Source organism: Gemmatimonadales bacterium (genome assembly GCA_036265815.1).
Classification (GTDB): Bacteria; Gemmatimonadota; Gemmatimonadetes; order Gemmatimonadales; family GWC2-71-9; genus CAVVWJ01.
Map to the genome: position 1 here is coordinate 1 of DATAOI010000033.1, position 57,671 is coordinate 57,671.

General features: G+C 68.7%; 43 protein-coding genes (1 of these 43 running past the window's edge). 18 read left to right on the plus strand and 25 right to left on the minus strand.

Going from position 1 to position 57,671, the window contains the following annotated elements:
- Together VHR41_06880 and VHR41_06885 are read right to left on the minus strand one after the other, a co-directional pair.
- Positions 1-588 (minus strand): hypothetical protein (locus tag VHR41_06880; protein HEX3233903.1); only part of this gene is annotated, 588 nt, incomplete at its 3' end.
- 217 nt (positions 589-805) lie between these two features.
- A complete protein-coding gene (locus VHR41_06885) occupies positions 806-1,744 on the minus strand; it encodes a lysylphosphatidylglycerol synthase domain-containing protein (GenBank protein HEX3233904.1) in 939 nt (312 codons plus the stop codon).
- 272 nt (positions 1,745-2,016) lie between these two features.
- Here VHR41_06885 and VHR41_06890 point away from each other — a divergent pair, with 272 nt between their 5' ends.
- A complete protein-coding gene (locus tag VHR41_06890) occupies positions 2,017-3,255 on the plus strand; it encodes an OmpA family protein (GenBank protein ID HEX3233905.1) in 1,239 nt (412 codons plus the stop codon).
- Positions 3,256-3,301: 46 nt separating this feature from the next.
- On the opposite strand, the gene VHR41_06895 is transcribed toward VHR41_06890, so the two are convergent.
- From VHR41_06895 to VHR41_06905, 3 genes are all read right to left on the minus strand, one after another.
- Entirely contained in the window at positions 3,302-3,454 is a 153-nt protein-coding gene (locus VHR41_06895; protein HEX3233906.1) for a DUF3309 family protein, read from the minus strand.
- Positions 3,455-3,457: 3 nt separating this feature from the next.
- Complete coding sequence (locus tag VHR41_06900) at positions 3,458-3,829, minus strand: hypothetical protein (protein HEX3233907.1); 372 nt, start codon at positions 3,827-3,829, stop codon at positions 3,458-3,460.
- Positions 3,830-4,022: 193 nt separating this feature from the next.
- Positions 4,023-4,904 carry an alpha/beta hydrolase gene (locus VHR41_06905; GenBank protein ID HEX3233908.1) on the minus strand — a complete coding sequence of 294 codons (882 nt, stop codon included), beginning with the start codon at positions 4,902-4,904 and terminating at the stop codon, positions 4,023-4,025.
- Between the two features lie 175 nt (positions 4,905-5,079).
- Between VHR41_06905 and VHR41_06910 the strand changes: the two genes are divergently transcribed.
- The 4 genes from VHR41_06910 to VHR41_06925 all read left to right on the plus strand — a co-directional run bounded on the left by VHR41_06910 (position 5,080) and on the right by VHR41_06925 (position 7,646).
- Entirely contained in the window at positions 5,080-5,475 is a 396-nt protein-coding gene (locus VHR41_06910; GenBank protein HEX3233909.1) for a hypothetical protein, read from the plus strand.
- 60 nt (positions 5,476-5,535) lie between these two features.
- Complete coding sequence (locus tag VHR41_06915) at positions 5,536-5,946, plus strand: hypothetical protein (GenBank protein HEX3233910.1); 411 nt, start codon at positions 5,536-5,538, stop codon at positions 5,944-5,946.
- 159 nt (positions 5,947-6,105) lie between these two features.
- The gene (locus tag VHR41_06920; GenBank protein ID HEX3233911.1) at positions 6,106-6,687 is read left to right on the plus strand and encodes a hypothetical protein; all 582 of its coding nucleotides are present in this window, start codon (positions 6,106-6,108) and stop codon (positions 6,685-6,687) included.
- A 77-nt stretch (positions 6,688-6,764) separates the two neighbouring features.
- Positions 6,765-7,646 carry a chromate resistance protein ChrB domain-containing protein gene (locus VHR41_06925; GenBank protein ID HEX3233912.1) on the plus strand — a complete coding sequence of 294 codons (882 nt, stop codon included), beginning with the start codon at positions 6,765-6,767 and terminating at the stop codon, positions 7,644-7,646.
- Positions 7,647-7,658: 12 nt separating this feature from the next.
- On the opposite strand, the gene VHR41_06930 is transcribed toward VHR41_06925, so the two are convergent.
- The 5 genes from VHR41_06930 to VHR41_06950 all read right to left on the minus strand — a co-directional run bounded on the left by VHR41_06930 (position 7,659) and on the right by VHR41_06950 (position 16,655).
- Complete coding sequence (locus tag VHR41_06930; GenBank protein HEX3233913.1) at positions 7,659-9,758, minus strand: SDR family oxidoreductase; 2,100 nt, start codon at positions 9,756-9,758, stop codon at positions 7,659-7,661.
- A gap of 131 nt (positions 9,759-9,889) precedes the next feature.
- Positions 9,890-10,906, minus strand: coding sequence for a YncE family protein (locus VHR41_06935; GenBank protein ID HEX3233914.1), 1,017 nt, complete (start codon positions 10,904-10,906; stop codon positions 9,890-9,892).
- Between the two features lie 608 nt (positions 10,907-11,514).
- Entirely contained in the window at positions 11,515-13,263 is a 1,749-nt protein-coding gene (locus VHR41_06940; GenBank protein ID HEX3233915.1) for a D-aminoacylase, read from the minus strand.
- Positions 13,260-14,843 carry a serine hydrolase gene (locus VHR41_06945; GenBank protein HEX3233916.1) on the minus strand — a complete coding sequence of 528 codons (1,584 nt, stop codon included), beginning with the start codon at positions 14,841-14,843 and terminating at the stop codon, positions 13,260-13,262. The genes VHR41_06940 and VHR41_06945 overlap by 4 nt, the downstream gene beginning before the upstream one ends.
- Positions 14,844-16,655, minus strand: a complete 1,812-nt coding sequence (locus VHR41_06950) for a serine hydrolase (protein ID HEX3233917.1) — start codon at positions 16,653-16,655, stop codon at positions 14,844-14,846.
- Positions 16,656-16,753: 98 nt separating this feature from the next.
- Between VHR41_06950 and menC the strand changes: the two genes are divergently transcribed.
- Genes menC through VHR41_06970 form a run of 4 tightly spaced genes read left to right on the plus strand, consistent with a single transcriptional unit; the run spans position 16,754 to position 21,322 of the window.
- Positions 16,754-17,887: an o-succinylbenzoate synthase gene (menC, locus tag VHR41_06955; GenBank protein HEX3233918.1), complete on the plus strand. Its 1,134-nt coding sequence runs from the start codon at positions 16,754-16,756 to the stop codon at positions 17,885-17,887.
- Positions 17,884-19,266: an amino acid permease gene (locus VHR41_06960; GenBank protein HEX3233919.1), complete on the plus strand. Its 1,383-nt coding sequence runs from the start codon at positions 17,884-17,886 to the stop codon at positions 19,264-19,266. The genes menC and VHR41_06960 overlap by 4 nt, the downstream gene beginning before the upstream one ends.
- Complete coding sequence (locus VHR41_06965; protein ID HEX3233920.1) at positions 19,263-20,132, plus strand: hypothetical protein; 870 nt, start codon at positions 19,263-19,265, stop codon at positions 20,130-20,132. Before VHR41_06960 ends, VHR41_06965 begins: the two co-directional genes overlap by 4 nt.
- Positions 20,132-21,322, plus strand: coding sequence for a M20 family metallopeptidase (locus VHR41_06970; GenBank protein HEX3233921.1), 1,191 nt, complete (start codon positions 20,132-20,134; stop codon positions 21,320-21,322). Before VHR41_06965 ends, VHR41_06970 begins: the two co-directional genes overlap by 1 nt.
- Here the strand turns inward: VHR41_06970 and VHR41_06975 are convergent.
- The 4 genes from VHR41_06975 to VHR41_06990 all read right to left on the minus strand — a co-directional run bounded on the left by VHR41_06975 (position 21,315) and on the right by VHR41_06990 (position 27,477).
- Entirely contained in the window at positions 21,315-22,982 is a 1,668-nt protein-coding gene (locus tag VHR41_06975) for an amidohydrolase family protein (GenBank protein HEX3233922.1), read from the minus strand. The two genes, VHR41_06970 and VHR41_06975, sit on opposite strands and share 8 nt — an antisense overlap.
- A 3-nt stretch (positions 22,983-22,985) precedes the next feature.
- Positions 22,986-24,953 (minus strand): serine hydrolase, encoded by a 1,968-nt coding sequence (locus tag VHR41_06980; GenBank protein HEX3233923.1) that lies wholly within the window; start codon positions 24,951-24,953, stop codon positions 22,986-22,988.
- Positions 24,954-25,078: 125 nt separating this feature from the next.
- A complete protein-coding gene (locus VHR41_06985) occupies positions 25,079-25,483 on the minus strand; it encodes a hypothetical protein (GenBank protein ID HEX3233924.1) in 405 nt (134 codons plus the stop codon).
- On the minus strand, positions 25,483-27,477 hold the full coding sequence (locus tag VHR41_06990; GenBank protein ID HEX3233925.1) for a serine hydrolase domain-containing protein: 1,995 nt from the start codon (positions 27,475-27,477) through the stop codon (positions 25,483-25,485). Before VHR41_06990 ends, VHR41_06985 begins: the two co-directional genes overlap by 1 nt.
- 47 nt (positions 27,478-27,524) lie before the next feature.
- On the opposite strand from VHR41_06990, the gene VHR41_06995 reads away from it, so the two are divergent.
- Positions 27,525-29,243: a serine hydrolase domain-containing protein gene (locus tag VHR41_06995; protein HEX3233926.1), complete on the plus strand. Its 1,719-nt coding sequence runs from the start codon at positions 27,525-27,527 to the stop codon at positions 29,241-29,243.
- Here VHR41_06995 and VHR41_07000 read toward each other — a convergent pair.
- Complete coding sequence (locus VHR41_07000) at positions 29,209-29,949, minus strand: GntR family transcriptional regulator (GenBank protein HEX3233927.1); 741 nt, start codon at positions 29,947-29,949, stop codon at positions 29,209-29,211. The two genes, VHR41_06995 and VHR41_07000, sit on opposite strands and share 35 nt — an antisense overlap.
- 252 nt (positions 29,950-30,201) lie before the next feature.
- On the opposite strand from VHR41_07000, the gene VHR41_07005 reads away from it, so the two are divergent.
- Genes VHR41_07005 through VHR41_07020 form a run of 4 tightly spaced genes read left to right on the plus strand, consistent with a single transcriptional unit; the run spans position 30,202 to position 38,260 of the window.
- The gene (locus VHR41_07005) at positions 30,202-33,141 is read left to right on the plus strand and encodes a SusC/RagA family TonB-linked outer membrane protein (protein ID HEX3233928.1); all 2,940 of its coding nucleotides are present in this window, start codon (positions 30,202-30,204) and stop codon (positions 33,139-33,141) included.
- 36 nt (positions 33,142-33,177) lie between these two features.
- The gene (locus VHR41_07010) at positions 33,178-34,485 is read left to right on the plus strand and encodes a RagB/SusD family nutrient uptake outer membrane protein (protein ID HEX3233929.1); all 1,308 of its coding nucleotides are present in this window, start codon (positions 33,178-33,180) and stop codon (positions 34,483-34,485) included.
- A gap of 26 nt (positions 34,486-34,511) precedes the next feature.
- Complete coding sequence (locus VHR41_07015; GenBank protein HEX3233930.1) at positions 34,512-36,680, plus strand: alpha/beta fold hydrolase; 2,169 nt, start codon at positions 34,512-34,514, stop codon at positions 36,678-36,680.
- A gap of 50 nt (positions 36,681-36,730) precedes the next feature.
- A complete protein-coding gene (locus VHR41_07020) occupies positions 36,731-38,260 on the plus strand; it encodes a serine hydrolase (GenBank protein ID HEX3233931.1) in 1,530 nt (509 codons plus the stop codon).
- Here the strand turns inward: VHR41_07020 and VHR41_07025 are convergent.
- Positions 38,257-40,740 (minus strand): serine hydrolase, encoded by a 2,484-nt coding sequence (locus VHR41_07025; protein ID HEX3233932.1) that lies wholly within the window; start codon positions 40,738-40,740, stop codon positions 38,257-38,259. The genes VHR41_07020 and VHR41_07025 overlap by 4 nt on opposite strands.
- Positions 40,741-40,994: 254 nt before the next feature.
- Between VHR41_07025 and VHR41_07030 the strand changes: the two genes are divergently transcribed.
- From VHR41_07030 to VHR41_07040, 3 genes are all read left to right on the plus strand, one after another.
- Complete coding sequence (locus VHR41_07030; protein HEX3233933.1) at positions 40,995-43,352, plus strand: PAS domain S-box protein; 2,358 nt, start codon at positions 40,995-40,997, stop codon at positions 43,350-43,352.
- A gap of 7 nt (positions 43,353-43,359) precedes the next feature.
- Entirely contained in the window at positions 43,360-43,998 is a 639-nt protein-coding gene (locus VHR41_07035; protein HEX3233934.1) for a response regulator transcription factor, read from the plus strand.
- Positions 43,999-44,148: 150 nt separating this feature from the next.
- Positions 44,149-44,562, plus strand: a complete 414-nt coding sequence (locus VHR41_07040) for a response regulator (protein ID HEX3233935.1) — start codon at positions 44,149-44,151, stop codon at positions 44,560-44,562.
- Between the two features lie 54 nt (positions 44,563-44,616).
- Here VHR41_07040 and VHR41_07045 read toward each other — a convergent pair whose 3' ends face one another.
- The 3 genes from VHR41_07045 to VHR41_07055 are packed head-to-tail and all read right to left on the minus strand — an operon-like array spanning position 44,617 to position 48,302.
- The gene (locus tag VHR41_07045) at positions 44,617-45,261 is read right to left on the minus strand and encodes a hypothetical protein (GenBank protein ID HEX3233936.1); all 645 of its coding nucleotides are present in this window, start codon (positions 45,259-45,261) and stop codon (positions 44,617-44,619) included.
- 33 nt (positions 45,262-45,294) lie between these two features.
- Entirely contained in the window at positions 45,295-46,812 is a 1,518-nt protein-coding gene (locus tag VHR41_07050; protein ID HEX3233937.1) for a DUF4118 domain-containing protein, read from the minus strand.
- A 44-nt stretch (positions 46,813-46,856) separates the two neighbouring features.
- A complete protein-coding gene (locus VHR41_07055; GenBank protein ID HEX3233938.1) occupies positions 46,857-48,302 on the minus strand; it encodes a serine/threonine-protein kinase in 1,446 nt (481 codons plus the stop codon).
- A 406-nt stretch (positions 48,303-48,708) separates the two neighbouring features.
- On the opposite strand from VHR41_07055, the gene VHR41_07060 reads away from it, so the two are divergent.
- Entirely contained in the window at positions 48,709-50,481 is a 1,773-nt protein-coding gene (locus VHR41_07060) for a hypothetical protein (GenBank protein HEX3233939.1), read from the plus strand.
- A gap of 57 nt (positions 50,482-50,538) precedes the next feature.
- Here the strand turns inward: VHR41_07060 and VHR41_07065 are convergent, their stop codons facing one another.
- From VHR41_07065 to VHR41_07090, 6 genes are all read right to left on the minus strand, one after another.
- Positions 50,539-53,094, minus strand: coding sequence for a family 20 glycosylhydrolase (locus VHR41_07065; GenBank protein ID HEX3233940.1), 2,556 nt, complete (start codon positions 53,092-53,094; stop codon positions 50,539-50,541).
- A complete protein-coding gene (locus VHR41_07070; GenBank protein HEX3233941.1) occupies positions 53,042-53,347 on the minus strand; it encodes a hypothetical protein in 306 nt (101 codons plus the stop codon). The genes VHR41_07065 and VHR41_07070 overlap by 53 nt, the downstream gene beginning before the upstream one ends.
- Before the next feature lie 118 nt (positions 53,348-53,465).
- The gene (locus VHR41_07075; protein ID HEX3233942.1) at positions 53,466-54,212 is read right to left on the minus strand and encodes a hypothetical protein; all 747 of its coding nucleotides are present in this window, start codon (positions 54,210-54,212) and stop codon (positions 53,466-53,468) included.
- A 63-nt stretch (positions 54,213-54,275) separates the two neighbouring features.
- Positions 54,276-55,145 carry a class I SAM-dependent methyltransferase gene (locus VHR41_07080; protein ID HEX3233943.1) on the minus strand — a complete coding sequence of 290 codons (870 nt, stop codon included), beginning with the start codon at positions 55,143-55,145 and terminating at the stop codon, positions 54,276-54,278.
- Positions 55,146-55,315: 170 nt separating this feature from the next.
- A complete protein-coding gene (locus tag VHR41_07085) occupies positions 55,316-55,951 on the minus strand; it encodes a response regulator transcription factor (GenBank protein ID HEX3233944.1) in 636 nt (211 codons plus the stop codon).
- Positions 55,948-57,671 carry the 3' portion of a PAS domain S-box protein gene (locus VHR41_07090; GenBank protein ID HEX3233945.1) on the minus strand. It continues 64 nt past the right edge of the window, so the window shows 1,724 of its 1,788 coding nt (coding positions 65-1,788); its start codon lies beyond the right edge, outside the window; the stop codon is at positions 55,948-55,950. The genes VHR41_07085 and VHR41_07090 overlap by 4 nt, the downstream gene beginning before the upstream one ends.

A 57,671-nucleotide genomic window follows, 5' to 3' on the forward strand; every position in this document is an offset into this window, starting at 1 on the left:
GTCAGCTCCCGCGACCGGCCGGTCATCCGCGTCCAGCAGCACCAGCACCGGCTGCCGCTCGAACACCATCCCGTTCCGCACCGTATCGGGCGGCGCCTGCCGAATCGCAATGCTCGCCGCCAGGGGCACAACCGCGTGGGCGGTGAAGCTGAGAGGGGAGCCACTGAGATCGTCGCCGGATGTGTCGGTCGCCGTCGCCTGGATGGTCTGGGTGCCGGCCTGGGCACCAAGCGTCCATCGCACGGGGGCGAGACCTTGAATGTCGCTCTGGACCGTGGCGGCGGAGACGCTTCCGCCCCCCTGAGTAACCGTGAACGTCACCGCAACACCCGGGATCGGACGCTCCTCCTCGTCCGTGACGATGACCTCCACCGGCAGGGGCAGCTCGCGACCTGGCACACCAGTCTGGCCATCTCCATGACCCGCCAGCAGCCGGGTCGCTACCTGGGGTCCCGGGGGCGGAACGCAGAAGGGGCCACCGCACTCGAGATCGCCACCACCGCAGCCGTAGGCCAGCCCCAGCAGCAGGGCGAGAGGCCCCACCACGCGTGGGCACCGAGCTCGGAGGAAGGCAATGGCGATGTGCATGGAGGAATTTGGGTCCTCGTATGTGGGTCGGATGGCCAGACCGTGACCCCACGAGCCGGCCCTGGCACCCTCGGTTTAGTATCCCACCGCCGAAGCGGCTGTCAAGCTTGCCGCCATCGGCGAGGCAGCAGGCTACTGGTCACCAGTCAAGCAACGGTCAAGTAGTGCATCCGCTTCGGCCGTGAAGGTCGAAGTGGCGTATTCCCTTCGACTTGGTTTATCGACCCGCGGTGGCCCGACGGACCGCCGGCCACCGGCGGCGAACCCAGCCGCGTGCCTCCCGCAGCACCCAGATGACGGTTGCCAGGATGAGGGGCAACACGAAATAGACCAGCCGGTACCCGACCAGGCCGATGAGAATGGCGGGGGTGGACAGCGCCGGCCGGAGGCCCCAGAGCACGACCGCCTCGAACACGCCGAGGCCGCCCGGAATCTGCGCCACCAGCGAGGCGATCTGGCCCAGCAGGAATACCGCAAGAAACACGTGGAAGGGCACCCGGTGGGGCAGCAACACGTAGAGCGCCGCGCCGGAGAACACCCAGTCCGCCGCCGAGACGCCGATCTGAGCCACCGCCCGGCCGAGCGTCGGGCGCGGCAGGTCCCAATGCCAGATCCGGAGATCGCCGCCCGGCCGGCTGCTCCAGGCCAGGTAGGCTGCCACGACGACAAGGCAGGCGAAGCCGATCGGACGTGCTGAACGGAGCGGCAAGTGGAGGAACCCGGGCAGCAGCACCGGTTGGACGGCCAACGCCACTCCCGCCGTGGCCAGGAGGCCCACGGCGTAGGTGATCGTGTTCAGGGTGACGACGCGGGCCGCCTGGTCCCGGGCGAGACCCCACTGGGAGTACAGCCGGTAGCGCACCGTCGCGCCGGTGACCACCGACAGCGGCAGGCTGTTGGCAAAGGCGTAGCCGAGAAATGCTGCGTATATGATGCGGCGCGCCGGAAGGCGGCGGTCCAGATAGGCCAGCGAAATCGCGTCATACCCGGCGAGCGCCAGGTAGCCCAGCCCGGTCGCGAGCACCGCGAGCACCAGGCGGACGCGAGGAAAGCTCCGCAGCTCGGCCAGAATCTCCTGCAGCGAATGCTGCCTCAGCTCGGAGCGCAGCACGTAGACGGCCCCGGCAAAGAGGAGTACGCCGAGGGCGACGCTCATGAGGCGGCGTCTGCTCGAAGTGGATGAACCCGAGGTAGAGCTCACCGTTTACCGATACCGGGGAACGCGGCTCGCGGTCGGTGAGTTCGGTCACGGAACCATGCCCCCTGGGCTGGTCTGCGAGGCCGTGTCGAAGGCCCTCTGGAACCGAACTGGAGCCAACCTCGCGTGATCCACATCACCGCGTCCCGCCCGGCGCGTTCCGATTCTCAACCCGCTCCACCTCAGCCGCGCGTCCAGCGCGGACTCATCTCCAACCAGCGGGGGTGCGGATGCGCGGTTCAGGCTTGCTGGTGGCGGCCCTGTTCGCCACCCTGGTGACGTCGGAGGCGGCAGCCCAGGCCGCCGGCACCTTCGAGGTCGGCGCTTTCGGTCAGGCCACCTACTTCGACAAGACACTCGGGCTGCAGCAGGCCAAAGGCGGAGCCGGACTCCACCTCGGCGTGTTCCCGGTGAGAAAGTGGGAGATAGAGGCGGAGGGATCGTTCACCCCGACCCCCGGCCTCGGCGATTCCCAGGTCTACTACTTTCCACTCCGCGCCCGGCTGCTGTACAATGTCCCAGCAGGAACCCAGAGCGCGCTCCTCCTCGGTGCGGGGTACGTGCACAACGAGTATCGCCACGACGCCGATTTCCACGATGACGGCGCAACGGCACTCGCGGGGTTTCGTTTCGGACTCAACGGGCTGCCCTCGATTCGGCTCACCGCCTATCTGGATTACATCCCCACTCCCGCCAACGGGGCGGGCGACAACGTGAACTGGGGCCTGCAGGTCGGGCTCAGCTTCCTGTCCGGCCAGCGCACGGCGCAGCCGGCGGAGCCTGCCCGCGCCGCCGAGCCCGACTCGGCCACGCGTGCCCGGGAGGATTCACTGCGTCAGGCGGCGGTGCAGGACTCGACCCGTGCCGCGCAGGCGGCCGAAAAGGCAGCCGCCGAGGCGGCGGCGAAGCAGGCGGACAGCGCGCGAGTGGCCCAGGAGAAGATCGCGGCGCAGAAGCAGGCGCTGCAGGACAGCCTGGTGGCGGCGGCCAAGGCGGACAGCACCCGTACCGCGGCGTTGCGGGACAGCCTTCGGACTACCCGGGACCGGGCACGGATCGCGGCGCTCAAGGACAGTCTGAGCCGCGTGGCCCTCAGAGACAGCCTCCGCGCCATGATGGCCCAGAAGCAGACCCGGGTGACGCTCCGGGGAGTGAACTTCGAGGTCGGCAAGGCGGTCCTGCTCCCTGAGTCACGCGACATTCTGGGAGACGTGGCGCAGTCACTGGTGGCCAACCCCGAGGTCAAGGTCGAGGTCGGCGGGCACACCGACAATACCGGGCCGCGCACGCTCAACGAGCGCCTCTCGACGGAGCGCGCCGATGCGGTGAAGGCGTTCCTGGTGGAGCACGGGGTGGAAGCGGACCGGCTGACGGTCAAGGGCTACGCCTGGGATCAGCCGGTGGCCAGCAACAAGACGGCGTCGGGCCGGGCGCAGAACCGCCGGGTGGAGCTGCGCCGCACCGACTGACCGGCGCGGCGCGTTCGGCGCGGTGCATTGGGCACCGCGCCGTGGGCTAGATCCGCCCCATGAGCAGCAGGATGACCAGGATGAGCAGGACGAGTCCCAGCCCTCCGCTGGGCCAGTAGCCCCATCCGCTGCTGTAGCCCCAGGTCGGCAGCGCACCGATCAGCAGCAAGACCAGAATGATGATCAGGATGGTGGACATCGGTCAGTGCACCCTGGCTCTCTCTGGCGGAACCAGGTCGGGCACAGGATCGAGATCGCGTACCCCGCACCAGTTCAACAGCCCGGCGACATCGACCGCGTGCTCGGCGGTATCCACCATGACCTGGGTGCGCTCGTTGGTAACGATAGGAATCGCGTTCAGGCTGTTGCGGCCCGGTGCCCGGAGCGGCCGCTGGCCGGCCCGCCAGGGACCCTGCATCGCGTTCAAGTCAACTCCGCGGGATCTGGCCCGCTCGGCCAGCTGGTAGACGACGGTCGGCTCATAGCGCAGGCGGGCATTCGGCCGACGCTGGTTGCGTACGGTATTCTGCAGCACCGGTGTGGAGACGGTTGCGGCGAATTCCCTGGAATCCATCTTGGACCTCCCCTCAGACGTGGGCGAAGGCTTCCAGCACCGCCAAGGCGGTGGACCATCGTTCAGGGTGGGACAGAGGAGCCGGTCAGGCGGTGAGGGCGATCACGGTAGGAGAACGTCAGGTCTGTGGCGGCTCGGAAGAGCAACGGCCGGCTCGACTTACGCGGAGCCGGCCGGGTAGTGTCTCAGCGGGTCAATGGGCGGCTTCGGCCAATCGGGCCACCGCGGCGAGCACCGCGGCGGGCTGCTCCTCCTGAATGTACTGGCCCGATCCCGGCACGCTGTCGGTCTTGAAATCCGGCAGCTTGGCGAGCAGCAGCTTCCGTTGATCGTCGGTCACCTCCGCCGGATGGGAGACCGAGCCAACCAGCAGCCGCACCGGCATGGCGCACTCGTGGAGATGATCCGCCAGCGGTACCTCCTCCTTCGACTTGGACATTCGCTGGAAAGCGTCGATCGAGCCGTTCATGTCGGCCGTCTGGCCGGCGGTGTAACCGCGAATCACCGCATCGGTCACCCACGTGGTATCGCCCGAGTTCTTTACTATCTCGCGCCGCACGTCATGCCGGAGCTTCGACTCGTCGAGTGCCAGCTTTACCAGACCGCCGCCGAACTTGAAAGCCTGTCGCATGCCCGGGGTCGCCGCGCTCTCGGCGGGACCGCCGTCGATGGAGAGGAGGCCGCTGATCAGGCCCGGTCGGAGAATGGCGAGGCGGAAGGCGATGGCCGCTCCGCTCGACTGCGCCACGAACAGGGCGCGGGATACGCCCAGCCGGTCCAGCGCCTGGCCGACCCGCGCGCCCTGGGCGCTGAAGGAGTAGTCCGCGCCCTTGGGGTGACCGGACCAGCCGTAGCCCAGCGGCTCGACCACGATGACCCGATACCCGCGCGCTGCCAGCGGGCCGGTGATGGTGCGGTATCCGAAGGCGGCGCCGAAGATGCCGGGAAGCAAGACCAGGGGCTGGCCAGTCCCGACGCTGGTGGTGCGGATCATCTCGCCGGGAGCAACCTCAATGTCACGAACGATCGAGCTATCGACGGAGCCGGCCAGGAGGGCCAGGGTCAGCAGCAGCATGAGAATCTCGAGATGGGAAGAAGGAAGGGCGGGCATGAGAAGTTACCCCCCCGCAGTGGGGAACACAAACAGCCGGAGCCAGCGGCTCGCGATGCGCAGTCCGTCCCGCTAGGTTTCGTTCACCTCTGCACCACTTCCGCTCGGAGGTGTTTCCCTCATCTACTGGTAGGACCCGATGCCCAACGATACTCCGCGCTCGAGCACCTCATCGATCGATCGATTCCCCCAGAGCCTGACCGACCGCGTGCTGGCGCGGGTGACCGACGCGGGCCTTGCGGTCGACCGGCGTGCCAGCGCCTCACGCCCGAAGTCGGGGCGCTCCCGTCCAGCAATGGACCGTCCGACGCTCGATGCTTCCCCCCAGACCCCCGAGGAGATGCGCGAGACCCAGTCGCTCCGACGCGTGTTCCACGATCTGGGAGACTCCTATCGGCTATATCGGCGGCGCACGGGAGAGCCGGTCAAGCCCGCGCTCCGAGAGGCAGCTTACCAGTTCAGGCAGGCGCCCAGCCTCACCTCGCTGGTGTCGGTGGCCGCGTTTCTGGACGAGCTGCAGATCCTGACCTGGTAGCGGATGCAGAAGCGGCTGGTTCGACCTGCGGATGAGACTCTGCGCCCTCAGGACGCCTGGTTGGACCTGGGAGCGCAGGCCCATGCGGAGCTCACCTCCGAAGATCCGGCCCACCCGATCGAGGCGGCACTGCAGCCGCTCGGCGCCGGCTGGCGTGCTGCGGAGCCTGGGACCCAGAGCATCCGCCTACTGTTCAATCAGCCGCAGCCGCTGCGGCGCATCCGGCTGCGATTCGATGAAGCCGACGCCGAGCGGACCCAGGAGTTTTGTCTTCGCTGGTCGCCGGACGGCGGGCGATCGTTCCGCGAACTGGTGCGGCAGCAATACACCTTCAGCCCCGGCGGTTCCACCAGCGAGATCGAGGAGTTCGACGTCGATCTGCCCGCCGTCACCGCCCTCGAGCTGACCATCATCCCGGACCAGGGCCGCGGACGGGCGCACGCCACGGTGGCGGAGTGGCGTCTCGCCTGAGCAGGCCGGCCCGGTCGCACGGTTCCACCATCCATCTCACCGACAGCTCGCGTTCTCCGAATCCCACCCGTGGCAGCGCCTTGCGTGACCCGGCCGCCCATGATACAGTTGTATCGTTGCAATGTTCAATCGTATCATAAGCCACAGCTGGGGGATTCGATGCGGCACTCCTTCCGTCTGACGGGACCGCTGACCCGCCTGGCCCGGTGGCTCGCGAACGGCAGCCGTGAGCCCCTGCCTTCAGCGCCGGCTGGCGGCCTGCTCTCGGCCTACGTCGCGCTGGGACAGTGGTCGACCAGCGGTGTTCGACTCGAAAGCCGGATCGAGCTGCTCGTCGGGCAGCTCGCCGCTGAGCTCAGCGCCTGTCAGTGGTGCATTGCCCAGGCCCGCCACCGCTGGCTCAAGGCGTTTTTTCCCCGGGAGCAGCTGAGCCAGTTGCGGGCGTACGAGACCAGCACGGTGTTCAGCGAGTCCGAGCGCGCGGCGCTGGCCCTGGTGGAGGCCGTCGCACTCCATACCGAACGGGACCGGCTCACTCCGGCCAGGGCCCTGGAGCGGGCGCGGCGGTATTTCGGCGAGCCCGAGGTGGCCCGGATCGCCGCGGCCGCGGCCGCCGAGCATTTCTTCGATCCGGCGACTGGCGCCGTAGGCCTGGACGCCCTGATCGGATCGCCGCCGCGGGATGGAGCGATGCCCTGGCGCGCCATCGACGCCGGCATCAGCGTGCGAGGATTCTCCTGACCCCGTCGGGCCCGGGGCGCCGCTGGCTGCTCCTGATCCACCAGCTCCCCGCGAAGCCCGACTACCTCCGGGTCAAGATCTGGCGACGGCTGCAGCGCATCGGGGCCGTCGCCATCAAGAGCTCGGTCTACGCCCTGCCGGAGAGCGAGCCGGCGGCCGAGCACTTCCAGTGGCTGGTCCGGGAGATCGGTGCGGCGGGCGGGGAGGCGTCGATCTGCGAGGCCCAGTTCGTGGAGGGCCTCACCGATGGTCAGATCGAGGCGCTCTTCCGAGTCGCACGAGAGTCGGAGTATTCGGCCGTGGCCGGCGAGGCCGAGGAACTGCTGCGCGGCACACCGGCCGGGCGCGAGCTGGATGCTCAGGGGCGTGCCGAGCTCGAGTCTGCCCTCTCCCGGCTCCGCCGCCGGCTGGCGGAGATCGGCGCGATCGACTTCTTCGGCGCTCCGTCCCGCGAGGCCGCCGAGGCGGCACTGCAGCGGGTGGAACGGCGCTTCCGACCGCTCGCCAAGACGCGTCCAGGCGGGAGCGGCGCCCGCGCCCGGAAGCCCGGCCAGACCTGGGTCACCCGCCGAGGGGTGTACATCGACCGCATCGCGAGCGCGTGGCTCATCCGCCGCTTCATCGACCGCTCAGCCCGGTTCCGGTTCGTGGAGGAGCGCGGCTATCGCCCCGCTCCGCGCGAAGTCCGGTTCGACATGTTCGAGGCCGAGTACACCCACGAGGGGGAGCGCTGCACCTTCGAGGTCCTGCTCGCCCGGTTCGGGCTGGAGGAGCCCGGGCTCCAGGCAGTGGGGGAGATGGTGCACGACATCGATCTGAGAGACGGGAAGTTCGCTCGTCCCGAAGCACCCGGGCTGGAACGGGTCATCGACGGCATCGCCCGCCGCCATGCCAAGGATCAGGCGCGGATCGCGCAGGGCAGTGCCGTGCTCGATGCGCTGTACGACGCGCTCCGCTGAGCCGGCGGTACCTTAGCGGGGGAAGGCCTCCGGCAGTCCGCCATCCACCGTCAGGATGTCTCCCGTGGTGAAGCGGAACCGGTCGCTCGCCAGCAGCACCGCGAGATCCGCCACCGCCTCCGCCGGGATGAGGCTCGCCCCCAGGAGATTGCGGGTGCGATAGCTCTCCAGCTGCTGCTCGACGCTGATCCCGCGACTGGCGGCCCGCTCGCGCACGAAGCGGAGAAAGAGCGGCGTATCGATCTGATCGGCATTGATGGCGTTCACCCTGATGCCATCCTCGCCCAGCTCCATTGCCGCCACCCGCAGTGCCTGCAGGAGGGCGGCCTTGCTTCCTCCGTAGGCCACGGCCTCCCGCCCGGGCACCAGCGCCGCCTTGGATACCGACGCCACGATCGACCCGCCCAACCCCTGGCGCCGCATGATTCGCGCAGCCTGCCCCACGGCCGCCACGGCACCCAGGTAGTGCACCTCGAGCTGGTGCTGCAGGTCCTCGCGGCGGACCGCGGTGATCGGGGCGAAGCGGGGGGCTAGGCCGGCGGTGTAAAACAGGCAGTCCAGGCCGCCGAACTGGAGCACCGCGCGCCGGAAGAGCGCGTCCAGGCTGGCGTCCTCCCGCACGTCGACCGGCGCGCCCACGGCCCGCCGAGGAAAATCGGCGGCGACCTCGGCGGCGACTCCGTCCGCGACGGTGGCGTCAAGGTCGGCGATCACCACGTGGGCGCCTGCTTCCGCAAAGCGCCTCGCGGCCGCCTTGCCGATGCCACTACCACCTCCGATCACCACGACCACATGGCGAGGCAGCAGCCTGGTTGTCCGCTCCCTGGCGATCTGCTCCTCTATCTTGCGCCGCTCGAGGGGCCAGTGCTCGAACTCGAACACATCGGCCTCCGGGATGAACTCGAAGCGGTCGACCGCCTCCGCGTTGGTGATGGCCTCGAGGGTGGCACGGTAGCAGGCGCTGGCGGTCTCGGCGCCGCGCTTGTCGAGGAACGCGGTGATCACGCCGAGTCCGGGCGCCAGCACCACCTTGGCCCAATCGTCGAGCGGGCGCTCGGCCGGGGTGGCGTGGCGGGCGTGGTACTGCTCGTATTCGGCCCGCGCGGCGGCGAGCTGTTCCCGAGTCCGGGCGATCACCTGATCCGCGGGCGCCGCCGGATCGAGCTCGAGCCAGAGCGGAAGGCGTCCGGCCCGCAGCAGGTGCTCCGGCGTCGCCATCCCGCGGCGGACCAGCTCGGATACGCGCTCGGCCGCCAGAGTAGCGAGCACGCGCTCGTCATCCTCGAAGTGAACGATGAGCCGCTCCGGTGTGCCCAGGGCACCTCTCACCACCGGCAGGACCAGCTCGGCCAGACGGCGCCGCTCCTCAAGGGGCGGGACGGCATGGCGGGGCGGCCCCAGCACGACGCGACCCTGCCGTCGGCTGGCCAGATACTCCTCGATCTCTCCGATGACCTCCAGCAGGCGCCGGTGACACTGCCGCGGATCGTCGCCCCAGGCCACCAACCCATGGTGCGCCATCGCCATCCCGATGGCGTTCTCGGGGATTTGATCGAGCAGTCCGCTCACCATGCGGGCCAGGGGAAAGCCCGGTCGCACGTACGGCAGGTAGATGATCTCGCCGCCAAACAGCTCGCCGACCAGCCGCCGCCCGGTGGCCTCGGGGACGTTGGTCAGGCTCATGGTGGCGACGTCGTGGGTGTGGGCGACGACCCGATAGGGCAGCAGCGAGTGGAGTGGAGTCTCGACGCTGGGCGCCGGCCCCTCCCGGAGCATGCAGCCCGCCATGAACCGCATCATCTCCGGGTCGCTCATCGTCTCCGCCTGGCGGAGCGCGGCCAACCGGGAGAGCCCGAGCCAGGTGAAGCCATCCCGTCCGATGGTCCGCAGATCGGTGCCACTCCCCTTCACCACCAGCGCCTCCACCGGGCCGTCGGGCTCGGTGGGCAGCATCAGCTTGATGGAAGTGTTCCCACCGCCGGGCTGCACCAGGCGGAGGTCGTCGCCCAGCAGATGGGAGAGCTGAATCAGGCCGTCGAGCGGGTCGCCCCCGACGGCCCGGTCTGCCGGCCACGCGTCAGGCCGGATCGGTGGGGTGCTGTGGGTTGGCATGGGAGGAAAATGCGGGGAAAGGAAGGTGAGGCAAGGTGGGGCAGGGTGGGGCAAGGTGGGGCAAGGTGTGGCGGCCCCTGCCTCACTCTGCCCCACCCTGCCTCACCCTGCCGCCTTCACTCTCGCCGGGGTCAGTGAACGAAGCTGATGAAGCCGTCCTGGTTGGTGACGGCAGCCACGCTGCCCCGCTGGCTGAAGGCAATCCGCCGCGGCGAGCCACCGACCTGAATGGTCTTGGTGAGCCGACGGTTCTGCAGCTTGAAGATCTGCACGACGCCCGCGCTGGGAATCGAGATGTAGGCCTCGGCGTCGTCCGGGGTGATCCCCACCCCGAAGCCACCGCCCTGGAGTGCGATGGGAGCCGAGGGCAGCCCGGTCTGAAGGGGGATCTCGGTCAGGTATCCGCCCCCGCCCGCGAGCGGCCCCTCGTTCGCGACGTAGAGTCGGGTGCCTCTGTGGTCGAGCGCCATCTCCTGCGGGGTGTCGCCTACGGTAAAGCTGCGGAGAACACTGCCGCTCACCATATCGATCTCCGACACCATGCCGTCCACGAATCCGCTGAGGCCGACGAATCCGCTGACGTAGAGGCGCCGTCCATCGGGATGGACCGCGAAACCGTTGGGGGAGAAGCCGAGCTCGATGGTCCGGACGACGGCGAGCGTGGCGATGTCCACCACCAGAAGCGTACTCACTCCGGTGGCCACGAACAGCTGCCGGCCATCGGGTGAGACCCGGACCGCGAGCGGCTGATCGACGGCCAAGCTCCCGACCACCGCTCGTGAGGCCACATCGAGCACGCTCACCGACCCCGACTGGTTGGCGACATACGCCCGCTTCCCATCGGGCGCGAAGACGATCCCGGTGGGCAGCCCGCCGGTGGGAATGAACCCGCTGAGGGCGCGGGACTTGGTGCTCACGATGCCGACCCCGCCATCCAGCAGCTCGGTGAAGTACGCCAGCCCATCATCCCGCACCGCGACGCCCCACGCGCTTGGGGTCTGCACGTTCTCCACCACTCCGCGAGGCCGGGTAGGCGCGCTCAGGTCGGAGAAGGTGCTCTCGCCGGGGGACGGATCAGTCGAGGCTTGCTCGGACGTGCAGGCGGTTCCCAGTACCAGGGCCGCCGACCATAGCGTGTTCAGCCGCATAGGGCATGCGCTCCTTTCGACTCACAAGCCTGGGTCTGGGCGGACGCGGTCCACGCCGCCGGTGCCGGATCAGCCAACAATTTTGGATGCGATTCGGGAATCATAGCCGACACCCGGGGGTGCTGACTAGGCTGGGGAGCCGGTACGGTCTAACCTGCCATTCGAGGTGGGTTGGAGCGGGAAGTGACTTTACTGCGAGTGAGCTCGGGTGGTCCAGGGCGTTGGCCACGGGCGGGGGTCGGCGGCGTCGGGCGCGGTCGGGGGGCCGGCTCCGGCGACGGGCGGGGCTCGCTCCGGTCACAACAGGCCGCCCCGGGGGGCACGGAGCTAGACCGGCATCACACGGCCTGACTCCCTCCGCGATCCCCGCCCGCCGCCTGCGCCCGAGCATCGGCGCCCGCGGGCACGTGCGACCCGACCATCGCGCAACGCCGTTGTGCCCACCACTGTACCAGCGCGGCACTGCCGCGCTCACGCGCACTGCGCGTGCCTGGGGGGCTGGGGAGGCTCGCGCAGAGAGTCAGGCCGTGTGATTTCCTCGTGCGACGTGCGCCCCGGGGCGGCCTGTTGTGACCGGAGCGAGCCTCCCCAGCTCCCCGCCCCCCCGCTCAACGCCCCGTCCACCCCGGCCCCCGCACCACCCTTCCCGGCTTCGCTCCGGTGTGCGCCCCGTTCCGCACCACCGCGACTCCGTTCACGAAGACCTCCCGGATACCGGTCGAGAGCTGGTGGGTGTGCTCGTAGGTGGCGTGGTCGATCACCGTCGCCGGGTCGAAGACCACGACATCGGCGTACATCCCCTCGCGCAAGAGGCCGCGGTCCCGCAAGGAGAGACGCTCGGCCACCGCGCTGGTCATCTTGCGGACGGCGTCCTCCAGAGGGAGGATGTGCTGCTCGCGGACGAACCGTCCAAGAATGCGCGTGTAGGTCCCGTACGCCCTGGGATGCGTCTCGGTGCCGTGGGTGTCCGCCGGGTCGCTCGCCCCCGCGTCGGTGCCGATCTTGATCCAGGGCTGCCGGATCTGCAAGGCCAGGTTGTCCTCCGAGGCGATGAAGAACATGCCACCGAGCCGCCCCTGCTCTTCCAGGGTGAGGTCCATCAGCGCGTCGACCCATTCCTGCCGCCTGGCGGCCGCGATCTCCACCAGGCTCTTGTTCTCGAAGCGCTTGTTCGCGGCCAGCTCGAACCCGCCGGCCAGCACCCCTTCCGGCGTGGCGAGCTGACACAGGTTCTCCCAGGTGTCGGATCGCTCCGCCAGCACATCCGCCCGGATCCGCGCCCGCGTGGTCGAGTCCTTCAGGTTCTGCAGCAGCTTTCCGTCGGCCGATGCCCAGGGCGGCAGGCAGGCGGAAAGCGAGGTGCCGCCCGCCGTATAGGGGTACATATCGGCCGACACGTCCTGCCCTGCCGCGCGGGCCGAGTCGATCTTGGCGATGGCCTGGGCCGCCTTGGGCCAGTTGCGCTTGCCTGCGGCCTTCAGGTGGTAGATCTCGACCGGCACCCCGCCCTGCCGGCCGATGGCGAGCGCCTCGTCCATGCCCTCCAGGAAGTGGTCCGCCTCGGAGCGCATGTGGGTGATGTACACGCCGTGGTACGGCGCCATCGCCCGGGCGAGCTCGACCAGCTCCGCCGTGGACGCATAGCTCCCCGGCGGATAGATCAGGGCGGTGCCCAGCCCGAAGGCGCCGTCCTCCATCGCCCCGCGCATCAGCGTCCGCATGCTGTCGAGCTCCGCGGGCGTGGGCGATCCCTCGGCCTGCCCTTTGACGTAGGTGCGTACCGTGGTGGCACCGAGGAAGGAGCCGGCATTGACCGAGATGCCATGCCGCTCCATCGCATCGAGCCACACGCCGAATCCGTGCGGCCCCTTGAACGGCGCCACCGCGGCCCTGATCGTCGCGCTGTCGGTGTAAGGAAAGAAGAAGTCGGCGAATGCCTGGACGTTGTCGTTCCACGGCGCGGGAGTGTACGCCTCGCCCATGATCTCGGTGGTCACGCCCTGGGTCACCTTGCTCAGCGCGTGGCCGTCACCTACCAGCAGGTTGTCGTACGACCCGCTCTGAATGTCGATGAAGCCAGGCGCGACCACCATCCCTTTCGCGTCGATCCGGACCGGCGCGGTGGCGGCGGCCAGGCTGCCCGCCGGCCCCACATGGGCGATCCGGTCGCCTGCCACACCGATGTCTCCGGCGAACCAGGCATTCCCCGTCCCGTCCACCACGTGACCACCGCCGATGATCACGTCGTAGTGCGACCGGACCGACGGCGCGGCCTGGACCGCTCCCGGACCCGGATGACACGCGGTCACGCCCAAGGCCGCACCGGCCCACAGGTAGCCTCGCCCGCGGGCCCTCATCGCCGGGTCTCCGCCGGACGGAACAGAAGGTCCTGGAAGTCGTAGCTGAAATCGGCCAGGGGCGACACGGCGGCCATCTTCATCGTGTCGATGGAGCCGTCCGGCTTGAGCGCGAAGGTCACGTAGATGTCCGGGATGTTGTGCTGGCGCCAGTGGGCCACGAACGTGTCGTACTGCCAATGCTCCAGATCACCGGTGAGCGCGAGCGAGTGGCTGAAGCGCAGTACCAGCCTCCCAGACTCCTCGGTGAGGGTGACGTCGCCATACATTTGGTCGGTATAGCGGCCGGCGTAGGAAGCGAGCGGCAGCGACGGGGACGATTGATGCCGGGCGCCGGCGGCCTTTCGCTCGACCTCGTGCGCCTCTGCCTCCGCCGACCGCACGTAGTCGGCGAGCCGGGTGATCCAGTCGGTGGGAGGCGCCTTGAAATAGTGATCGAGCACGTGCCACGCCACCGCCGTCGAGAGCGGTGACTCTCCATTGGTGACCACGACGATGCCCAGTCGCTCCGCGGGCACCAGCAGCGTCCGCGAGGTCATGCCATCGAGGCCTCCAGTGTGGCTGACCAGCTTCCGGCCTCGGTAGTCCCGGAGGTCCCAGCCGAGCCCGTAGAGATAGAAGTTCGGCCGGAAGTCCCCCAGCGACTTGGGAATCTCGCTGATCGGCTGAATGGTCTGGCCCGACCACATCTCCTGGGTCCGCTCAGCGGTCCAGAGCCGCCGGCCGCTGTCGCCCGGGCCAGCGCCGCGGACCCGCCCCGAGTCGAGCTGGACGATCATCCACTTCGCCAGGTCGGTCACGTTCGCCACCACGCCGCCCGCCGCGTTGGTCGCGTCGAAGGTGTCCCGGGCGATGACCGTGAGCCGGCCGTCGACCTTGCTGTGCGCGTCGGCGAAATTCTCCTCCGGACGGACTCCGCGGGCCGTGAGCCGCGCCTCGGTCATGCCGAGCGGGAGGAAGATCCGGCGACGGATGAACTCCTCCCAGGTCAACCCGCTCACCGCCGGGATCACCTCGCCCGCCGCCACGTAGAGCACGTTGTCGTAGGCGAACTCGCTCCGGAAGCTGGAGGCGACCTTGGCGTACCGGATGCGGCGCAGGATGCTGTCGCGCGAATAGTCGGAGTGATACCACAGCAGGTCGCCGGCGCCGAGACCGAGGCCGCTGCGGTGGGTGATGAGATCGCGGACCGTGAGCTCTCGGGTGACGTACGCGTCGGAGAGCTGAAACCAGGGGAGATGGCGGGTCACCGGGTCGTCCCAGGCCAGCTTGCCTTCGTCCACCAGCATCGCCAGCGACGCGGTCGTGAACGCCTTGGTATTGGATGCGATCTGAAAGAGTGTGTGGGCGTCCACCGGCGCCCGCTGCCCCAGACGGCGGACGCCGAACCCTTTGGCGAGCACGACGCGGCCGTCCTTCACCACCGCTACCGCCGCGCCGGGCGTGTCGAAGGCCGCGAGCGCCCGGGTGACGTACGCGTCGAGATCGGCCGGCGGCCCGGCCTGCCCCGCGGCGCTGGGGCAGAGCCCGGGCGCCAGCCCGACGAGCAGCACCAGGAGGGCCACACGAGTCATGGTCATCTATCGGCCCGCCGCGCGCTTGGGAACCAGCGTGAGAGCCGGCTGCGGGTCTGGCTGCACCAGGGTGACTCGCTGCACGGTGCCTCCATCGATGGTGTACTCCAGGAAGAACCCGGCCTGCACCTCGTCGCCGGTCAGACGGAACCGGGTGGCGGTCACCGGGACGAGGGTATAGACCGGCTGCCCCGGCACGGTGAGCTTGAGCTGACCGTCCACCAGCTGCACTTCGGCTGTGATCGGCAAGGACGGGGAGGCGAAGGAACCGGTGTAGCGCGGCAGCTCCGCCTGGGCGAGCCGGATGCCCGGCGTGGTGTCGGCCACCTCGGGCTTTCGCCGGAACTCGGCGAGATCGACGACGTTCATCTTGTCGACCTTCCCGGTGGCGTCCAGGGTGAAGGTGACGTAACTCTTCCCCAGCCGGCGCTGCCGCCAGGTGGCCTGGAAGGTGTCGTACTGCCAGTGGGCGAGGTCGGCCACCAGGGTGCCGTACTGCAGGACGAGGCCCGGCTTCTCCCGCCGGACCACCGCGTCGCCGTTGAGGGTGTCGGTATACATGCCGGCGTACTTCTCGGGCGACAGCGAGGGGGAGGTGCCGGGAACGCGCTGGGCTTCGGTCTTCTTCCGCTCTGCCTTGGCCTGCGTTTGGGCTTCGCGTGACGCCTTGAGGAAGACGGCGCTCCAGTCTTTGGCCGGCTGCTTGAGGTAGGCGTCGAACACCCGGTACATGAGGGCGTAGGTCAGGTCATTGCCGCCCAGGTTGCTGAGAACGACGATCCCGGTCTTCTCCTCCGGCAGCATTCCCACCAGGGCGCTCATGCCGTCGATGTTCCCGCCGTGCTGCACCACGCCCCGGCCCTTGTAATCGTGCAGGAACCAGCCCATCCCGTAGTTCAGCAGGTGGGCATCCTCTGCCGCCAGCTTCCAGAAGCCCTCGAGCGGCACCACGGTCTGGGGCGTGTGGGTTTCCTGGAACGCGGCCGCGCTGATCAGCGGCTTGCCACCCACCTTGCCGCCGGCGAGCTGGAAGCGGACCCATTGGGCCATGTCCAGCGCGTTGGAGTTGATCGACCCAGCAGGGCCAATGGCGTCGATGTTGAAGTAGGGGATCGCCCGCACCGTGTCGTCCACCTCCTCGTGCGGGGTCGCCACGTCGGGCAGGCGGTTCAGCGGGGTGACGCTGGTGTTGCTGGCGGTCATGCCCAGCGGGATGAAGATCCGCTGGCGCACCACGTCGTCCCAGGAGGCGCGGGTCACTCGCGCGGTGAGTTGCCCGGCCGCGAGGTACATCAGATTGGAGTAGCCGAAATGCGAGCGGAAACTATAAGCGGGCTTGACGTAGCGGACCTGGTGGAGGGCGCTGTCCCGGGTCATGTGCTCCGCGTAGAGAATCAGGTCCGCCGCGGTGAGCCCGCTCCGATGGGTCAGCAGGTCGCGCACCGTGAGCTCGCGGGTGGCGTAGGGGTCATAGAGCTGGAGCTCGGGGAGATAGTTCGTCGCCCGGTCGTCCCACTTGACCTTGCCCTGGTCCACCAGCATGGCCACCGCCATGGCGGTGAACGCCTTGCTGGACGATCCGATGGCGAAGAGCGTGTGGGCGTCCACCGGGTCGGGCTTGCCGAGCGTGCGCACGCCGTATCCTTTGGCCAGCACCACCGAGTCGTTCCGCACGATGGCGACGGCCAGGCCCGGCACCTTCCAGGCGGCCATGCTCCGGGTGACGTAGGCGTCGAAGCCCTCCAGCGGCTTGCCCTGCGCCGAGACCGGAGCCCAGGGGCGGAGGAGTACCAGGAACAGCAGGAGAGCGCATCGCATGACCGGCTCCCATTCGAAGGACTTGCGCCCGCAGCCCCGGGCACCCATTGTTGGTGAGCAATGTATACAATCCTGAATCCAGTGAACAGAGCCGGCCGGTGACCGTCCGTCCCGAGCGGCTCACGCTCCGCGAGATCCAGCTCCCGCTCCAGGAGCCGTTCCGCATCTCCTCCGGGACCCAGACCCTCCGGCGCATCCTGCTGCTCGAGCTGGAGGACGCGTCCGGGGCGTCGGTCTGGAGCGAGTGCGTCGCCCCGGAGCAGCCCAACTACAGCCCCGAGACCATCGATACCGCCTGGCTCGCCATCCGGCACTGGGTGGCGCCCCGGGTGCTGGGGCACAGCTTCGACGAGCCGGACCAGGTCTTCCCCGCCCTTGAGCGTGACTTCCGCGGTCACCTGATGGCGAAGGCCGCCGTCGAGATGGCGGTCTGGGGACTGGACGCCGTGCAGCGCGGGCTCCCGCTCGCCGTCCGGCTGGGCGGCACCCGCCCGTGCATCGAGGTGGGCATCTCGCTGGGCATCCAGTCCAGCCCGGCCGTGCTGGTGGAGCGGGCCGGCCAGGCGCTGGCGGCGGGGTATCGCAAGGTCAAGATCAAGATCGAGCCCGGGGCCGACGTGGCCTACATCCTCGCGGCACGCCAGGCCCTGGGCGCCGATGCCCCGCTCATGGCGGACGCCAACAACGCGTATTCGCTGGCCGATACCGACCGCCTGGTCGAGCTCGACCAGTTCGGGCTCATGATGATCGAGCAGCCCCTCGCCTGGGACGATCTCCACCGGCATGCCAAGCTCCAGCGGCAGCTCCGGACACCGCTCTGCCTGGACGAGTCCATCACCTCGCTCGACCGGGCCGAGGACATGCTCGCGCTGGGGAGCGGGCGCATCATCAACATCAAGCCGGGACGCGTGGGGGGCTTCGGTCCGTCGATCGCCATCCACGATTTCTGCGCCCGGGCGGGAATCCCGGTGTGGTGCGGCGGCATGCTGGAGAGCGGGGTGGGCCGGGCCTACAACGTGGCTCTGGCCTCGCTGCCCAATTTCGTCAAGCCGGGCGACATCTCTCCCAGCGCGAGGTACTGGACCGAGGACATCGTGAGCCCGGAATGGACCATGAACAGCGAGGGCCTCATGGCGGTGCCTCGCAACCAGCCGGGCATCGGGGTGACGGTCGACCGGGACCGGATCGCGGAGCTCACGGTGCGGGAAGAGCGGCTGAGGCGAGCCCAGTGAGCAGCGCTCCCGCGCGTGCCGAGCTGGGCCGCGTCCTCGGCGTTCAGCAGCTGATCTACATCGTGATCGGCACGGTGATCGGTTCGGGGATTTTTATCGTCCCTGGCGCGGTCCTCCGCCAGTCCGGCGGGTCGGTGGGCCTGGCGCTGCTGGTCTGGCTGGTGGGAGGCGTGCTCTCGCTGCTCGGCGCACTCACCTACGCGGAGCTTGGAGGCATGCACCCGAAGGCGGGTGGCCTCTACATCTACATTCGTGACGCGTTCGGTCCGTTTCCCGCGTTCCTCTTCGGCTGGACCCTCTTCTTCATTATCGGCAGCGGCTCGGTGGCGACGCTCGCGGTGGCCTGGGTCGCCTACCTGGGGCAGCTCGTGCCGCTCGGCCCGGTGGCTGGCCGGGTCACCGCGATCGCCATCATCGGGGTGATCGCGGTCGTCAATGTGCGAGGCACCCGGAGCGGCGCGCGGGTGCAGGACTTGACCACGTTCCTCAAAGTGGCCGGCATCGTGATCATGAGCTGCGCGTTCCTGCTGTGGGGCCGCGGGCTGCACGGTCTCCATGGCACCTTGTGGCCCGAAGCGGTCTCTCCACGCATTCTCTCGGGCTTCGGCCTCTCCATGATCGGCACGCTCTGGGCCTACGAAGGGTGGCAGTACGTCACCTATTCCGCCGGCGAGGCCAAAGACCCGCAGCGCACCTTCCACCGCGGGCTGGTGCTCGGCACCGCGATGCTGATCGCCATCTACCTGCTGGCCTCCGTCGGGTACCTTGCGGCCCTGGGGCCGGCGGGTGTGGCCGGAACCGATCGCGTCGCGGCCGATGCGGCCACGGTGCTCTTCGGGCCGGTGGCCGGCAAGCTCATCGCGCTCATGATCCTGGTCTCGATCTTCAGCGCCGCGAATGGGATCGTGCTCACCGTTCCCCGGGCATTCTTCGCCATGGCGCGCGACGGGATCTTCTTTCACCGGCTGGCCGAGGTGCATCCCCGGTTCGGGACGCCGGCCTTTGCCATCCTCGCCTGCTCCGCCTGGGCGATGCTGCTCGCAGCCACCGGGACGTTCGAGCAACTCCTGACCTATGTGGTGTTCATCGGCTGGCTCTTCTACGGTCTCGGCGCGCTCAGCGTGTTCCGCTACCGCCGCCGCGAGCCGCTGGCCCCGCGGCCCTTCCGGGTGCCGGGGTATCCGGTCACGCCCGTTCTGTTCGTCGCCTCCGCGGCGGCCATCGTGATCAATACCATCGTGGCCCAGCCCGCGCGCGCGGCGGTGGGACTGGGCGTGGTGCTGCTCGGCTCACCTGCGTACTTCATCTGGCGCCGGCGCGGCGCCACTCCGCTCCCCGACGTCCTGGCCCCGAGCGGAGCCGGAGAATCCCGCGAATGAGCTCTGCGCAGCGCCGGGTGAGCTTCGAGCCGGCTCCCGCCGCCACTGAGGTGGGGCCCGACGGCGTGGTGATCCGCCGGGCGGAGACCCAGGCCGAGTACGAGGAGTGCGTGCGCATCCAGGACGAAACCTGGGGACGCGATTTCAACGAGCGGGTCCCCAGCACCATCTTCCGGGTGAGCCAGTATCTCGGGGGCGTGACCGCTGCCGCCTTCGCGCCGTCGGACGGGGGCATGCTCGGCTTCGTGTTCGGCATGACCGGCGTGCAGGACGGACGACTGGTCCACTGGTCGGACCTGCTGGCGGTTCGCCCCGCGGCTCGCGATCGCGGCATCGGGCGCCGGCTCAAGCTGTTCCAGCGCTCCCTGGTGCTGCCGCTCGGCGCGACCCGGATGCTGTGGACCTTCGATCCGCTGGTGGCCCGCAACGCACAGCTCAACCTCAACGGCCTGGGCGCGACGGTGGCCGAGTACGTGCCGGACATGTACGGCCTCGATACCGGCAGCGCGCTCCACAGCGCGGTGGGCACCGATCGGTTCATCCTCTCCTGGGATCTTACCGCCACGCCGCGGGTGCCGGCGCAGGACCACGGGCTCGCCGCGCCGCCGCCCGCCCGCCTCGTGGTGAATCGGGAGGACCAGGTCGGCCGCCCCCCCACCATGCACCCGATCGACACCTTCCCCGAGGTGTACATCGCCATCCCGGGGGATATTCAGCAGGTGATCGCCGACGCGCCCGACCTGGCGCGCGCGTGGCGGGACACGACCCGCGAGGCCTTCCTCGGCTACCTGCAGCGCGGCTACCGCGTCAGCGGATTCCACCGCACCGAGGGACGCGGCTTCTACCGCCTCACCCAGGGCAGCTAGTGGGCCCGCTTCCCGCCGGTATCGCCGAGGCGTTCTCCGCAGACGAGATCGCCTGGCTCACCGCCCTCCGCCGCGACCTGCATCGGCATCCCGAGCTCTCCTGGCAGGAAGAGGGCACGGCCGCTCGTCTCGAGCAGGCGCTGACAGGCCTCGGCGCCTCCGACGTCCGACGCGTGGCAGGCACCGGCGTGCTGGCCCGGATCCCCGGCCGCGGGACCGGCACACCGGTCGTCGCCATCCGAGGCGATATCGACGCGCTGCCGATCCAGGAGGCGACCGGATTGCCCTTCTCCTCCGAGATCCTCGGCGTGATGCACGCCTGCGGCCACGACATCCATGCGACCTGGGCGGTGGGCGCCGCGTTGCTGCTTCGGAAGGCTCCGGCGCACGGGGACGTCCTGATCCTGCTGCAACCCGCCGAGGAGGCCGCCGAGGGAGCGGCGGCCGTGCTCGAGAGCGGCGCGCTCGATGGCGTGGCGGCGATCTTCGGTGCCCACGTGGACCGCAGATACGAGGTGGGTCAGGTCGTGGCTCAGGAGGGGCCGGTGGCCGCCTCCGCCGACTTCTTCACGATCGAGCTCAGCGGCGCGGGCGCTCACGGCGCCCGGCCCCACGAGGCGACCGATCCGATCGTGGGGGCGGCCACCCTGATCGGCGCGCTGCAGACCCTGGTCTCCCGCCGGCTCGATCCGGCCGTGCCCGGCGTCGTGACCGTGGCCACGATCCACGCCGGCACCGCCGACAACATCATTCCCGACCGCGCCGTGCTCACCGGCACCGTGCGCGCGGTGGACGCCGCATCGCGCGCGCTGCTGCTGGAGGAGCTGCGCCACGTCGCCGAGCGGGTGGCCGAGGCGCACCATCTCGGGGCGAGGGTCAGCTTCGACCAGGGCACGCCTCCCATCGTAAACCTTGCTCAACCGACCGGCTGGGCCCGCGAGGCCGTGCGCTCCGTCCTGGGGCCCGGGGCCGACGTGCCGCTGGCGGGCACCAACATGGGTGGCGAGGACTTCGCCTTCTACCTGGAGCGCATGCCGGGTTGTTTCCTGCGGATCGGCGCGCGCGAGCCCGGTGGGGCCTGGCTGCCGGCGCACTCGTCCGGCTTCTACGCCGCCGAGGAAAGCGCGCTGGTCGGGGCCGCCGTCCTGGCCGAGACGGCGCGACGCGCCGCGGCGGCCCTGGCTACTTGACTGACTGGCGCCAGCAGCCGCCGTGCAGCACCCGGCCCGCTTTGGCCCCGGTGTAGGCGCCGTTCTCCACCGCGAGCACACCGTTCACCACCACGTAATCGATGCCGGTGGGTGCCGCGGTCGGGTGCTCCCAGGTCGCCGCGTCCTTGATGCGGTCGTAGTCGAACACGGTGAGATCGGCCCGCAATCCCTCCCGGATGACACCCCGGTCGCTGAGACCCATGCGCGCGGCAGGCCAGGACGTCATCTTCCGCACCGCCTGCTCCAGGGTCAGGAGATGTCGCTTCTTCACGTATTCGGCGATCACTCGCGGAAAGGTGCCGTAGGCCCGCGGGTGGGGCAGGCCCAGCGCATCCACCTCGCCGAACTTCACCGCGGCGGCCGCATCGCTCCCGATGCTGGTCCACGGCTGGCTGAGGGCGGTCTCGATGTCTCTCTCGTCCATGAAGAAGAACAGCGCCATCGCCCGGTTGGGCAGCGCATCCAGCACGATGTCCCAGGCGACGTCCGCCGGGTCCCGGCCCTGCGCTCGCGCGATCTCGGCGATGCTGTGGGAGCGATCCGCCTCGTACTTGGGATTGTAGGCGTTCGCGAGCACGACATGATCCCAGCCACCGGAGGCCTGCACCAGGTTGGACCAGCCCGGGAGCGAGCCCGCCGCGACCTCGCGTTTGAGGCGCTGCCGCACCGTCGAATCCCTGAGCCGCTGATAGCCCCGCTCCTCGCCGTCGGCGAACACCCAGTTGGGTACCGTGATGCTGAGCCCGGTCCCGCCGGCCTCGTAGGGATACATGTCCGCCGCCACGTCCACCCCACGGGCGCGGGCCGCCTCCACCTCGGCGATCGCCTGCGGCATCAAGCGTCCCCACCCAGGGGCATACGCGGCCTTGAGGTGGAAGATCTCCACCTTCACCCCCGCCTTCTCCCCGATCTCCACCGCCTCCCGGATGGCGGAGACCAGGTTCTCGCTCTCGTCCCTCATGTGGGTGGCGTAGAACCCGTTACACCTGGCGCCCAGCTTGGCCAGCTCGATCAGGTCCGCGGTGCTCTGAAAGCTCTCCGGCGGATAGATCAGTGCGCTGGAGACTCCGAAGGCTCCCTGCTCCAGGGCGAGTGAGACGTCGGCCTTCATCTTGGCCATCTGCGCGGGTGTCGGCGCGCCGGCGGCGTCGCCCATCGCATCGATCCGCGACTGGGCGGCGCTGTAGTAGGTCCCGAAGTTGACGGCGATGCCCTGCTGCTCCAGCCGGGCGAAGTAGCTCCCGACCTGGGCGGCGGGCACCGGTGTGCCACCCTCGCCACCGATGAGGCTGGTGACGCCCATCCGCAGCTTGTTCTCCGCGGAGCCGCTCTCCAGCAGCACCTCGCCGGACTGGTCCATCATGTCGATCCAGCCGGGCGAGACGTAGCGGCCGGCCGCGTCGATCTCCTTGCGGCCCCGCTCGCGCACCACGCCGACTTTGGCGATGAACCCGCCCGTGACCGCCAGGTCCGCCCGGACCCAGGGATTGCCTCCGCCGTCGAGCACCCGCCCGTTGCGGATGACGAGGTCGTAGGCCGGCACCGGCGCCACACCGTTGATGGCGGCGTGACCGGCGCAGGCCCCCAGCGCCGCGATGGCGGCGTATCGCGCGGCCCGGGTCAGTGCCCGAAGCTCCATCGCTCAGAAATGCGCGCTAAAGGCAATGAACTTGTAGATCAGGGCCACCCCGAGGACCGTGACCAGGGAGATGGCCAGCACCACACTCCAGAGCCGGGCGGGCCAGCGTCTCCTGCCTGCCCAGACCACGCGGCAATGCCACAGCGCGATCGCCGCGGCGCCGACGAAGACAACCAGGCTCGCCAGGTGCAGCAGCCAGACCCAGGGGTCGAGCCGGTCGGTCACCGCCGGGTTGCGCGAGTTGAGGACGGAGAACAGGCCGAACCAGCCGAGCAGCGTGAGCAGGGTCGCCGCGACGGCCAGTCGGATCCATCGGTAGGCGGAGGCCTGTACACCCTCCAGCGGAAAGGCCGTGCGGTAATGCCGGCGCACCAGGGCCGTGGTGGGCCAGAGCAGCAGCGTCAGCAGCAATGCCGCCAGTGAGACCTCGAGCAGTGGCAGCAGCCAGACGGACGACCTCCACCAGGGCGAGGGCAGGAACATCATGAAGGGCGAGATCTCGTCTCCGCTCAGCATCGCCACCTTGCCGCCTTCCACCTTGGCCGCCAGCCAGTTCTTGCCATCCACCTCGCGCCAGATGAAGGGCGACACCTCCCGCCACTTCTTCGGCTGGCCGTTGAGGCCGTCCAGTCCCGCGAGGCTGATGGTGCTGTCGTCATTGGTCGTGACCTTCGCGTCCCCGATGAGGCCCAGGATGCTGAGGAAGCTGGACTGCGCCCGGCGGGAGTTGTCGTAGTGGCCGGCAATCAATTTGGCGTGCTCCGCCGCGGTCTTGGGATCGACCCGTCCATCCTCGGTCTCGCCCGGCAGATAGCGGTCGGCGAACTGCTCGAAGAGCGTGCTCCGGATGGGGCCCGCCGCCCCCTCCTTGCCAGGGCTGTTCATCGAGATGAAGATGCCGACCCCGTCGTCGATGAAGAGGTGCAGGTCGCTGTGGAACCAGTAGCTATCGCCCCCGTGGGCGATCGCCCGGCGGCCGTTGCGGTTGGTCTCGTAGAACCCCAGGAGCATGCGGTTCACCCGGGGCAGAATGGTGAGCGCCGTTCCGTGCATCAGCTTGGCCGTCTCCGGCTTGAGGATCTCCGCCGATCCGAGCCGCCCGTTCTGCAGGTGGGCGATCATGAACAGCCCCATGTCATGGCCCGCGGCGGCGAGGCTGCCCGCCGGCGCGGGGATCACCACTTCGTACGGCTTCGCGTCTCCCGAGGCGACCTGGTAGCCCCGCGACATGTCGGCCTTGAGATTGTTGGGGAGCGGCTGCCGGAAGGTCGCATGCTCCATCTTCAGCGGGCCGAAGATGTGGCGCTCGATGTACTCCTCGAACCGCTCGCCCGAGACCCGCTGGATCACATACCCCATGAGGGCGGTCGCGTAGTTGGAGTACGCCGGGACCTGGCCCGGTGGGAAGATCCGGTGCGGCGTCCAGTCCTTGAGGAAGGCTTCCAGCGATTCGAACCCCACCGAGTCGGACACGATCACGTTCTTCTCGACCTCCTCGAAGCCCGGCGTGTGGGTCATGATGTTGCGCAGGGTGATCGGTTTGCCGAACGCGGGAGGAATCTTGAAATCGAGGTACTCGTTCACGTCGTGGTCGAGGTTCAGCTTCCCCTGTTCCACCAGCTGCATCGCCGCGGTCCAGGTGAACAGCTTCGAGATCGAGCCCGGCCGGAAGAGGGTGCGCTGCGGGTCCACCTCCCGGTGCTTGGCGACGTCGGCGTAGCCGTAGCCCTTCTCCAGCAGGATCGCGCCGTCCTTGACCACCACCACGACCGCGCCGGCGATGTCCCCCCGCTGCAGGGCATACGGCAGGTAGCCGTCGAGCCACGCCTCCACGTCCGCCCGGGTGAGCTGGGGGGCGACGGGCACCGGAGCGCCCACTGGCGCCTCCCGCTCGATCGATGGCGCCGGGGGCCGGGCGGTGGGTTTCTGAGCCGAGGCCTCACGGCTCACGACGACCAGGAGCGCCGCCATGCTAGCCGCCCGGATCACGGTATACACTTGAGAGCACGTCCGGCAGAATCCACTGACCAGTCGAGTTGGCAGCATGAGTTCACCTGTCAGGAGAGGGGAAGGGTGGCTCGGCCCCCTGGCGCTGTTCATGGTCCGCTCCGAGCGTCCTGCTCGACCAGCCAGTCCAGGGCTTCCTCGACCGTGTCGAACAAGCCGAACCCTCGGCTTGACGCGCGCTCGATCCCTTTGAGAAAGACTGCCCGTTGCAGCGGGCTCAGGCCGACGAGCGCACTCGCTTTGATGTACGGCCGATTGGCGACGGCCAATCTGCTGATCGCATCGAACACCTCATCGGAGAACCGCGAGCCGGTGAACACGGCACACGCGAGCACCGATGCTGGCTGGTGCTGCGGCATGAGCTGAAGCTCGGCCTCGACCAGCGCGTGCCAGTCCTCCCACCGGATGAGCCGGGAATAGTCGGTGAACAGGATGCGGCATCCGCGATGGGTGATGGTTCTGAGCCGGTCCGACACGATGTCTCCGAAGCTCATCAATAGTTCACATCGAAGGCAATGAGCTTGAACACCAGCGCGGTGTAGAGCACCGTCGTGCAGGCCAGCGCGAGCACCACGCTCCACGCCTTGGCCGGCCACCGCCGCGGGCCCGTCCACACCACGCGAGCATGCCACAAGGCCACCGCGCACCCGCCGACGAACACCACCAGGCTCATCAACTGCAGCAGCCAGAGCCAGGGATCCTGCCGGGAACTGAGCTCGGAATTTCCGGAGAAGAACATGGTAAGGGTCGTGATCCATGCTCCCAGGACGATCAGGACCGCAAGCACGGCGAGACGTACCCGTCGGCGCACCGCCGCCTGGGTCCCCGTCAGGGCAGGCGCCGCCCGGTAATGTCGGCGTACCAGAGCCTCGACCGGCCACAGGATCAAGGTGAGGAGCAGCGCCACCACCGCTGCTTCCAATGCCGGCGTGAGCCAGCCCGAGGATCGCCACCACGGCGTGGGGAGGAACATCATGTAGGGCGAGACCTCATCGCCAGTGAACTTGACCACCTTTCCGTTCTCGACCTTAGCCCCCAGCAGGCCTTTCCCACCCAACTCCCTCCAGGCGAAGGGCGACATCTCACGCCAACGCTTGGGCTCGCCGTTGAGGCCTTGCAGCAGGTTCACGCCAATCGTGGTATCGGGGTTGACGGTGACCCTGACGGGGCCTAGAAGATTGGCCAGGCTGAAGAAATTTGACGCCGACCCGCGCGAATTGTCGTACAGGCCGGCCATGAGTCGGGCGTGCGCCGCGGCGGCCGGCCGGCCGACCTCTCCCGCGGCCGTCGGACCGGGAAGATAGCGGTCGGCAAACTGCTCGAGGAACGCGGTGCGGATCGCGCCGCTGGCGCCATCCTTTCCCAGGCTGTTCAGCGAGATGAAGAGCCCGATCCCATCATCGACGAAGAGATTCAGGTCGGAGTGGAAGGGATACGTGTCGCCGGCGTGAGCGATGGCGCGGTGACCGTTGATGCTGGACTCATAGAAGCCGAGCAGCATGCGGTGAACTGCGGGGACGATGGTGAGCGGGGTGCTGTGCATGCGCCTCGCCGTCTCCGGTCGGAGGATCTGCGCCTCACCGTAGCGGCCGTTCTGCAGGTGGGCGATCATGAATCGGCTCATATCTTCGCCCGTGGTGGACAGGCCCCCGGCTGGGGTCGGTCGGACCATCTCGAACGGCGTCGGCTCGCCCGACGCCAGGTCGTATCCCTTGGCCATGTCCGGCTTGAGGGTGCCCGGCAGCGGCTGGCGGAACGTCGAGTGGGCCATCCCGAGGGGAACGAAGATGTGGCGCTCGATGTATTCCTCGAAGGGCTCTCCGGAGACCCGCTGCACGATGTATCCCGCCAGCGCGGTCGCGTAATTGGAATAGGCGGGAACCTGGCCCGGCGGGAAGACTCGCATGGGCACCCAGGCCTTGAGCCAGGCCTCCAACGACTCGAGCCGAGTCGAGTCATTGGAAGAAAGGTTCTTGCCCACGTCCTCGAAGCCTGGGGTATGGGTCATGGCGTTGCGCAGCGTGATCGGCTTGCCGAACGCCGGCGGGAGTTTGAAGTCGAGGTAGTCGTTCACGTCGCGGTCGAGGTCGAGCCTCCCCTGCTCGACGAGCTGCATCACCGCGGTCCAGGTAAACAGCTTCGCCACCGAGCCTGGCCGGAAGAGAGTACGCGCGGGGTCCACCCGCAGGCGCCGGGCCACGTCGGCGTAGCCGTAGCCTTTGGACAGGAGAATCCGTCCGTCCTTCACGACGACCACCACCGCCCCAGCGACGTCGCCCTGCTGCAGGGCATAGGGCAGGAACCCGTCGAGCCAGGCCTCCAGATCGGTTCGATCGAGCCGGGCGCCGCCGGTGGTCGGAGGGTGGGCAGGGCTCGGCAGCTCGGCCGAGGCGGGCGTGAGCCCGAGATCTGGCCGCTGTGCTCCCGCGGTCTCCGACCAGAACGTGATGGCCACCCCGGTGGTGACCGCTCGGAGTATAGTATACATTTGCGGATACAGTCTTTCGACGCTGCCGCTCCCTTCCGTGAGGTCTCATGGATTCACCCGCTGGTTGGTTCGGAGGGTTGCTCGCCGCCGTCATGCTCGGCGGTTCGAGTCCGGGGCCGCTGGTGGCCCAAGGGTCGCTGCCGGACAGCGTCGCCCGCAAGGTCGATGCGGTCTTCGCCCGGTTCGACCGGCCGAACTCCCCGGGATGCGCGCTGGGGATCTACCGCGACGATCAGCTGGTCTACGCCCGGGGCTACGGCAGCGCCAATCTCGAGCTCGGCGTCCCCATCACCCCGGCGACGGTCTTCGACATCGGCTCCACCTCGAAGCAGTTCACCGCGATGAGCATCCTGCTGCTGGCCCGGGACGGGAAGCTCGCCCTGGACGACGACGTGCGGCGCTACCTGCCGGAGCTGCCGGCGAATCGCACGCCGGTGACGATCCGGCAGCTGCTGCATCACACCAGCGGGACGCGGGATTACCTGACGCTCATGGAGCTGGCCGGCGAGCGATTCGAGAACGTCTCGACCGACGCCGATGCGCTCGAGCTGCTGGCCCGGCAGCGAGCCCTCGATTTCCCGCCGGGCAGCGAGTGGGAGTACAGCAACTCGGGATTCTTCCTGCTGTCGATCATCGTGAAGCGGGTCACCGGACAGTCGCTCCGCCAGTTCGCCCAGGCCACCATCTTCGACCCGCTGGGCATGACCCACACCCACTTTCACGACGACCACCAGATGATCATCCCCAACCGGGCCACCGGCTACGATCCGCCGGACAGCACCGGCGGCTTCCGGATCGACATGTCCAACTTCGAGCAGACCGGGGACGGCGCGGTGAACACCACAGTGCAGGACCTGCTGCTCTGGGACCGGAACTTTTATTCCGGCAAGGTCGGCGGCGCCCACGTCCTGGCGGAGATGGTGAAGCCGGGGGTGTTGAACGACGGCACCGTGCTGGACTATGCCTCCGGGCTCTTCATCGATCACTACCGGGGACTGCCCACCGTGGCGCACGGCGGGTCCTGGGCCGGCTACCGGGCGGAGCTGCTCCGCTTCCCCTCGGAGCACGTCTCCATGGCCTGTCTCTGCAACCTCGCCCGGTCGAACCCGTCGGGGCTGGCGCTCAAAGTGGCCGACGTCTACCTGGCGGGCAGGCTGGCGGAGCCTCCGCGGACTCCGGGTGCTCCGCCGGTCTCGGCCGACACCGTGCGGGCGCTCGCGGGGACCTACCGGGACGCGGGGAACGGCGGCATCGCACACATCGCCGTCGAGAACGACACCCTTCGACTCCGATACTCCGGCTACTCGGTCGACCTTCGACCGGTGGCGCCGGGCGAATTCGAGCTGGTCGACGCCGAGGCGCGGCTGCGCTTCATCCCGGCATCCGGGGCGGCACCCCGGCAGATCCGGATCACCGGATCGGGACTGGGGAACCGGGTGTTGCGCGCGATCGAGCCCTCGGCCCCGTTGCGTGCCGCTCTGGCGGCGCTCGCGGGGGACTACTGGAGCCCCGAGCTCGGGGCCGGCTATCGGATCGCGCTGGCGTCTGATTCGCTCGTCCTCCATGCCAGGAACCTTCCGGAGAGCGCCCTCGGCCCCACCGTGCGTGACGAGTTCGAGGACGCAGCAGCGGGGTTCACCCTCCACTTCACCCGCGATCGCGCCCGGCGGGTGACCGGCTTTACCCTCGCGGCCGGCCGGACCCAGGGCCTTTGGTTCGAGCGGCGCCGGGCTACCAGCTCCCCCGCTCTCCCGCCCGGTCGATGACCCGCTCCAGCCGCTCGGCCGCATTGCGCCAGTTGGTCTGCACCGCGCGCTGCGCGGCGTCCGCGTTTCCCCGCTCGATCGCGCCGGCGATGGCCTCGTGCTCGGCCACCGAGGTCGCCAGGTCGCTCACCAGCAGGCTCACGTAGAGCCGCTCGTAGCGTTCCGCCTGGGGCTTGATGGTCCGGTGCAGGATGAGCAGCCGCCGGCCCGCTCCGGCCTCGACGTAGGTCCGATGGAAGGTGCTGTCGAGGTCGTGCAGCCGGTTGAAGTCCGGGCGCCGGACGGCGGCCTCGCGCCGGAAGTCGGCATTGATGGCACGCAGGGTCCGCGACAGCGCCCGGCGCTCGCCCACCGGCAGGCCGGCGGCCCACCGGCCGCTCAGTCCCTCGATCTCCGCGACGATGTGGAACAGCTCGCGGGCATCGTCACTGGTGAGCGGCGAGACGGTGGGGCGAGCCAGCCGGCCGCCGGACGGATCCACGATGTAGCCCTCCTGCTGCAACCGCTGGAGCGCTCCCCGCACCGGGGTCCGGCTCACCCCCAGGCGACCGGCCACGTCGCTCTCGACGATGCGGCTGCCCGGGGCCAGGTGGCCGTGGACGATCAGGTCGCGCAGCTGCTCGTAGACCACCAGCGGCCGCTCCCCCCGGACCATCGTCGAGCGGGCGGGCCCAGGCGTTCGGGGTGCGGCCGCGGGGCCTTTCATGCGCGTCTCCGGGACGGGGGCGAGGTGGGCGACGCCGGGGTGGCGTGGTCGGGCAACGATAGCACGCCCGGCGACCGGCTGTCGAGTCGGGCCCGCCGCACCGCCGCGGCCGGGGCGCGTCTTGCGCATTTGCGTTTCGGTACCCATTGTTGTATCTGAAACTGTATACACTGCGTCTCGGCAACATAGCAATTGCAGGGAACCCCACGCAAGGTCGCCGAGCCGCCCCCTTCCCGCCCCCGGAGGCAGAGCATGCTGAACCTCGTCCTGGCCGCGCTCGTGCTGGGCCCGGCCGCCGTCGCCCCGGCCCAGGACTCGGTGGTGGCGGGCGTGGTCGTCGGTGCGAACGGCGCCACCCCGCTGGAAGGCGCCCGGGTCACCATCGACGGTACTCCGCTGGTGCAGACCACCGACGCCAAAGGGCAGTTCCGCTTCGCCGATGTCTCCGGCGGCGAGGTCACCCTTCGGGTGGTCCTCATCGGCTACCAGCCGGCGGCCGCGGTGGCGCGGGTGGGGCAGACCGACCTGCGGGTCCTGCTCCGCGAGAGCACCGTCCAGCTCAACGAGATCGTGGTGACCGGCCAGCCGGGAGCCACGGAGCGGCGGGCGGTGGGCAACTCCATCGCCACCATCGACGCACCCGCGGCGCTGGAGCTCTCCGGCGCGGGGGACGCCGGCAAGCTCATCAACGGCCGGGCCGCCGGCGTCACCATCCTGCCGAACTCGGGCCGGGTGGGCGCCGGTCCCAGCGTGACCGTGCGCGGACTGGGGTCGCTGTCGCTCAACACCCAGCCGCTGATCTACATCGACGGGGTGCGGGTCAACAACGACGTCCTGAGCGGCCCCCAGTCGGCGGGCGGACTGGTGATCTCCCGGCTCAACGACATCGCGCCCGAGGACATCCAGAGCATCGAGATCATCAAGGGCCCGGCCGCCGGGACGATCTACGGCACCGAGGCATCCAACGGGGTCATTCAGATCATCACCAAGAAGGGCCGCGCCGGGGGCAAGCCCCAGATCGGCCTCACCGTGCGGCAAGGCACGAACTGGTTCCAGAACCCCCAGGGCCGGATCCCCAGCAACTTCGGGCTCGACGCGAATGGTGCCGTCGTGTCCCAGAACCTGGTGCAGCAGGAGAGCGACCGGGGCACCCCGATCTGGAAGAACGGCTACAACCAGGGCTACAACCTGTCGGCCACCGGCGGCTCCGACGCGGTGCAGTACTACGTCTCCGGCAGCTACGACGATGACAAGGGCATCGATCCGACCAACCGGTCGCGCCGATTCGCCGGGCACGCCAACGTCTCGTTCCCGATTAACGATCGCCTCGACATCGGGACCAGCCTCAACTATGTCAGGGGGAAGTTCCATCTGGGAACCGACTACCAGGACGGCCCGTTCCTCAACACGCTGTACGGTCTTCCCATCCTGGCAAGCACGCCCACCCGCGGATTCCTGCAGGCCCCTCCCGAGGCCTACTACTCCGGCGTGTTCGACAACACGCAGGATCTCTCCCGCTTTACCGGCAGCGTGACGGTGAACCATCGTCCGGCAGGGTGGTTCAGCCACCGGCTGACCTTGGGAGTGGACCAGACCGGAGAGGACAACCAGGCCCTGACCACGTTCATGCCGCCGGCGGTGGCGCAATTCTTCGACCCGGTGAGCGCGCGCGGGCAGCTCCTGCTGAATCGCCAGGACGTCGCCTTCTACACCGCGGATTACAGCGCGACCGCCCATTTCAACCTGTCACCCAAGATCAGCTCGTCGAGCTCCATCGGCGGGCAGTACTACCAGCGGCGAGTCGACTCGGTGGGCGTGACCGGGCTCCAATTCCCAGCACCAGGGCTTCGCACCGGGAGCTCCACCGCGACCACCACCGGCAGCCAGGACTTCGTCACCAACAAGACCATCGGCCTCTTCGGCCAACAGCAGTTCGGGCTCAACGATCGGATCTTCCTCACCGGCGCCGTCCGAATCGACAACAACAGCGCCTTCGGCGACAACTTCGACCTGGCAACCTATCCCAAGGTCAGCGGGACCTGGGTGGTGAGCGAGGAGCCGTTCTGGCACCTCGGCTTCATCAACGCCCTCAAGCTGCGGGCGGCCTACGGTGCCTCGGGCCAGCAGCCCCAGAGCTTCGCGGCGCTCAGGACGTACTCCCCGAGCACGGGCCCCAACGACGACCCGACCGTGACGCCGCAGTTCGTGGGCAATCCCGATCTCAAGCCGGAGCGGGGTCAGGAGGTCGAGCTGGGCTTCGAGGCGGGCCTGTTCAACCGGATCGGCATCGACTTCACCGTGTTCTCCAAGCAGACCAAGAATGCCATCCTGCTCCGGGGGACGCCCCCGTCCGGCGGATTCCCGGGGCAGCAGTTCGTCAACATCGGGGCGGTCAGCAACAAGGGGATCGAGCTGCAGGTGACCGCCCAACCGATCACCCGGTCCAACTTCAGCTGGGACGTGGCGGCGAGCGTCGCGACCGCGTCCAACTACATCAAGGATCTCGGCGGAATTCCCAGCATCAGCACCTTCCCCCCGCAGAGCGAGGTGGAGGGTTATCCCATCGCCTCCTACTTCATCAAGCGGGTCGTGAGCGCCGAGGCGGATGCCGACGGCACGCTCATCAGCGCCCTGTGTGACGGCGGCGCGGGGAAGGCACCGGTCGATTGCGCCGTCGCTCCACTGGTGTTTGCGGGTAGCCCCATTCCCAAAACCACCGGCGCCTTCACCACCACGCTCACCTTGTTCCGCAACTTGAGACTCTACGGCATGGTGGACTTCAAGCGGGGCCAGCGGCGGCTCAACACCGACCACCTGATTCGCTGTGATCTCATCGTCAACTGCGAGGAAGCCGTGAGTCCCGCGGGTCAGGATCCCAAGCTGCTCGCCGACATCGCGCTCGGGGCCGATCTTCAAACCGTCAACTCGTTCATCGAGGATGCCAGCTTCTTCAAGCTGCGGGAGATCTCGGCGAGCTATACGCTGCCCGATCGATGGGCCGGGGCGTTTGGCGCCAAGCGCGCGACCATTACGGTGAGCGGACGCAACCTCCACACCTGGACCAGCTATACCGGCCTGGACCCGGAGAGCCAGAGCTCCCAGGGAGGAGGGTCGGCCGCACTGGAGTTCCTCGACCAGGCAGTGACCCCAACCTTGGCGCAGTTCGTGACCACCATCAGCCTCAACTTCTAGCCGCGCCGCGGCCGAATACCACGAGAGGACGGACTCATGAGGCGCAGATCCTCGAACCTGGTAGAGTGGCGTTTGGTCGGGCTGGGCGCGGCGCTCGCCGGCGTCCTCTGCCTGACCCTGGCCGCTTGCAGCGACATCACCTCCCTCAAGCAGGACGCGCCCAGTCGGATCAAGGCGGGCGACCTGGAGAAGCCGGAGAACGCGGCCCTGCTGGTCGAAAGTGCGGTGGGAGACTTCCAGTGCGCCCTGGCCGACTACATCGTCGCCGGGGGCCTGGTGGGCGACGAGCTGGCCAACGCCAACTTGGCGAACCGGGTCTGGGACTTCGACCGGCGCACCATTCTCCCGACCAACACCGTCTACTCCACCGAGACCTGCGACCAGGGTGAGGTCACGGTCTATACGACACTCTCCACCGCCCGCTTCGACGCCGACAACGTGCTCCGGCTGCTCGACGGCTGGACCGACGAGCAGGTACCGGGACGGGTCGGGCTGATCGCCACCGCGGCGGCCTATGCCGGGTACAGCCTGGTGCTGCTAGGCGAAGGGATGTGCTCCGCGGCGCTCGATGTCGGCCCCGCGCTCACCCCGACGCAAATCCTGACCGAGGCGGAGGCCCGCTTCACCCGCGCCATCGATGCCGCCACGGCGGCCGGCGACGACCAGACCCTCAACCTCGCACTCGTCGGCCGGGCCCGAGCTCGGCTGGACCTCGGCAACACGGCGGAGGCCGGCGCCGACGCCGCGCTGGTGCCGGCGGATTTCCTGGTCGAGGCGACCTATTCAGCCGCCAAGACCCAACGGGAGAACCTGGTCTTCACCGCACTGTACCGGGACCTCCTATACACGGTGGACGTTCCGTTTCGCGATGTCACCTTCGGCGGTACGCCCGACCCGCGGGTATCGGTCGCCGATGCCGGCAACACCGGCGCCGACCCGACCGTCGAGATCTTCCAGCCGCTCAAGTACCCCTCGATCGACTCGCCGATCCCGGTGGCCCGGTGGGAAGAGGCCCAGCTCATCCTGGCTGAGGCCGACGTAGCGGCCGGCGACGCAGCAGGGGCCGTCGGCATCATCAACACGCTGCACACCAACGCAGGCCTTCCTGCCTATGGCGGCGGCACGCCGGAAGAGGTGATGAGCCAGATCATCGAGGAGCGGAGCCGGGAGCTGTTCCTGGAAGGCCAGCGGCTGGGTGACATCATCCGGTACGGTCTGCCGCTCTTTCCCGCGCCGGGCACGCCGTTCCCGGTCGGTGGAACGGCCACCGGCGTCTACGGCACCCAGGTCTGCTTCCCCCTGCCCTCGGTGGAGCGGAACAACAACCCCAATATCCCCGATTGAAGCCCACCCCCTCCGGGGCTCATGACATGCGCGGGGCGGCCGCCCTCGGTCTGCTCGTCACTTTCCTGGCCGTCCCGGAGATGGCGCCGCTCGCTGCGCAGCAGCGTTCGGCGCCATTCTCGCTACAGCAGCTCCTCGGGTACCCGTACCCGAGCGAGCTCACCGCCTCGGCCACCGGCTCCCGGCTCGCCTGGGTGCTCAACGAGCGAGGCGTTCGGAACGTCTGGGTTGCGGAGGGCCCCGACTTCGTGGCGCGTGAGCTCACCCGGAATCGTTCGGACGATGGGCAGGAGCTCACCCAGCTCACGATCTCCCGCGACGGCAAGACGGTGGTGTATGTACGGGGCGGCGATCACGATGCAAACTGGGCCGACGAGGTTCCTCCCGACCCGGCGTCGGATCCGGCCCGACCGCAGGTCGAGATCTGGGCCGCGCCCTTCGCGGGCGGTGTTCCCAGACTGCTCGCGGCCGGCGATGACCCCGCCGTCTCCCCGCGTGGCGACCGCGTCGCCTTCCTCCGCGAGGGGGCCATCTGGAGCGTCTCGCTCGACGACACGATGCCGGCCAAGCCACTGGTGTTCGCGAGGGGTACGAACGGCTCGCTGGAGTGGTCGCCGGACGGGAGCCGGCTGGCATTCGTCACCGACCGCGACGACCACAGCTTCGTCGCCGTTTTCGCCGGCGACTCCACCCCGATTCGCTATCTGGCGCCCTCCACCTCTCGCGATCTCAGCCCCCGGTGGTCCCCCGACGGGACGCGTATCGCGTTCGTCCGCCTCCCCGGCGAGGGTGGCGCTCCGCAGGTGCCCCTGTTCGGGGACCACCCGGTGCCCTGGGCGATCTGGACCGCGGATGCCGCCACCGGCCAAGCGCGCCGGGTCTGGCGAAGCCCCCGCACACCGCTCGGCTCCTACCCGATCACGGACGGGGAAGCCAACCTGCACTGGGTCGCGGGCGAGCGGCTGGTGTTTCTGGCCGATCTGGACGGGTGGCCCCATCTCTACTCGGTCTCCACTCGGGGGGGCGCGCCGCTCCTGCTGACGCCGGGACGCTTCATGGTCGAGTTCGTGCAGCCGAGCCCGGACGGCGCGTCACTCGTCTACGCCGCGAACACGGGCCCCGATCGAGCCGACGGCGACCGCCGCCACATCTTCCGGGTCGCGGTCGACCGGGGGGAGCCCGTGGCGCTCACGTCGGGGGACGGCATCGAGTGGGCGCCAGCCGTGACGGGCGACGGTGGGGTGGTGTTCATCGGCGCTGGCCCGCGCACGCCACCTCTCCCCACGGTGATCGCCGCCGGCGCCACGCCGCGGGCGATCGGCGGGGCGCGGATCCCGGCCGACTTCCCTGCCGCATCGTTCGTCCTCCCCCGGGCGGTCCAGTTCCGGGCAGCCGACGGGGTCGAGGTGCACGGCCAGCTCTTCCAGCCGCGTGCCGACTCCAGCGCCGTCCGGGCTCGGCATCCCGCACTGGTATACGTGCACGGCGGGCCCCCGAGACAGATGCTGTTGGGCTGGCACTACATGGATTACTACGCGAACGTGTACGCGCTGAACCAGTACTTCGCCAGCCGCGGCTACGTAGTCCTGGCACTCAACTACCGCCTGGGAATCGGCTACGGACACGACTTCACCCACCCCGACCATACGGGCCCGGACGGCGCGGCCGAATACCAGGACGTGAAGGCGGCCGCCGAGTACCTGGGCCGACTCCGGCAGGTGGACCCCCGCCGCATCGGAATCTGGGGCGGCTCATACGGCGGCTATCTCGGGGCGCTCGCCCTGGCCCGCAACTCCGACCTCTTTGCCGCCGCGGTCGACCTCCACGGGGTCCACGACTGGACCACCGACCTGGCCTCCGAGCTGGCGACCGCGAGCGCACGGTACGAGCAGGGGGACGTCGCCCGCGCCAAGGTGAGGGCCTGGCGGTCGTCGCCGGTCTCGTCGATCGGCACGTGGAAATCGCCCGTGCTCCTCATCCATGGGGACGACGACCGCAACGTCCGCTTCCAGCAGACCGTCGATCTGGCACGCCGGCTCGACGCCGCGGGCGTTCGCTACGACGAGCTCGTGCTTCCCGACGAGATTCATGGGTTCCTGCGGCACGCGACCTGGCTCACGGTTGATTCGGCCGCGGCGGCGTATTTCGACCGGTTCTTGCTACGTCCGACCGAGCGAGCATCGGTTCACCCTTGACCTTCCGGTCCATGCCTTCTCTGCCTCTGCAGTTGCGTCTCCCTTGGTTGATGACGGCCGTATTGCTCGCCGCCCCGGTCGCACCCCCGGCGGCCGCACAGAGCGCCAACGCACCACTTGCCGGCTTCGAGGAGTATGTGGCCAGGGCGGTCAAGGACTGGGGCGTTCCCGGCCTGGCCGTGGCTGTCGTGAAGGATGACTCGACCGTGTTCGCGCGCGGGTACGGCGTACGCACCATCGGCACGCACGACACCGTGGATACCCACACGTTGTTCGCCCTCGGCTCCACCACTAAGGCGTTCACGACCATGGCGCTGGCGATGATGGTCGACGCCGGGAAGGTTCGGTGGGACGACGCGGTCACGGCCTACCTCCCCGGCTTCGTGCTCCGCGATCCCTACGTCAGCCGGGAGGTCACGCTGCGTGACCTGCTGACCCACGAGCTTGGCTTCGGCGACCCGGATTACATGTGGTACGGCAGCGATCAGCCGCTGGCCGAGATGATCCGCCGGCTCCGCTACCTGCCCCCGGAGACAAGCTTCCGGTCGCATTTCGCGTATAACAACATCGGCTACGCCGTCGCGGGCCAGATCGCGGGGACCGTGAATCACAGCTCGTGGGACGACCTCGTGCGCACCCGCATCCTGGGGCCTCTCGGGATGTCCGAAACCGTGATGGAGGGGCCAGACCTTCGGGGGAAGGCCAACGTCACGCGCCCGCACCAGGCCGTCGACGACACGCTTCGGGCGCTTCCCGCTTCCTCGCAGCAGCTGGTTGACGCCATCGCCCCCGCAGGATCGATGTACTCAAACGTGCTCGACATGGCGAAGTGGCTGCGGTTCCTGCTCGACAGCGGACGGGTCGAGAAAAAGCGGCTGGTGAGCGACACGGCGTTCGCCGAGCTCATGACCCCTCAGGTCCTCGTCGGACGCCAGGAGTTCTATCCCACGGCCAAGCTCACGAACCCGAATTTCATCGCCTACGGTCTGGCCTGGTTCCTGGAGGACTATCGGGGCGAGAAAGTGGTCTTTCACACCGGCAGCATCGACGGACTGGTCGCGATCGTCGGCCTCATCCCGGCGCGGCGACTCGGGGTCGTGGTGCTCGCCAACCGCGACCACGCGGAGGTGCGCCATGCGCTCATGTACCGGGTCTTCGACTCCTACCTGGGCGCTCCGCACCGGGATTGGAGCGCGGACATGCGGGCCATGTATCAGAAGATCCAGGACTCGGTCAAAGTGGCGAAGAAGGAGGCCGACGCCAAGCGGGTCAAAGATACGAAACCCTCGCTGGCCCTCGCCGGGTACGCGGGGACCTACGCCGACAGCCTGTATGGGTCGGTGACCGTCCGGCTGGAGCGCGGCGGACTGGTGCTGGCGCCGAGCCAGTTCCTCACCGCCGATCTCGAGCACTGGAACTACGACACGTTCCGCGCCCGGTACCGGAACCGGTGGCTCGGGACCTCACTGGTGACCTTCCGCCTCGCGCCGGACGGCAAGGTCTCCGCGATCGACTTGGACCACGGCCAGATCTTGGCGCGGGTAGCGCCCCCGAAGGCGGCGTCGTCCGGGGCCCACTAAGGAGCTTGACCCGCCCGGTTCTGAGCGGCAACCAGCTGCTCGAACGTCAGGTTTTGAATCCGGTATCGGCGCCAGTCGCCGTAATCAAAGTGCCACCACTCGGCCTCGTACACGGTGAAACCCTCGGCTTCCATGGCGTGACGCAACAGATCGCGGTGCCATCGCTGCCGCGACGTGCCACCGGGGTAGAGCGGGTAGGATCGGTCGCTCAGCTCGTCGTACCCGCCCGTCATCCGGATGGGTCGCCCGGACTTCAGGTCGTAGAGCGTCAGATCCACGGCGCAGCCGCGATTGTGCCGCGATCCCTGCGCTGGGTCCGCTACGAAGAGGTGCTTGTCGGCGGGTGTGCCGTCCCAGAACATTTTGGTCACATACCAGGGTCGGTAGGCATCGTGTACCAGCAGCCCGTACCCGAGCGGCTCGAGCGCCCGGGCCACGCGCGCGAGGGCTTCCGCCGCCGGCCGCTGCATGAACGCGTGCGCCGAGCTGTAGAGGGCCGTGCCCAGGAAGTTGTTTGCGGTCGCGTAGCGGATGTCGTAGGCGATGCCAGGATGGAGGCTCCGGAGCTCGACCAGGTCAGACTGGCGGAACTCGCCGACCTCCTCGGGTGGGTGCGCGGAGAGTGCCGCTTGGCGCAGCGTGTCGATCGGCTGCACCGGCGTGATGCGGAAGCTCACGCGATTGTCGTCTCCCGGGAGCGGCCTGCGCTTGAACGGGACGGTCGCCACCACCGCGAGCGTGGCGCGTCCGTCGGCCCCGCGGTGGAACACGATCTCCTGGCCGTCGTACAACCCCCAGGCCGGGAAGCGATAGACGTCCCGTGAGACACGCTGCAGCGGATACTCGAAGAACCACTCGATCAGTGCGTTCAGCCGCCCGTCCTTCTCCCGGATATAGAGGATGTCGTGAGGCCAGCCGTATTCGCCGATCAGTCCGGCGTCGGCCCCGGCCGCCGGCGCCGGCTTTGGTTCGGCCATGGCGATCCGGTCGGAGCCGGGCGTCGGGAGTCGGATGAGCGTGTCGAGGCCGATGACGAGCCGCCCACCCCCGGGCGCCAGGACCTTCCTGCTTGGGCCCGGCAGATCGTCTCCGAACAGCTCGAGGGGGCGTCCGTCGGCGGTGTCGCTGCGGGCCGGTCCCGCGAGGCGCAGCTCGGCCCGGCTGCCGCCGCGTGTCGGGGTCAGGTACAGCTTTCCTTCGTACTCCTGCAGGTCCACACCGCTGTCGCCCTTCAGGTACCGACCCATCAGCCCGAGGGCCTGCGCGCGGCTGAGCGGAGAGGTCGTCGGGATGACGGGGAGCGGCTTCCCAGCCCGCGTCGCCAGCATCATCCGCAGGGCCGCCTCGGCGATATCGTCGGTCACCGTGTTCATGGCATCGAGTGTCGCGACGACGACGACCCCAAGCGAGTCGTCCGGGAGCGCGCGCAGCGTGGTGGCGAAGCCGTAGATGGCGCCGTCGTGACCAACGGACCGGTGGCCATCCAGCCGGTCTACCCAGAAGCCGATGCCGATGCCGCTAGAGTCGTGGGATGAGGCGTATTGCGGCGTCCACATCGAGTCGAGCGTGGCGGTAGCCAGCACCCGGCCGCCATCGGGGGTTCGGCCGCCAGTGAAGAGCACGGACATGAAACGGCCAAGATCGAGCGCGGTGGTATAGAGACTGCCGGCCGGCCCCTCTCCAAGCTGGAACGTCGGCGCGTCGAACCGCCGGCCGTCGAGGGTCCACATGTACCCCTTCGCGAGGTGCGGCTGCAGGTCCGGGAGCGGCTCGAAGGCACTCCCGTTCAGGCCCATCGGCTCGAGCACTGCGCGTTTGAGATAGCTTGCGAACGGCTCCTTCTGGGTGCGCTCGAGCACGTACCCGAGGGCGGCGATGCCGGCGTTGGAGTACTTGAGGTGGGTGCCGGGCCGATAGACGAGCCTCGTTCGGTAGAGACTCTCGACCGTGGCGGCGAGCGTCGGCTGCGTGTCGTCGAAGTAGTGGCCGACGGGTGGCTCCCGGGTCAGCCCGGCGCGGTGCGCGGTGAGCTCACGAATGGTGATCCGGCCGCCGAAGGGGTTCGATGGGCGGAAGTCGGGAAGAGCGCGGGCGATTGGTGCGTCCAGGTCCAGTTCCCCCCGTTCGACCAGCTGCATGATGCCGATATCGGTGAACAGCTTCGAAACGGAGCCGACCCGGTACACGGTCGCCGCCGTGGCGGGGACACCGGCCGAGGAATCGGCCCAACCGAAGCCCCGGGCCCACACGATACGGGTTCCATCCACCAAGGCCAGCGAGATGGCCGGGATATTCCGCTCCGCGCGCGCCTGGTCGATGACCGGCGCGAGGGCCCGCGCAACCTCACCGTATCGGCCCTCGGGGTCGACCGCGTCCTGCGTCGCCCCGGTGCGCGGGAGCAGGGCGAGGCAGGCGAGCATCAGGAGGCGGACTGGCCCCCTGAGGCCCCGATTGGCGTTGTGCGGCGCGGAATCTGGCATAGCTCTCTGCGGCAGCGGTTTCTCCCGAGCGGGCGTTCGGCGAGACTCAGTGGATACAATGGTGGATACAACGCCGGTCGTCAATGCTGCATCCCCGCACCGCGACGTTTCGGAACTGCATCCGGGCCGCTCCGATGACGCTCTGGGATGATCCCCCGGCCTGGCCTCTTGACGGCCCATGAACCCTCACCGAATACTTCCACCAGGCAGGGTGCCCCCGATCCCGGCCGAGTTCGGCACAAGACATCAGTCCCATGATCGATTTCGCCGTTCTGCAGCAGCCGGAGCGTCTCGCGGCGCTCCGCCGACTCGCGCTGGCGAACCTGGAGCCGGAAGAGGCGTTCGATCGCCTGACTCGCCTCGCCACGGTTCTGTTTTCGACACCGATCGCCCTCATCACGTTCGTCACCGACGACCGCCAGTACTACAAGAGCTCCCGGGGCCTGCCCGAGCCGTTCGCCTCGTCGCGGGAGACTCCGCTCAGCTACTCGATCTGCCAGTACGTGGTTGCCTCCGGGGAGCCCCTGGTGGTGCCCGACGCGCGGCAGCACCCTCTGCTCTCCACCAATCCCGCCGTCACCGAGCTCGGCGCGGTGGCCTATGCCGGTGTCCCGCTGGTCTCCTCCGACGGTGACTGCCTGGGCACCTTCTGCGTCGCCGATGCTCGACCGCGTCGCTGGACCGACGAGCAGGTGGGCATGCTGCGCGATCTCGCCGCCACGGTGATGACCGAGCTCGAGCTCCGGCGTGAGCTGACCGATCGCGCGCGGATCGAGGAGAAGTTGCGGGAGAGCGAGGCGCGCTTCCGCGCGATGGTGGAACAGAGCCAGGTCGGCATCGCGCTGTGGGATGACGCGGGCCAGTTCCTCTTCGCCAATCACTGCCTCGCCCAGCTTCTGGCTCGTCCCGAGGAGGACCTGGCTCGGTTGAGCCTGTGGGACGTGATCCAGCCCGACGACCTCCGCGGGGCGCTGCCGCCCTTCGACCGCCTGGCTGGGGGCGGTCCCCCCCTCGTGCTGGAATGGAGATATCTGCGGCCTGACGGCTCCTCGGTGTGGGCCAACACCACTGCCTCGAGCGTACGCGATGCCGGCGGTCAGGTCGAGTACGTCGTCGGCATCGTGCAGGACATCACCCATCGGAAGCAGGCGGAGGCGGCGCTCGCCAAGGCCCAGCGGCAACTGCGCCGGAGCGAGGAGCACTTCCGCACCCTCATCGAGCATGTCTCCGACATCATCACCATCGTGGACGAGAGTGGCGTCATTCTCTACGGCAGCCCGTCGGTCGAGCGGGTGCTCGGCTACCTCCCGGTCGACCTGGTCGGCCGCTCGGCCGTAGACCTGATTCACCCGGATGACCGGCCCCGCCTGCTCGAGGCCCAGCGCGCCGCGGCGCACGATCCTCTGGCGACCCCGCGAGGGGTGGAATTCCGCTTCCGCCACCGCGACGGAAGCTGGCGCACCCTCGAGGCGCTGGGGAGCGCGCTGCAGTACCGGTCGGCCGGTCCCCGCGCGGTCTTCACCTTGCGGGACGTCACCGAGCGCCAGCGGACCGATGCGGCGCTGAGAGAAAGCGAGGAGCGGCTGCGCCTGACGCTCGACGCCGCGAACTGCGGCATCTGGGATTGGGACATCCCCACCAATCACATCACCTGGTCCGAGCGGGTGTACCAGTTGCACGGCCTGACGCCCGACACGTTCGGCGGCCGGATGGAGGATTTCCGCGCGGTGATTCATCCGGAGGACGTGACCGGGGTCAGTGAGGCCATCAGGCGGAGCTTGGAGGAACAGGCAGACTACACCACAGAATTCCGGGTGGTCCACCCAGGGACTGGGGAGATCCGCTGGATCTGGAGCAACGGCCGGGTGCTGCGCGATCGGGAAGGTCGGCCGGCACGGATGCTCGGGGCCACGCTCGACACCACCGAGCGGCGCCGAGCGGAGGAGGCGCTCCTCGCCTCCCACGAGCAGCTCCGGCTGCTGGCGCACCGCCTGGATGAGGTGCGGGAACAGGAGCTGACCCGGATCTCGCGGGAAGTGCACGATGAGCTGGGCCACGCACTCACGGCCCTGCGCCTCGATCTCGGCTGGCTCGTGCCCAAGCTGAACCGAAACCGGGAGCCGGTGCGCCGGAAGGCGGACGAGATGCTCGCCCTGGTCGATGACACCATCGATACCGTGCGCCGCATCGCCTCGGAGCTCCGGCCGCCGGTACTGGAGGACCTCGGTCTGGCGGCGGGCATCGAGGGCCTGCTGGAGCGCTTCGCCGGCCAGACCGGCAGTGTCGTCGAGCTCCTCGCCCCCAGCGATGATGTGCCCAGGGTCGCCCGGCGTCCGCTGTACCGCATCGTGCAGGAAGCGCTCACCAACATCGCCCGCCATGCCCAGGCCAGCCGGGTGACCGTGGTGCTCGAGTGCCCCCCGGAGCGCGTGCTGCTCGAGGTGGCGGACAACGGCGTCGGTATCGCGCCGGGCGTGCTGGCCAGGCGCGGATCGCTGGGCCTGCTCGGTATGCGCGAGCGTGCCGCGGCGATCGGCGCCGACTTCGAGGTGCGGTCCGGTCCCACGGGCGGCACCATCATCCGCGTATCCCTCCCCCGGCCATCGACGTAGGCGCCAGATGATCCGGGTACTGCTGGCCGACGATCATCAGGTAGTCCGCCAGGGACTCCGTCGGCTGCTGGAAGAGGACAACGGGATACGGGTCGTGGACGAGGCCGGAACGGTGCCCGAGCTGCTGGAGAAGCTCCGCACGATGCCGGTCGACGTCCTTCTCCTGGACATCGCCATGCCGGGTCCCGGCATCGTGGAGACCCTCCGAGAGGTTCAGGCGATCCGGCCCGGCGCCCGCGCCCTGGTGCTTACGGCCTATCCCGAGGCGGAATACGCCGTCCGAGTTCTGCGGGCCGGCGCGGCCGGCTATCTCACCAAGGACCGCTCCCTGGACCAGCTGGTCGAGGCCATCCGCCGGGTGTACCGCGGCGGGATGTATGTGAGCCCGTCCCTAGGTGAGGTGCTCGCCGCCCGGCTGGGCGGCGCCGAGCCCGAGCCGGTGCACGGGGTGCTCTCCGACCGAGAATTCCAGGTGCTCAAAGGGCTCGCCCAGGGCGAGCCCCTCAAGTCGATCGCCTCCCGCCTCACCGTCAGCCCCAAGACGGTCACGACCTACCGCGCCCGCATTCTCCAGAAGCTGGGCCTGGGCAGCAACGCCGACCTGGTCCGTTATGCGCTGGAGCACGGCCTCCTCACCGTCCGCTAGCTCCTCTTCTCACATCCCCACGGCCCGTAGGCGAACACTGACACGCCACGCGGGTGTCGCCCGATTGGCCCCGCTCACCGCGGGGACTAACCTTGTCGCGCTGAAACCGATTACAACCGATAACACCGGACCCACGTGCGGAGCATAACGATGGAAGTGGCGGGGTATGCAGCGAAAGAGTCTGTGGTGAAAGTATTGGTGGTCGAAGAGTCGGCCGTGCTCACAGACCGTCTGGTTGAACGCCTGGTGGAGACCTCGGGCGTCAGGGTGATTGGCACGGCCAGGACCGTGTTGGATGCGATTCGCCGGATCGCCGTGCTCTTTCCGGATCTGGTCATTGCCGATCTCGACATGGAGGAGGGCGGCGGGTTCGCTCTGCTGAACGCGATCCGGATCCTTCGGCAGGTCGAGGGCTCCGGTCCGATCGTGGTCCTCTGGACCGGCTGCCTCGACCCGAGGCGCCTCGCGCATGCCCGGGAGCTCGGAGTCGAGGCGACCTTCGAGAAGGCCCGTGAGCTCGATCGGCTGGTCGAGTATTGCCGGAGTGTCGGGGTTGCACCATGACGGACCGGGATGCCCGGATCCTCGTGTGATCGGCTCGGGGCGCCGGCGCGCGTGCTACTGCCCGGTGCTATCCGCCAGACAGGGCACCGCGTACGGCCGCACGATGTTGGGCTTGCTCGGATCGTGCGCGGGGACCTGAAGCGACTGCTCCAGGATCGAGTCCATCGAGATCACCCGGATGGGCACCCGATTCTCGTGCGTTGGATCGTGAGGTGGGATGACAAAGCCACGCCGGGGCTCCCCCGGGGCCGATGGAAGTCCGACGATCGTCCGATGCCGGGGGTTGTGGGGCGGGAGCACGAAGCTTCCGTCGGGCCGCGGATTGGCCGTCGAGCAGGGCAGCAGGACCACGTCCGTGATCGTCCGCCGCCGGTGCGGTGGCGGATTGGTATCTTGATCGGCGGTGCTGCTGTCGGTGGCGGACCGGTGAGTGGTGTCCTGCACCTGCTGCTGCGCGATGAGGCTCGGAGCTCTCGAGGTGTCCGCCTGGACGGCCGCCGAAGGCCCGGTACTCTCCACCCGTGCCGGCAGGCCGGCGCTCTCGAGCGGCTGAGTCCCTGACAACTGTGGTGGCAGCCACTCCGGGACGAAGCGGACGATGGCGGCTAGGGCCAGCACCGAGACGCCCAATGCTACCGCCGCGAGGCGAACCCCCCGGATCCGACGGCTCTCCCGTTGATATCCACCGAAAAAGGGCATCTCTGGCTCGCTCCAGCTCCGTCGAATAGAGAGCTATCGCACCCCTGGAGAATCCGCAAGGTGACTCCTCACTCGTCGCACCAGCTCATCCTGGGCCTCCAAATCGTCCCCGGCGGATCCGTCCGGGACGAAGATCACGGGCAGCGCCGGGAACCGCTCCCGAACGCGATCGACCAGCTCCTCACCGCTGAGATCCGGAAGCTGGACGTCGGTCACCAGCAGATCGATGGGGATGGCGTAGCGTTCCAGCAGCACCAGGGCCTCGCCACCATCGGCCGCCGTGATCCAGCGGTGGCCCTCACGTTCGAGTGCCTGGCTGGCGAGTAGCCTGGCCCTGGCCTCGCTTTGAACTACGAGCACCATCCGCGCATCGGCCATGGGCTCGGGCTCGCCTCCGCCGGGCTGGAACAGCTGATCGACGTCGGGCAGCGCCATCGCCAGGCCGATCATCCTGAGGGACCCGCCGCCGGGATCGCCGACCGGGCGTCCACGAGCGACAACCAGCCGGCTGAGCTGCGACCTTCGCAGCACCCGGTACTCGAGCGCGCATTCCGAGCCCTCGGACGCCGAGCGAGTCAGGGTCGACCGCACGCGCTCGCGATCCGCTGGATGAATTCGGTCGAGCAGCTCGGATAGATCGATGGGCCGATCCGCAGGGGTGCCGTGCAGCTCGCTCATGGCGCGCGAAAGAGCGACGGTCCCTGTCTCCACGTCCCACTCCCAGGAGCCGGCTCCCGAGGCATCCAGCGCCCGGAGGTGCCTGCCGGCCCTGCTCCAGACGAGCACCAGGCCTCGCCGATTGGGAAACAGGCGGCTGTCGAGCCGGCCGACCCCCGGCACGAAGAGGTCCGCCTCACCAGGGACCTGTCGTTCCAGGGCAGCGCGAACCTCGTGCTCGTACCGAGTGCCGGCGAGCGTAGGCATTACCTCCCAGATGGTCTGCCCGATCAGCTCGTGAGGCTGTCGCCCCACGAGCTCTTCCGCCGTCCGATTGGCGAAGGTGAATCTCCACTCCCGATCGAGGGTCACCACGCCGTCAGTCGTGCCCTCCCCGAGCACCTCCTCGAGACTCGCGAGCGCCTCCTGCCGAGCCACCTCGGCCGGGAGTCGTGCCTCTGCCTCCCGGCTCAGGCGAACGGCCTCGCCGACCCGAGCTTCGGCGGCCAGACGGGCGACCCGCGCCTGGGCCACGGTGGCCGCGATCAGCATCGCCGAGACGAGAAAGACCAGCTGCTGAATGACGTGGGCTGGGGTGTCGAACCCGAACGCCTCGATCGGGGGGAAGAACCAGAAGTTGAGCGCGAGCGCGGAGAGCAGGACCGCCAGCAGTGCCGGCCGGAGACCACCATAGAGCGCGGTCATGGCCACCGCGAGCAGGAACATCGGCGCCACGACCGGAGCGAGGATCGGCCGGAGCCCGAGTGCCAGCCCAAGCGCCGCGCCCGTGCTGGCGATCGCGAGGGCAATCGCGAGGGCAATCGCCAGGCCTGGCCGCTGGATGGGCGGGACGCCCGAATCCGTGGGGCTTTCGGCATCTGACGTTCGGAACACGTCTTGCCTCCAGTCGCGCTGTCTCGTCCTAAGCTAATCCGCAATCACGACCGGGAGGTGTCGCGCCTGCCGAGGCCCCTCCGGTGAACCGCCGCGGCGACGCTCCGACCCAGCGAGTCCAGCGCCTCTTCGGCCCGGCTGGCCGGGGCGCTCACCGGGCCGACCGCGGCGAGCAGGGTGCCGTGATTGGCGTCGGTGATCTCCGCCTGGAACGAGATTCGATCGCCATTTCGGAAGTAGGACCCGGAGATGAGGGTCCCCGCCGAGGTTTCCTGTGCCAGCGTGCGGAGCCGCTCGGGCGCGTCGAACGAATCCACCTGGAGGCCGGTCGTGAGTCGCGAGGGAATGATAGTGGCCGCGGTGACCACCTTGATCCCCGGGGTCCCGGCGAGCGAGGCGGTGAGCCGGTCGGTGGCCAGGCCGCCGAGGTAGCTGAACGTGCTCTCACCGGTCTCGTTGCTCATCCGGGCCACGACGATGCGTCGCGGATCGAGGTCGGCGCCCCCGGCCCGATGGCGCCCGAGCCCGCCGATCGCGAGCGCCGCCGCCGCCAGCCCGCCGGTCAGCGCGGCGGCCCAGCGGAGCCGGGCTCTGGGTGATCCGCCGCTCACGGCCTGGAGCCCCGCTGGTGAGCGGAGCGCCGAGAGGAACTCCGTGGCGTCGGCGTACCGGAGCGCCGGATCGGAGGCGAGCGCCTTGTCCACCACCGCCTCCAGCTCGGGGGAGACATCCGGCCGGAGCTCACGCACTGGCCGGGGGGACTCCCGGAAACGGCGCGCCAGCACCTCCCTCGGACTCCCGCCCGTGAGGGGCGGAACTCCGGTCAGCATCTCGTACAGCACGCAGCCCAGGCTGAAGATGTCGCTCCGGCCGTCGAGCGATCCATCGCCGCTGGCCTGTTCCGGGCTCATGTACTCGGAGGTGCCGATCACCAGCCCCTGCCCCGTGAGGCGCTCACCGGGCTCCTGGGTGACCGCCTCATTCAAGGCCCGCGCGACCCCGAAGTCGGCTACCAGGGCGTGGACCACCTCCGCCGCTCCTCCCTCAGGGGATGCATCGGCGAGCAGGATATTCTCCGGCTTGATATCCCGATGGAGTATCCCTCTCCCGTGGGCGAACGCCAGGGCTTCGGCGACCTCGCCGGCGATCTGGACCGCTTCCCCGATGCCGAGTCGTCCCTCCCGGCGCAACCGCTGCCGCAACGATTCGCCTTCGATATATGGCATCACGAAGTAGGGGCGGCCGTCGATGGCGCCGGAGTCGAAGAGCGGCACGATGTGGGGATGGACCAGCGGTGAGATCAGCTTGATCTCGCGGAGAAAGCGCTCCGTGCCCGCGGGGACGTCCGGCAGGAGCACCTTGACCGCGACGTGCCGGTCGTGCCGGAGGTCCCGGGCCAGGTAGACCACCGCCATGCCCCCGCGCCCGAGCTCGCGGTCCAGGGCGATCGAGCGCTCGGCGAGCGCCCGCCTAAGACGCTCAGGGTCCATGGTCATCCGTTCGTGTGCATGGCTCGGCGGCGGCGCGGTGCGAGACCGGATCATCAGGTCAATACAGCCAGCTAATGGTATTTGCGGGTCGGCGGGAGCGCCAATCCTCAGAGCCGCATACTCTCCCAATTTGCCAGAAATGCCGCAGCGCCTGGCTTCGCGGTGGGGAAGAATTGGCCAGAACTGCCAACAACTGCACCGCCAATCTCGTTGAAGCCGCCTGATTTGCCGTGTGGAGGGGCGCCAAACTGGCTCCGTTCTGCGATTGGTCGCCCAATGGCGGTCGCTCACCTGGCGGGCCCGCCTATTGCATACAAGTGCGCCTGGCCGGGCCCGTCTGAGCCTGACTCCCCCCAAAAACTCGCTCGCAGTTCACAGCTCACACCTCGCTTCGAGAGCGTCCGCCATGACGTACACCTTCAAGCTGTCCCGCAGGATCGCTCGGCTTCGAGCGCCGCTTTTCGCCAGCCTCGTTCTCGGCCTCGCGGGGTGCAATACCACCGACTCGTTGAGCCCCGACGGCAGCGCGCCGCCCGAGGCCGCGGCCCCGGATCCCACGTTCTCGACCTCCTTCGCCGGGGGGATTCCCTTCGGCACCTTCGCCCAGCCCAACACCGAGTTCGGCGCCCGCTACAACGGCGCCATGGAGAACATCTGGCCGGATGTCCTCCTGAGCGAGTTGGCAGACATCAAGAGCCGCGGCGGCAGGGTCGTGCTCATGTTCGCCGGCAGCGAGCAGTTCTACAAGGACGCCGACGGCCACTTCAGCATGTCGATGTGGAAGGCCCGCGTGGATCGGTTCAAGGGCGTCAACTTCTCCGCGTATGTAAACGACGGCACCATCGTCGCGCATTACTTGATCGATGAGCCGCACGATCCCTACAACTGGAACGGCCAGCCGATCCCGCCGTCGACTCTGGAGGAGATGGCCAAGTACAGCAAGTCGATCTGGCCCAGCATGGCCACCGTGGTCCGGGAAGCGCCGCATTATCTCAACACGTGGAGCGGCACGTACCAGTACCTCGATGCGGCCTGGGCCCAGTACCTGTCCCGGATGGGTGATGCCAACGAGTACATCCGCTACAACGTGTCCGAAGCTCAGAAGAAGGGCCTGGCGCTCATCGTCGGCCTCAACTTCATGAAGGGTGGAGATCCCAACGGCACGACCATGACCGCGACCGAGCTCCAGAATTTCGGCTCGGCCCTGCTCAGCAGCTCGTATCCGTGCGCCTTCATCAGCTATCAGTGGAACTCCAGCTATCTGTCCAACACGGCCATCAAGAGCGCCATGGACGTGCTGCGCGGCAAGGCGCAGAATCGGAGCACCAAGAGCTGTCATGCCGGCGCCGCGAGCACCACGCCCGATCCGACTCCGTCGCCGACCCCCTCGCCGACGCCGACCGTCACCGCTCACCCCTTCGCCTACGGCCTGAACCAGACGCCGCTCGAGGCGTACTCCGCCCGATGGACCGGATCGGTCTACAAGGCGGATCCGTCCTCGCTGGCCCGGTGGCTCGGGCGGGCGGACAGCGCCAAGATGAAGGTCATCGTGACGCTGGCTCCGGCCGGCAGGTCCATCAACGCCGACGGCACCTTCAGCCTGACCAAGTGGAAGGCGCAGGTCGACGCCTACCGGAGTCTGTCGCTCGACCGGTATATCACCAGCAAGGCCCTGTACCTGCACAACCTGGTCGACCAGCCGAGCTGCGCCGCGTGCTGGGGCGGCAAGGCGATTCCCTGGGAGACGGTCGAGCAGATGGCGCAGTACAGCAAGTCGATCTGGCCCGGGCTCGCGACCACGGCACGGGTGGCCCCATCGAAGCTCGCGGCGGCGACGTTCCACTGGAACTATCTCGACGCCGGCTGGGCCGAGTACAATACCAAGCTGGGAGACCTGCGGACCTATCTGTCGGCCGAAAGCGCGCAGGCGAAGAACGAGGGCCTGGGTCTGATTGCCGGCCTCAACCTCCTCGACGCGTCGGGTTACAACACTCCGGGGATGACGGCGAGTCAGATCAAAGAGTACGGCACCATCCTCGCCGGCAACGCGTCGGTGTGCGCCCTGGTCGGGCGGAGCTACGATGCGACCTACCTGAACCAGACCGGCATCAGTCAGGCGCTCGATTCGGTCGGAACGGTGGCCAAGCGCCGCACCTCGGCGTCCTGCGTCGTGAGCTGACGCTCCGCAGTCCGGTTAGCCACGAGCCCCGGGCATCCTGCCTGGGGCTCGTGTGCGTCAGGGCTTCTCATCCTCCAAATGGAAATACCACTCCCGGGGCACCGGTCCCTTGGTTGAGTCCGGGCTGGAGACCTCCAGGGTGAGTGCAGCGCCCCCGCTCGCCTGATAGAACCCCACCTCCATGGCGTGGCACCCCTCCCTGAGCGCGATCTCCCCCTGGGTTTCGCCCTCGCGCTGCTGCCCGTTGCGGTCCACGACCAGGTCGCTGTCGATTCGAAGCCTGGCCCTGTCGTCGGAGGAAAGGTAGAAGGTATAGAGCGCGTCGCGAGGCACGCAGAGGAATCCTGACAGGCGAAGGCCATATTCCTCTGGCCGCTCGTCGCCACGGAGCTCTACGAACGGAACGGAACCCACTCGGAGCGGGTCGCCCTGGTCGACGTCATCGACCGACTTGAACGTCCCTTCGAAGTACTCGTAAGCCAGGCCCGGCCTCAGGCTGTCCGGGCGCAGTGCGACTGCCTCATGCCACATCGCCCGGGTGATGTGTGCTCGTGCGACGGGGCTTCCGCGTCCGCTTGGCAGGAACTCCCGGGCACTCACGATTACCGGGCTCCGGGAGAGGCGTATGTCGAGCGGATCGGTGTACCGCGGCGAGAGTTCCGTCGGCTCGGAACCATCGGTCGTGTATCGCACGACCCCGCCGGGCACAGGCGACGTGATGGGCACCCGGATACGGTCCTCCAGCACACGGCGTTGCCACCCCAGGCCGCCCGGCTCGGGCACGCGGTACCCCACACCCAGGTCATCCATCCGCGTGAAGTGCGCGGGAAGGCGGGTGACGAACCGGCTCCAATTCCGCGCCTCCCTGGGCGACCAGAGGACCTCCGAAAGCGCGAGAAGCCGCGGCAGGATCATGTACTCCGCCTGGGACGGCGTGGGGATGTACTCTGTCCACAGGCTTCCCTGGCCACCGATGACGTGAGCCGACTGCTCCGGCGTCAGCTCGTTCGGGACCGGCTCGAACGCGTACACGCTGTCCAGCGGCAGGTAGCCACCGATGGCCAGCGGTTCGGTCGTGGGGTCTCCCTGATAGTAGTCGAAATAAGCGTGGTCGCTCGGGGTCATGATGACGTCATGTCCCTGCCGAGCCGCCTCGACTCCTCCGAGGACCCCTCGCCACGACATCACGGTCGCCTCGGGGGCGAGTCCGCCCTCCAGGATTTCGTCCCAGCCGATCAGTCGGCGGCCATGGGCCAGGAGGAAACCTTCGATGCGGCGGACGAAGTAACTCTGCAGCCCTTCCTCGCCGGCAAGTCCCTTACGGCGGATCACCTCCTGCGCCACCGGGCTCGCCTTCCACCGATCCTTCGGCGCTTCGTCGCCACCGATGTGGATGTACTTGCTGGGGAAGAGTTGCATCACTTCGGTGAGGACGTCCTGCAGAAAGGCAAACGTCCGCTCGCTGGGACAGAAGATGTCCTGGTGCACGCCCCATCTGGTCGACACCCCAAACGGCCCTCCGGTGCAGGACAACTCGGGGTAGGCGGCCAGCGCGGCGCGCGCGTGACCCGGCATTTCGATCTCGGGGATGATCGTGATGCGGCGGGCCGCGGCGTACGCCACGATCCCACGCATCTGCTGCTGGGTGTAAAAGCCGCCATGCGGCCTGCCATCCCCGATGTACGGGTCGAAGTGCTGTCCCAGGATGGTCTCCTTCCGCCAGCCGCCGACCTGGGTGAGGAGCGGGTACTTCTTGATCTCGAGGCGCCATCCCTGATCGTCGGTCAGGTGCAGGTGCAGGGTGTTGAGCTTGTAGAGCGCGAGGAGGTCGATGACCTTCTCGATCCATTCGGGCGGGTAGTACCACCGCGCTACGTCCAGGAGGAACCCGCGATAGGCGAAGCGGGGGGCGTCATCGATCTCGACGGCGGGGATCGCCCAGCGGGAGGGAGCTGTCGACAGGGACGGTTTCGCTCGCTCGATCTCAGGGGGGAGGAGCTGGCGCAGGGTCTCCAGCCCGCGTACGAGACCCGCCGAGGCCGGTGCTGAGAGCATCGCTCCGCGTTCGGTGACCACCAGTCGGTAGCTCTCCGGCACGGCGGACGGTGCACCCTGGATCAGCCGGATCGCGATCGCCTGGGGTGCGTGGCCGTCGGCCGCTTGATGAGATACCGGAACCGGGAGCCCGGAGGCCGCCCGAAGGGGAGCCGCCAGAAGCTCGGCAAGCGCGCGGAGCTCGGGACTCGCCGGATCGGAAAGCATGATTCGAGTGCTGCGGTCCAGCCTGAACTCCCCCGGAAGGGCTTGCAGGTGGCGTGGCGCCGGGATGATCGGATAGCGCTCGGGGGCCGGAGCTGGGAGAGTGGTCGGGGCTATCCCGCCGGCGCACGCGGCAGAGGTGAGTAGGAGCAAGAGTGGCACCGCCAGACGAGCGCGCCGGTGAGAGGTCATGGGTAACGATAACTGGGCTGGCTGGCTTCGTCCCCACGATCCCTCGCTCCGCTCGGCATGACAGAGGGAGCGAGGGGCGACGGAGGTGCCCGGATGAAGACGCGTCGGCCTACCGCACCCGCAGCTCCCGCACCATCCCGTGCGCCATGTGCGGCCGGCCATCGGCCTGGTCCGGGACGAAGCAGAGCATCACGTACTGGCCCGGCGCAAAATCGGCAGTGAGGTAGTTCACTCGGCCGGGCGCGATCGCGGTGGTGCCGCCAGCCGGCTCGCCAGGTTGGGGAGTCTTCCGCGGCCCTCCGAGCCATGCCAGCAGGTCCTCCACCGTCTTCCCGGGAGCCAGCCGGCGAACTCCTTCGCCGTCACGATCAGCTCGCGGGCCACCGGCGCCGGAGTCGATCCGGCGTCGGAGCACGCACTCGCAACGATGGCCAGCAGTAGAGCGGAGGCAACGCAGTATCGAGGGTCGTTCGGGTTCAGCTGTCCTTCCCTTGCGTGTGTGGTCGTGTGAGTCGATCGTCGCTCGGGCCAGCTCATTGCGCCGGCTGCGGCTCGCCATAGAGGAAGTCATCGAGCGCCACCAGATCGAGGCTGCCGCCCGCGCTCACGTCATTGATCCCAGCGCCCATTGCGCCCTGGCCCAGGGTGATCCGCACCCGCGCCACCGCGATCGAGTCGTATTTCACGCCGAGGAAGGACAGACCACCGGCGTCGCTTCGAACCGGCGCGTCGTAGTGACCCAGCAGCCTGCCGTCTGCCCCGTAGTAGTCGAGATGGCTCGCAGCCGGCGTGTCGACGTCGGAGAACACGGCGCCGAAGCCGCTCACCAGGGCGGCCGTCGTGGTGCCCGGCACCCGGAAGGTGACGTCGATGAGGTTGCTCCCCACCGCGGCGAAGATCTTGTTCGCGCTGAAGAAGTTGAACTGATCGCCATACCCGGGGTTGACGCCGGTGAAGCGTGTGCTGTCGTTCCGGAATCCGGTTCCGGGCGTGGTGAAGATGGCTCCCAGCTTGGTGATGGTGTTGAAGAAGTCGCCCGGGAACAGGTTGTTGCCGTTGTTGAAGTTTGCGGGAACCCCATCCCAGCCGATCTCGCGGCGGCCGGCGGCCTGCGGACCCACGGCGCCGCCGTTCTTCGGCTCGCCCAGGAGCGTGCGATATTCGGCGACCTTGGGTGTGATCTCGCCGGTGGCAGTGACGACGGTCGCGATCGGCCCGACCTCCACGTCGCTGCCGTTGCTGCTGTCGCAGCCCGCGGCCAAGCCGAGGAGCGCGAGCATGCCGAGACTTCCAATTCTTCGCATTTGATTTGCCTCTTTCAGGTTAAGTGATCTGCGGCGCTATCAGGCTGACGGTGTCCGAACCCACGCCCCGCCGAGCCCAAAGCCGCAGACGGCCCCCGGCGAAGCGATCGCTTCGCGAGCCAGCCGGTCCGCCAACGTGTCGATCTCGATCTCCTCGGCGGTCGCGACCCCGAGGCGCTCCATCGCCGGAAGCGTGCTCCGGACCAGTTCCGTGAGCCAGCGAAACCCCGGCGCGTCAGGCCCCGCGATGACCATCCCCTCGAGGCGCACCTCCGGTTCGGGCAAGCCGGCCTGCACGAACGCCTGGTGGAGGCACAAGCCCATATCGACCCTGGCGCCGCTCAGCTCGAAGGTGGCCAGGAGCCGGCCCATCAAGCCGACATAGAGCGGCCGATACGGCCGGCTGAGCGGCGGCAATCCGACACCCTCGAGGAAGGCCACCACACCTCCCGGCCGCACCATGCTGGAGAGATGGCGCAACACCGCCGCCGGATCGGGCTGGTACATGAGCACCAGGCGCCCCACCACGGCGTCGAACTGGGTCGAGCCCAGCTCCTCGAGCGACACCTCGGCCACGTTGCCCTCGACGAAGCGCGCCCAGGCGAGACCGCGGGACGCCGCCCGGCTCCGGGCGGTGGACAGCACGCTGCAGGCGAAGTCCAGTCCGACCACCTCGCCTTCCGGTCCCGCCATGTCCGCCACCAGGCAGGTCACGTCTCCGACGCCGCAGCCGACGTCGAGCACCCGCATGCCGCGCCGCATGCCCGCGTCGTCGAGCAGTCGCGCCGTCATCGGTTGCAGGATCACTGCCTGCTCCGCCAGACGCCGTTGCTCCAGGGCCGAGTGTCCCAGCAGGTAATCGCCGGGCGTCGTGGTGGTCAGGGCGGCGTCGATCTCCTGCAGATGCATCGGACTCCTCCTTGCGAGTACGCCCATCCGTGTATCGGACGGGTGCAAGCTACGGAGCGGAACGGAGCCGGCCCATCGGCGCGAAACCGAAGGGCCGGGCGTCTTGCGGCTGAAGATTCTGTCGGTGGGGGTCCTACAGAGGCGCGACGGTGACGCGAACGACGGTGACGCTAACGGATGAGTCCATGCTGGGCGGCGTACCGCACTAGATCGGCGTTGCTGGTGGCCTGCATTTTCTCCAGCAGTCGGGCGCGATAGGTACTGATGGTCTTGGGACTGAGGCGCAGCTCGGCGGAGATCTCCTTCACGGTGCGGCCCGACCCGAGCAGGCAGAGCACTTCATACTCCCGGTGCGAGAGCAGCTCGTGCCGCACCTCCTGGGTCCCGGTGGTGGCCAGGTCCGCGGCGAGCCGTTCGGCCAGGGTCGGACTCACGTACCGGCCGCCGCGGTGGACTTTCCGGATCGCCTCGATCAGTTGCTCGGGAGAATGGTCCTTGGTGAGATACCCCGCCGCCCCGCTGCGCAGCGCGCGCACGGCATACTGATCCTCGGGGTGCACGCTCAGGACCAGCACCGCCACGGTCGGATGATCGGCCCTCAAACGCTGCAGCACCTGAAGAAATCCTGGCCCGGGCATGGCGATGTCCAGCAGCACCACGTCGGCCGGCACCCGCGGGAGTGAGGCGAGCACCTCGTCCCCGTTCACGGCCTCGCCCACGACCTCGATGCCCGGGTGCTCGGCCACGATGCGGCGAAGTCCCTGCCGCACCACCGGATGATCGTCGGCAATGAGGAGCCGGATCATGGCACCCATCCCGGAAGGGAATGACCCGGCAGGGGCACCCGCACCGCCACGTGGGTCCCCTGCCCCGGTGTGCCCCGGATGGAGACCAGGCCGCCGCAGGCGATGGCCCGCTCGCGGAGACCCACCAGGCCGAGCGAGCGGCCGCCCGCGATCTCCGCCGGCGTGATGCCCCGGCCGTTGTCCCGGACGTCGAGCGCCAGGTCGAGGTTGCCGACGGTGAGCTCGATGTCTACCCGGGTGGCGCGGGCGTGACGGGCGACGTTGGTCAGGGTCTCCTGCAGCATCCGGAAGACGGCGGTGGCCCGGACTTCATCGACCGCGACGTCGGGAGTGTTCGTCCGGACCGACGCCGTCACTCCGGTGCGCCGCTCGAACTCCTGGGCCTGCCATTCGATCGCGGCCACCAGGCCGAGGTGGTCGAGGATGCTGGGGCGGAGGTCGGTGGCGATCCGCCGGACCGACTCCATCGTGGAGTCAACCCGCTGGATGATCGAACGCACCCATTCGGACAGCTCGCCGCGGTCGTCGATCCGGGGCTGGAGCCACGCCAGGTCGAGCTTGAGGCCGGTGAGGGCCTGGCCCAGCTCGTCGTGGATCTCCCGGGCAATCCTGGTGCGCTCCTCCTCCCGGACCAACAGCAGCCGCGCGGCCAGGGCTCGCAGCTCGGCCCGCGAGCGGCGCGCCTTCTCCTCCGCGTCCTTGCGCTCGGTGATGTCGGTGGCCACCGCCAGGAGGCACGCCTCGCCGCCGACCTGAATCACCTCCGCCGAGATCGACGTGGTCTGAATGCGGCCGTCTCGCAGCTGGCCGGCGAACTCGTAGTCCCGCACCATGCCGTCCCGGCGGACCGCGGCGACCAGGCGGCGCCGTTGCGCGGGGTCGCTCCACAGCCCCAGGTCGGGTGAGGTGCGGCCGATCACCTGCTCGCGGGTGAAGCCGTGGTCCCGGAGAAAAGTGTCGTTCACTTCGATGAACCGGCCCTCGGCGAGCGTGCTGATGCTCACCCGCAGGGGCGAGCTCCGGAACGCCTTGGCGAATTTGTCCTCGGAGAACTGCAGGGCTGCCTGCGCCCGGCGGGACTCGGTGACGTTGCGGAAGCTCCAGACCCGACCCACCGCGTCCCCACCGATGCGCTGCGGCTGGGAATACCGCTCGAACACCCTGCCGTCACGGAACCGGATCTCGTCGTAGCTGGACTCTTCGGGCGCAGCGTAGAGTGCCTCGACCCGGGCAGCGAACGCCTGGCGGTCCTGGACCTGGTCCAGCACGAACCCCAGCAGGTCGGCGTCCTGGCCGCTGGCGGTCAGCCGCTCGGGAATCCGCCACAGCTCTAGAAAGCGGCGATTGTAGCTGACGATGCGACCCTGCCGGTCGACCACCAGGATGCCGTCTGCAGTCGATTCGAGGGTCGCTTGCAGGGTCGAGAGCGCGTTCGAGTGCTCGGTTTCGGCCTGCCGCCGGTGGGTGATGTCCCGGAGGAGGCGGTAGGAGTCGCCCCGCTCCCCCTCGGCCAGCGGCCCGCCGGAGATCTCGACCAGAATGGCGCTTCCGTCCGGGCCCCGACACCACGCCTCGCCCGGAAGCTCATCCGGTTGTCCGGTCATCTGAATGAGATCCTGGAACCGGCGATCGAGGCACGCCTCACGGCCCTGGCCCGTGAGGCGCGCGAATTCCGGATTGGCCCAGCGGACCCGGCCCTCCGCGCTCAGGACGGCGAGCC

Coding starts and splice junctions, on each gene's coding strand:
- VHR41_07075 (HEX3233942.1), bottom strand. CDS start 54,212: ATGCTCGCGCTCCTCGGCTTGGCCGCGGGCTGCGACAGCAGCAACGGC.
- VHR41_06985 (HEX3233924.1), bottom strand. CDS start 25,483: ATGAGCTTCGGAGACATCGTGTCGGACCGGCTCAGAACCATCACCCAT.
- VHR41_06940 (HEX3233915.1), bottom strand. CDS start 13,263: ATGAGGGCCCGCGGGCGAGGCTACCTGTGGGCCGGTGCGGCCTTGGGC.
- VHR41_07035 (HEX3233934.1), top strand. CDS start 43,360: ATGATCCGGGTACTGCTGGCCGACGATCATCAGGTAGTCCGCCAGGGA.
- VHR41_07085 (HEX3233944.1), bottom strand. CDS start 55,951: ATGATCCGGCTCCTCATTGCCGACGATCATCCGGTGGTGCGGCAGGGA.
- VHR41_06920 (HEX3233911.1), top strand. CDS start 6,106: ATGCGGCACTCCTTCCGTCTGACGGGACCGCTGACCCGCCTGGCCCGG.
- VHR41_07055 (HEX3233938.1), bottom strand. CDS start 48,302: ATGGACCCTGAGCGTCTTAGGCGGGCGCTCGCCGAGCGCTCGATCGCC.
- VHR41_06975 (HEX3233922.1), bottom strand. CDS start 22,982: ATGGAGCTTCGGGCACTGACCCGGGCCGCGCGATACGCCGCCATCGCG.
- VHR41_07045 (HEX3233936.1), bottom strand. CDS start 45,261: ATGCCCTTTTTCGGTGGATATCAACGGGAGAGCCGTCGGATCCGGGGG.
- VHR41_06900 (HEX3233907.1), bottom strand. CDS start 3,829: ATGGATTCCAGGGAATTCGCCGCAACCGTCTCCACACCGGTGCTGCAG.
- VHR41_07000 (HEX3233927.1), bottom strand. CDS start 29,949: ATGAAAGGCCCCGCGGCCGCACCCCGAACGCCTGGGCCCGCCCGCTCG.
- VHR41_06980 (HEX3233923.1), bottom strand. CDS start 24,953: ATGGCGGCGCTCCTGGTCGTCGTGAGCCGTGAGGCCTCGGCTCAGAAA.
- VHR41_07030 (HEX3233933.1), top strand. CDS start 40,995: ATGATCGATTTCGCCGTTCTGCAGCAGCCGGAGCGTCTCGCGGCGCTC.
- VHR41_06965 (HEX3233920.1), top strand. CDS start 19,263: ATGAGCTCTGCGCAGCGCCGGGTGAGCTTCGAGCCGGCTCCCGCCGCC.
- VHR41_06910 (HEX3233909.1), top strand. CDS start 5,080: ATGCCCAACGATACTCCGCGCTCGAGCACCTCATCGATCGATCGATTC.
- VHR41_07020 (HEX3233931.1), top strand. CDS start 36,731: ATGACGGCCGTATTGCTCGCCGCCCCGGTCGCACCCCCGGCGGCCGCA.
- VHR41_06950 (HEX3233917.1), bottom strand. CDS start 16,655: ATGCGATGCGCTCTCCTGCTGTTCCTGGTACTCCTCCGCCCCTGGGCT.
- VHR41_06895 (HEX3233906.1), bottom strand. CDS start 3,454: ATGTCCACCATCCTGATCATCATTCTGGTCTTGCTGCTGATCGGTGCG.
- VHR41_07040 (HEX3233935.1), top strand. CDS start 44,149: ATGGAAGTGGCGGGGTATGCAGCGAAAGAGTCTGTGGTGAAAGTATTG.
- VHR41_07080 (HEX3233943.1), bottom strand. CDS start 55,145: ATGCATCTGCAGGAGATCGACGCCGCCCTGACCACCACGACGCCCGGC.
- VHR41_06945 (HEX3233916.1), bottom strand. CDS start 14,843: ATGACCATGACTCGTGTGGCCCTCCTGGTGCTGCTCGTCGGGCTGGCG.
- VHR41_07060 (HEX3233939.1), top strand. CDS start 48,709: ATGACGTACACCTTCAAGCTGTCCCGCAGGATCGCTCGGCTTCGAGCG.
- VHR41_07005 (HEX3233928.1), top strand. CDS start 30,202: ATGCTGAACCTCGTCCTGGCCGCGCTCGTGCTGGGCCCGGCCGCCGTC.
- VHR41_06930 (HEX3233913.1), bottom strand. CDS start 9,758: ATGCCAACCCACAGCACCCCACCGATCCGGCCTGACGCGTGGCCGGCA.
- VHR41_06990 (HEX3233925.1), bottom strand. CDS start 27,477: ATGTATACTATACTCCGAGCGGTCACCACCGGGGTGGCCATCACGTTC.
- VHR41_06890 (HEX3233905.1), top strand. CDS start 2,017: ATGCGCGGTTCAGGCTTGCTGGTGGCGGCCCTGTTCGCCACCCTGGTG.
- VHR41_07025 (HEX3233932.1), bottom strand. CDS start 40,740: ATGCCAGATTCCGCGCCGCACAACGCCAATCGGGGCCTCAGGGGGCCA.
- VHR41_07015 (HEX3233930.1), top strand. CDS start 34,512: ATGCGCGGGGCGGCCGCCCTCGGTCTGCTCGTCACTTTCCTGGCCGTC.
- VHR41_06885 (HEX3233904.1), bottom strand. CDS start 1,744: ATGAGCGTCGCCCTCGGCGTACTCCTCTTTGCCGGGGCCGTCTACGTG.
- VHR41_06935 (HEX3233914.1), bottom strand. CDS start 10,906: ATGCGGCTGAACACGCTATGGTCGGCGGCCCTGGTACTGGGAACCGCC.
- VHR41_06995 (HEX3233926.1), top strand. CDS start 27,525: ATGGATTCACCCGCTGGTTGGTTCGGAGGGTTGCTCGCCGCCGTCATG.
- VHR41_06905 (HEX3233908.1), bottom strand. CDS start 4,904: ATGCTGCTGCTGACCCTGGCCCTCCTGGCCGGCTCCGTCGATAGCTCG.
- VHR41_07010 (HEX3233929.1), top strand. CDS start 33,178: ATGAGGCGCAGATCCTCGAACCTGGTAGAGTGGCGTTTGGTCGGGCTG.
- VHR41_07065 (HEX3233940.1), bottom strand. CDS start 53,094: ATGGCCGGCCGCACATGGCGCACGGGATGGTGCGGGAGCTGCGGGTGC.